Source organism: Bradyrhizobium sp. LjRoot220 (genome assembly GCF_964252915.1).
Lineage (GTDB): Bacteria > Pseudomonadota > Alphaproteobacteria > Rhizobiales > Xanthobacteraceae > Bradyrhizobium.
On sequence record NZ_CAXUPS020000004.1, the window covers coordinates 394,131 to 450,473 of the forward strand.

General features: G+C 61.1%; 53 protein-coding genes, 1 tRNA gene and 1 pseudogene (1 of these 55 cut by a window edge). 26 read left to right on the plus strand and 29 right to left on the minus strand.

What is annotated here, in order from left to right:
• The 11 genes from ACSQ84_RS20265 to rpoZ all read right to left on the minus strand — a co-directional run.
• Window positions 1-490: the 5' portion of a cation diffusion facilitator family transporter gene (locus ACSQ84_RS20265; protein ID WP_436213470.1), read on the minus strand. The gene continues 443 nt to the left of window position 1, outside the view; only the first 490 of its 933 coding nucleotides appear in the window; its start codon is at window positions 488-490; its stop codon lies off the left edge, out of view.
• An 86-nt stretch (window positions 491-576) separates the two neighbouring features.
• On the minus strand, window positions 577-2,832 hold the full coding sequence (gene parC, locus ACSQ84_RS20270) for a DNA topoisomerase IV subunit A (protein ID WP_436213471.1): 2,256 nt from the start codon (window positions 2,830-2,832) through the stop codon (window positions 577-579).
• Window positions 2,833-3,018: 186 nt separating this feature from the next.
• Entirely contained in the window at window positions 3,019-3,783 is a 765-nt protein-coding gene (gene recO, locus ACSQ84_RS20275) for a DNA repair protein RecO (protein ID WP_436213472.1), read from the minus strand.
• A 167-nt stretch (window positions 3,784-3,950) separates the two neighbouring features.
• A complete protein-coding gene (locus ACSQ84_RS20280; protein WP_436213473.1) occupies window positions 3,951-4,331 on the minus strand; it encodes a hypothetical protein in 381 nt (126 codons plus the stop codon).
• A gap of 34 nt (window positions 4,332-4,365) precedes the next feature.
• Window positions 4,366-5,280 (minus strand): GTPase Era, encoded by a 915-nt coding sequence (gene era, locus ACSQ84_RS20285; protein ID WP_436213474.1) that lies wholly within the window; start codon window positions 5,278-5,280, stop codon window positions 4,366-4,368.
• Window positions 5,270-6,091: a ribonuclease III gene (rnc, locus tag ACSQ84_RS20290; protein ID WP_436213475.1), complete on the minus strand. Its 822-nt coding sequence runs from the start codon at window positions 6,089-6,091 to the stop codon at window positions 5,270-5,272. The genes era and rnc overlap by 11 nt, the downstream gene beginning before the upstream one ends.
• A complete protein-coding gene (lepB, locus tag ACSQ84_RS20295) occupies window positions 6,088-6,846 on the minus strand; it encodes a signal peptidase I (RefSeq protein ID WP_436213476.1) in 759 nt (252 codons plus the stop codon). The genes rnc and lepB overlap by 4 nt, the downstream gene beginning before the upstream one ends.
• 317 nt (window positions 6,847-7,163) lie before the next feature.
• Window positions 7,164-7,583, minus strand: coding sequence for a holo-ACP synthase (gene acpS / locus ACSQ84_RS20300; protein ID WP_436213477.1), 420 nt, complete (start codon window positions 7,581-7,583; stop codon window positions 7,164-7,166).
• A gap of 12 nt (window positions 7,584-7,595) precedes the next feature.
• A complete protein-coding gene (locus ACSQ84_RS20305; RefSeq protein WP_436213660.1) occupies window positions 7,596-8,351 on the minus strand; it encodes a pyridoxine 5'-phosphate synthase in 756 nt (251 codons plus the stop codon).
• Between the two features lie 152 nt (window positions 8,352-8,503).
• A complete protein-coding gene (locus tag ACSQ84_RS20310; protein WP_436213478.1) occupies window positions 8,504-10,795 on the minus strand; it encodes a RelA/SpoT family protein in 2,292 nt (763 codons plus the stop codon).
• A gap of 311 nt (window positions 10,796-11,106) precedes the next feature.
• A complete protein-coding gene (gene rpoZ, locus ACSQ84_RS20315; RefSeq protein WP_074276225.1) occupies window positions 11,107-11,499 on the minus strand; it encodes a DNA-directed RNA polymerase subunit omega in 393 nt (130 codons plus the stop codon).
• 351 nt (window positions 11,500-11,850) lie between these two features.
• Here rpoZ and ACSQ84_RS20320 point away from each other — a divergent pair, with 351 nt between their 5' ends.
• Window positions 11,851-12,483, plus strand: coding sequence for an NYN domain-containing protein (locus tag ACSQ84_RS20320; protein ID WP_436213479.1), 633 nt, complete (start codon window positions 11,851-11,853; stop codon window positions 12,481-12,483).
• Window positions 12,484-12,600: 117 nt separating this feature from the next.
• Window positions 12,601-13,257 carry a uracil-DNA glycosylase gene (locus ACSQ84_RS20325; RefSeq protein WP_436213480.1) on the plus strand — a complete coding sequence of 219 codons (657 nt, stop codon included), beginning with the start codon at window positions 12,601-12,603 and terminating at the stop codon, window positions 13,255-13,257.
• Here ACSQ84_RS20325 and ACSQ84_RS20330 read toward each other — a convergent pair.
• From ACSQ84_RS20330 to dapA, 4 genes are all read right to left on the minus strand, one after another.
• Window positions 13,254-13,829 carry a peroxiredoxin gene (locus tag ACSQ84_RS20330; protein ID WP_436213481.1) on the minus strand — a complete coding sequence of 192 codons (576 nt, stop codon included), beginning with the start codon at window positions 13,827-13,829 and terminating at the stop codon, window positions 13,254-13,256. The two genes, ACSQ84_RS20325 and ACSQ84_RS20330, sit on opposite strands and share 4 nt — an antisense overlap.
• Window positions 13,830-13,987: 158 nt before the next feature.
• On the minus strand, window positions 13,988-14,461 hold the full coding sequence (gene smpB, locus ACSQ84_RS20335) for an SsrA-binding protein SmpB (RefSeq protein WP_192733623.1): 474 nt from the start codon (window positions 14,459-14,461) through the stop codon (window positions 13,988-13,990).
• 1 nt (window position 14,462) lies between these two features.
• Window positions 14,463-14,879: a large conductance mechanosensitive channel protein MscL gene (gene mscL / locus ACSQ84_RS20340; protein WP_436213482.1), complete on the minus strand. Its 417-nt coding sequence runs from the start codon at window positions 14,877-14,879 to the stop codon at window positions 14,463-14,465.
• A gap of 42 nt (window positions 14,880-14,921) precedes the next feature.
• Window positions 14,922-15,812: a 4-hydroxy-tetrahydrodipicolinate synthase gene (gene dapA, locus ACSQ84_RS20345; RefSeq protein ID WP_436213483.1), complete on the minus strand. Its 891-nt coding sequence runs from the start codon at window positions 15,810-15,812 to the stop codon at window positions 14,922-14,924.
• Between the two features lie 320 nt (window positions 15,813-16,132).
• Here dapA and ACSQ84_RS20350 point away from each other — a divergent pair, with 320 nt between their 5' ends.
• Window positions 16,133-18,376, plus strand: a complete 2,244-nt coding sequence (locus ACSQ84_RS20350) for a transglycosylase SLT domain-containing protein (RefSeq protein WP_436213484.1) — start codon at window positions 16,133-16,135, stop codon at window positions 18,374-18,376.
• 180 nt (window positions 18,377-18,556) lie between these two features.
• A complete protein-coding gene (locus ACSQ84_RS20355) occupies window positions 18,557-19,666 on the plus strand; it encodes an HlyD family secretion protein (protein WP_436213485.1) in 1,110 nt (369 codons plus the stop codon).
• Window positions 19,667-19,805: 139 nt separating this feature from the next.
• On the opposite strand, the gene ACSQ84_RS20360 is transcribed toward ACSQ84_RS20355, so the two are convergent.
• Window positions 19,806-20,150: an HdeA/HdeB family chaperone gene (locus ACSQ84_RS20360; RefSeq protein WP_436213486.1), complete on the minus strand. Its 345-nt coding sequence runs from the start codon at window positions 20,148-20,150 to the stop codon at window positions 19,806-19,808.
• A 194-nt stretch (window positions 20,151-20,344) separates the two neighbouring features.
• Here ACSQ84_RS20360 and ACSQ84_RS20365 point away from each other — a divergent pair, with 194 nt between their 5' ends.
• Window positions 20,345-21,142 carry an LssY C-terminal domain-containing protein gene (locus ACSQ84_RS20365; RefSeq protein ID WP_436213487.1) on the plus strand — a complete coding sequence of 266 codons (798 nt, stop codon included), beginning with the start codon at window positions 20,345-20,347 and terminating at the stop codon, window positions 21,140-21,142.
• Window positions 21,143-21,277: 135 nt separating this feature from the next.
• Here ACSQ84_RS20365 and ACSQ84_RS20370 read toward each other — a convergent pair whose 3' ends face one another.
• The 4 genes from ACSQ84_RS20370 to ACSQ84_RS20385 all read right to left on the minus strand — a co-directional run bounded on the left by ACSQ84_RS20370 (window position 21,278) and on the right by ACSQ84_RS20385 (window position 27,114).
• On the minus strand, window positions 21,278-22,330 hold the full coding sequence (locus ACSQ84_RS20370; protein WP_436213488.1) for a SphA family protein: 1,053 nt from the start codon (window positions 22,328-22,330) through the stop codon (window positions 21,278-21,280).
• Window positions 22,331-22,602: 272 nt separating this feature from the next.
• Window positions 22,603-24,201 carry an arylsulfatase gene (locus ACSQ84_RS20375; protein ID WP_436213489.1) on the minus strand — a complete coding sequence of 533 codons (1,599 nt, stop codon included), beginning with the start codon at window positions 24,199-24,201 and terminating at the stop codon, window positions 22,603-22,605.
• Window positions 24,202-24,320: 119 nt separating this feature from the next.
• A complete protein-coding gene (locus tag ACSQ84_RS20380) occupies window positions 24,321-25,991 on the minus strand; it encodes an arylsulfatase (protein WP_436213661.1) in 1,671 nt (556 codons plus the stop codon).
• A 121-nt stretch (window positions 25,992-26,112) separates the two neighbouring features.
• Window positions 26,113-27,114 (minus strand): formylglycine-generating enzyme family protein, encoded by a 1,002-nt coding sequence (locus ACSQ84_RS20385; RefSeq protein ID WP_436213490.1) that lies wholly within the window; start codon window positions 27,112-27,114, stop codon window positions 26,113-26,115.
• Window positions 27,115-27,629: 515 nt separating this feature from the next.
• Between ACSQ84_RS20385 and ACSQ84_RS20390 the strand changes: the two genes are divergently transcribed.
• From ACSQ84_RS20390 to ACSQ84_RS20420, 7 genes are all read left to right on the plus strand, one after another.
• Window positions 27,630-29,858: a sensor histidine kinase gene (locus tag ACSQ84_RS20390; protein WP_436213491.1), complete on the plus strand. Its 2,229-nt coding sequence runs from the start codon at window positions 27,630-27,632 to the stop codon at window positions 29,856-29,858.
• Window positions 29,855-30,469: a response regulator transcription factor gene (locus ACSQ84_RS20395; RefSeq protein WP_436213492.1), complete on the plus strand. Its 615-nt coding sequence runs from the start codon at window positions 29,855-29,857 to the stop codon at window positions 30,467-30,469. The genes ACSQ84_RS20390 and ACSQ84_RS20395 overlap by 4 nt, the downstream gene beginning before the upstream one ends.
• 65 nt (window positions 30,470-30,534) lie before the next feature.
• Window positions 30,535-30,915 (plus strand): response regulator transcription factor, encoded by a 381-nt coding sequence (locus ACSQ84_RS20400; RefSeq protein ID WP_436213493.1) that lies wholly within the window; start codon window positions 30,535-30,537, stop codon window positions 30,913-30,915.
• Window positions 30,916-30,945: 30 nt separating this feature from the next.
• Window positions 30,946-31,260: a hypothetical protein gene (locus tag ACSQ84_RS20405; RefSeq protein WP_436213494.1), complete on the plus strand. Its 315-nt coding sequence runs from the start codon at window positions 30,946-30,948 to the stop codon at window positions 31,258-31,260.
• Window positions 31,261-31,412: 152 nt separating this feature from the next.
• Complete coding sequence (locus ACSQ84_RS20410) at window positions 31,413-32,441, plus strand: HAD family hydrolase (protein ID WP_436213495.1); 1,029 nt, start codon at window positions 31,413-31,415, stop codon at window positions 32,439-32,441.
• A gap of 83 nt (window positions 32,442-32,524) precedes the next feature.
• The gene (locus ACSQ84_RS20415) at window positions 32,525-33,184 is read left to right on the plus strand and encodes a hypothetical protein (protein WP_436213496.1); all 660 of its coding nucleotides are present in this window, start codon (window positions 32,525-32,527) and stop codon (window positions 33,182-33,184) included.
• A 50-nt stretch (window positions 33,185-33,234) separates the two neighbouring features.
• Complete coding sequence (locus ACSQ84_RS20420) at window positions 33,235-33,711, plus strand: DUF992 domain-containing protein (protein WP_436213497.1); 477 nt, start codon at window positions 33,235-33,237, stop codon at window positions 33,709-33,711.
• 107 nt (window positions 33,712-33,818) lie between these two features.
• Here ACSQ84_RS20420 and ACSQ84_RS20425 read toward each other — a convergent pair whose 3' ends face one another.
• From ACSQ84_RS20425 to ACSQ84_RS20435, 3 genes are all read right to left on the minus strand, one after another.
• Window positions 33,819-35,873 carry an adenylate/guanylate cyclase domain-containing protein gene (locus ACSQ84_RS20425; protein ID WP_436213498.1) on the minus strand — a complete coding sequence of 685 codons (2,055 nt, stop codon included), beginning with the start codon at window positions 35,871-35,873 and terminating at the stop codon, window positions 33,819-33,821.
• A 209-nt stretch (window positions 35,874-36,082) separates the two neighbouring features.
• Window positions 36,083-36,562, minus strand: a complete 480-nt coding sequence (locus ACSQ84_RS20430) for a hypothetical protein (RefSeq protein WP_436213499.1) — start codon at window positions 36,560-36,562, stop codon at window positions 36,083-36,085.
• A gap of 401 nt (window positions 36,563-36,963) precedes the next feature.
• Entirely contained in the window at window positions 36,964-38,514 is a 1,551-nt protein-coding gene (locus tag ACSQ84_RS20435; RefSeq protein ID WP_436213500.1) for a porin, read from the minus strand.
• A gap of 907 nt (window positions 38,515-39,421) precedes the next feature.
• Here ACSQ84_RS20435 and ACSQ84_RS20440 point away from each other — a divergent pair.
• The 3 genes from ACSQ84_RS20440 (at window position 39,422) to ACSQ84_RS20450 (ending at window position 40,785) form a co-directional block, all read left to right on the plus strand.
• Window positions 39,422-39,515, plus strand: a tRNA-Ser gene (locus ACSQ84_RS20440).
• 428 nt (window positions 39,516-39,943) lie between these two features.
• The gene (locus tag ACSQ84_RS20445) at window positions 39,944-40,279 is read left to right on the plus strand and encodes a hypothetical protein (RefSeq protein WP_436213501.1); all 336 of its coding nucleotides are present in this window, start codon (window positions 39,944-39,946) and stop codon (window positions 40,277-40,279) included.
• Entirely contained in the window at window positions 40,276-40,785 is a 510-nt protein-coding gene (locus ACSQ84_RS20450; RefSeq protein WP_436213502.1) for a hypothetical protein, read from the plus strand. Before ACSQ84_RS20445 ends, ACSQ84_RS20450 begins: the two co-directional genes overlap by 4 nt.
• 132 nt (window positions 40,786-40,917) lie before the next feature.
• Here the strand turns inward: ACSQ84_RS20450 and ACSQ84_RS20455 are convergent, their stop codons facing one another.
• Window positions 40,918-41,184, minus strand: coding sequence for a hypothetical protein (locus ACSQ84_RS20455; protein ID WP_436213503.1), 267 nt, complete (start codon window positions 41,182-41,184; stop codon window positions 40,918-40,920).
• 81 nt (window positions 41,185-41,265) lie between these two features.
• Between ACSQ84_RS20455 and ACSQ84_RS20460 the strand changes: the two genes are divergently transcribed.
• Window positions 41,266-41,580, plus strand: a complete 315-nt coding sequence (locus ACSQ84_RS20460; RefSeq protein WP_436213504.1) for a nucleotidyltransferase family protein — start codon at window positions 41,266-41,268, stop codon at window positions 41,578-41,580.
• 10 nt (window positions 41,581-41,590) lie between these two features.
• Here the strand turns inward: ACSQ84_RS20460 and ACSQ84_RS20465 are convergent, their stop codons facing one another.
• Window positions 41,591-42,550 carry a hypothetical protein gene (locus ACSQ84_RS20465; RefSeq protein ID WP_436213505.1) on the minus strand — a complete coding sequence of 320 codons (960 nt, stop codon included), beginning with the start codon at window positions 42,548-42,550 and terminating at the stop codon, window positions 41,591-41,593.
• A gap of 233 nt (window positions 42,551-42,783) precedes the next feature.
• Here ACSQ84_RS20465 and ACSQ84_RS20470 point away from each other — a divergent pair, with 233 nt between their 5' ends.
• Together ACSQ84_RS20470 and ACSQ84_RS20475 are read left to right on the plus strand one after the other, a co-directional pair.
• The gene (locus ACSQ84_RS20470; protein WP_436213506.1) at window positions 42,784-42,972 is read left to right on the plus strand and encodes a hypothetical protein; all 189 of its coding nucleotides are present in this window, start codon (window positions 42,784-42,786) and stop codon (window positions 42,970-42,972) included.
• Between the two features lie 610 nt (window positions 42,973-43,582).
• Entirely contained in the window at window positions 43,583-43,756 is a 174-nt protein-coding gene (locus ACSQ84_RS20475) for a hypothetical protein (protein WP_436213507.1), read from the plus strand.
• Window positions 43,757-44,008: 252 nt separating this feature from the next.
• Here the strand turns inward: ACSQ84_RS20475 and ACSQ84_RS20480 are convergent, their stop codons facing one another.
• Window positions 44,009-44,218 (minus strand): hypothetical protein, encoded by a 210-nt coding sequence (locus ACSQ84_RS20480; protein ID WP_436213508.1) that lies wholly within the window; start codon window positions 44,216-44,218, stop codon window positions 44,009-44,011.
• Between the two features lie 258 nt (window positions 44,219-44,476).
• Here ACSQ84_RS20480 and ACSQ84_RS20485 point away from each other — a divergent pair, with 258 nt between their 5' ends.
• The 4 genes and pseudogenes from ACSQ84_RS20485 to ACSQ84_RS20500 all read left to right on the plus strand — a co-directional run.
• Window positions 44,477-44,710: a hypothetical protein gene (locus ACSQ84_RS20485; RefSeq protein WP_436213509.1), complete on the plus strand. Its 234-nt coding sequence runs from the start codon at window positions 44,477-44,479 to the stop codon at window positions 44,708-44,710.
• A 38-nt stretch (window positions 44,711-44,748) separates the two neighbouring features.
• Window positions 44,749-44,919: a hypothetical protein gene (locus tag ACSQ84_RS20490; RefSeq protein WP_436213510.1), complete on the plus strand. Its 171-nt coding sequence runs from the start codon at window positions 44,749-44,751 to the stop codon at window positions 44,917-44,919.
• A 26-nt stretch (window positions 44,920-44,945) separates the two neighbouring features.
• The gene (locus ACSQ84_RS20495) at window positions 44,946-45,170 is read left to right on the plus strand and encodes a hypothetical protein (RefSeq protein WP_436213511.1); all 225 of its coding nucleotides are present in this window, start codon (window positions 44,946-44,948) and stop codon (window positions 45,168-45,170) included.
• A gap of 492 nt (window positions 45,171-45,662) precedes the next feature.
• A pseudogene (locus ACSQ84_RS20500) lies at window positions 45,663-46,163 on the plus strand (ATP-dependent DNA ligase); the annotation flags it as partial.
• A gap of 135 nt (window positions 46,164-46,298) precedes the next feature.
• On the opposite strand, the gene ACSQ84_RS20505 reads toward ACSQ84_RS20500, so the two are convergent.
• Entirely contained in the window at window positions 46,299-46,694 is a 396-nt protein-coding gene (locus ACSQ84_RS20505; RefSeq protein ID WP_436213512.1) for a response regulator transcription factor, read from the minus strand.
• Between the two features lie 547 nt (window positions 46,695-47,241).
• Between ACSQ84_RS20505 and ACSQ84_RS20510 the strand changes: the two genes are divergently transcribed.
• Together ACSQ84_RS20510 and ACSQ84_RS20515 are read left to right on the plus strand one after the other, a co-directional pair.
• Window positions 47,242-47,400, plus strand: coding sequence for a DUF892 family protein (locus ACSQ84_RS20510; RefSeq protein ID WP_436213662.1), 159 nt, complete (start codon window positions 47,242-47,244; stop codon window positions 47,398-47,400).
• 290 nt (window positions 47,401-47,690) lie between these two features.
• Window positions 47,691-49,151, plus strand: coding sequence for a PAS domain S-box protein (locus ACSQ84_RS20515; protein WP_436213513.1), 1,461 nt, complete (start codon window positions 47,691-47,693; stop codon window positions 49,149-49,151).
• A gap of 1,241 nt (window positions 49,152-50,392) precedes the next feature.
• On the opposite strand, the gene ACSQ84_RS20520 is transcribed toward ACSQ84_RS20515, so the two are convergent.
• Window positions 50,393-51,607, minus strand: coding sequence for an Lpg1974 family pore-forming outer membrane protein (locus ACSQ84_RS20520; protein ID WP_436213514.1), 1,215 nt, complete (start codon window positions 51,605-51,607; stop codon window positions 50,393-50,395).
• Between the two features lie 550 nt (window positions 51,608-52,157).
• Between ACSQ84_RS20520 and ACSQ84_RS20525 the strand changes: the two genes are divergently transcribed.
• Together ACSQ84_RS20525 and ACSQ84_RS20530 are read left to right on the plus strand one after the other, a co-directional pair.
• Window positions 52,158-52,919 carry an outer membrane protein gene (locus ACSQ84_RS20525; RefSeq protein ID WP_436213515.1) on the plus strand — a complete coding sequence of 254 codons (762 nt, stop codon included), beginning with the start codon at window positions 52,158-52,160 and terminating at the stop codon, window positions 52,917-52,919.
• A gap of 242 nt (window positions 52,920-53,161) precedes the next feature.
• Complete coding sequence (locus ACSQ84_RS20530; RefSeq protein WP_436213516.1) at window positions 53,162-53,413, plus strand: GIY-YIG nuclease family protein; 252 nt, start codon at window positions 53,162-53,164, stop codon at window positions 53,411-53,413.
• 96 nt (window positions 53,414-53,509) lie between these two features.
• Here ACSQ84_RS20530 and ACSQ84_RS20535 read toward each other — a convergent pair whose 3' ends face one another.
• On the minus strand, window positions 53,510-55,120 hold the full coding sequence (locus ACSQ84_RS20535; RefSeq protein WP_436213517.1) for a caspase family protein: 1,611 nt from the start codon (window positions 55,118-55,120) through the stop codon (window positions 53,510-53,512).
• Window positions 55,121-56,343 lie beyond the last annotated feature (1,223 nt).

The following is a 56,343-nucleotide window of genomic DNA, read 5'->3' on the forward strand; positions in this document are numbered from 1 at the left end:
AGGCGCCGCGAACATTGAGATCACCGTGGCGGCCGCGCATGAACAACAGGGCCGTGCCGCCATTGATGGCGATGCCAAGCGTTGCGACCACCACGACGGTCCAGCCGGCCACGGGCGCTGGATCCTGCAGGCGGTTGATTGCCTCGACGATGATGCCGCCGACGGCGACCAGCAGAAGCCCGGCATTGAACAGCGCCGCGAGGATCGAAGCCCGCCGGTAGCCGTAGGTATGCCGCTGCGTTGGTTGCTGTTGCGCGAGCCACGCCCCGCCCCAGGCCAGCAGCAGCGCGATCACATCGGAGAGATTGTGGACGGCGTCCGAAATCAGCGCCAGCGAATTGGCGGCGTAGCCGAAGATCAGCTCGGCTGCGACGAACGCCGCATTGAGCGACGCGCCGATCGCAAACGCCCATCCGAAATTGTCGGGCGCATGGCTGTGCCCGGCGTGGTCATGTGCGCGGGAGTGATGGTGATGATGATCGTGCGCCATGCGGCCGTTATATAGCGCAGGGAAATGCGAATACTATCACAGCAACTTATCGTCGTCCCGGCGTTCGCCGGGACGACGCTCGAGTATTACTCCACACCCCGCAGGAACTTGTTCGACTTCGGCAATCCGTGCGCGAGGCGGCCGGCGTCGGCGCGGTTGCCGCGCCAATCGGCCAGTTCCTTCCAGCTCATGCTTTGGTCGCGGCCGGCGGAATCCTTCCAGGTCAGTCCCGCCTTGGATTCGAATACCGCGACATCGGACAGTTTGGCGCTGGTGTATTTCTGCAGCCGCACGCCGCGGCCGCGCGCCATCTCCGGCACCTGGTCGAGCGGGAACAGCACCATCTTGTGGTTGGTGCCGATCACGGCGACGGTGTCGCCGGCAACGGTCGTGATCGCGCAGGCCTCGTTCGGCATTTCGACGTTGAGCACCTGCTTGCCCTTGCGGGTGTTGCTGACGCAATCGTCCTCGTTGACGACGAAGCCCTGCCCCTCCAGACTCGCGATCAGGAACTTGCGGCCGCCCTTGTTGACGAACAGCGACACGATCGCGGTTTCCGGCTCCATGTCGATGAACATGCGGATCGCTTCGCCATGACCGCGGCCGCCCGGCAGCTTTGCGACATCGAGCGAATAGAATTTGCCGTTGGTCGCGAACACCATCAGCTTCGAGGTGGTCTCGGCAAAGAAGGCATGGTCGAGCTTGTCGTCGGTCTTGAAGGTAAGCCCGGAAATATCCTCGACATGGCCCTTGAGCGTGCGCACCCAGCCCTTTTCGGAGATCACCACCGTCACCGGCTCGCGCTCGACGAAGGCCTCCTCGATCGCGGCCAGATCGTGCTCGGGCGCATCCGCGAACGTGGTGCGGCGCTTGCCGAGCGGCGTCTTGGGCCCGAAGATGTCGCGGACCTTGCGGACCTGGTCGCCGATCTTGGACCATTGCTCGGCTTCGGAGCCGAGCAGCGACTTGATGCCCTTCAATTCGCTGCGAAGATTCTTGTCCTCGGCGCGGATCTCGAATTCCTCGAGCTTGCGCAAACGGCGCAGCCGCATGTCGAGGATGGCGTCGGCCTGGACCTCCGTCAGCTTGAACGCCTTCATCAACTCCGGCTTCGGTTCATCCTCGGTGCGGATGATCTTGATCACCTTGTCGATGTTCAAGTACGCGATCAGATAGCCGCCGAGCACTTCCAGCCGGTTCTCGATCTGCGTCTTGCGGTAGTTGGAACGTCGCAGCAGCACGTCCCGCAGATGGTCGAGCCATTCGCGCAGACATTCGGCTAGCCCCACCACCTTGGGGATCTTGCCCTTGATCAGCACGTTGAGGTTCAGCGAAATATTGCTTTCGAGCTCGGTCAGCCGGAACAGCGATTCCATCATCAGCGCCGGATCGACCGCGCGGGATTTCGGCTCGATCACGAGGCGGATGTCTTCGGCCGACTCATCCCTGACGTCGCCGACCAGCGGCAGCTTCTTGTCGTTCAGCAAGTCGGCGATCTTCGCCACCAAGCCGGACTTTCGCACCAGCCACGGAATCTCGGTGACGACCACCACCCAGGTGCCGCGTGCGCCCTCTTCCTGGGTCCATCGCGCACGGGTGCGGAACGAGCCGCGTCCCGTCAAGTAGGCTTCGGCGATCGCTTCCTTGGAATCGATGATGATGCCGCCGGTCGGGAAATCCGGCCCTTTGACCCATTTCAGCAGCGACTTCGATTTGGCGTCCGGCTTGTCGATCAGATGCAGCGCGGCGTCACACAGCTCGGCCGCGTTGTGCGGCGGGATCGACGTCGCCATGCCGACCGCGATGCCTTGCGCACCGTTGGCCAGCAGGTTCGGGAAGCCGCCCGGCATCACCACCGGCTCTTTGGTTTGGCCGTCGTAATTGGGGCGGAACTCGACGCCGTCCTCGTCGATGCCATCCAGCAGCAGCTGCGCGACCGCGGTCATGCGCGCTTCGGTGTAACGATAGGCAGCCGGATTATCGCCGTCGATATTGCCGAAATTGCCCTGGCCGTCGACCAGCGGGTAGCGCGAGGAGAAATCCTGCGCCAGCCGCACCATGGCGTCGTAGATCGCCTGGTCGCCATGCGGATGGAACGAGCCCATCACGTCGCCGACGATCTTGGCGGATTTCTTGAACGCCGTGCCCGGGTCGAGCCGCAGCAGCCGCATGCCGTAAAGGATGCGCCGATGCACCGGCTTCAGGCCGTCGCGGGCGTCCGGCAACGCGCGGTGCATGATGGTCGAAAGCGCATAGGCGAGATAGCGCTCTTCCAGCGCATCCCGCAGCATGACTTCATGGATCTCGGCCGGCTCTTCCGGCGGTAGCTGTCGTTTTCCCATGGGGAGGAGTTAAACTTTCGGGGTGAATCGGGCAAGCCGCGAATCGGAGCATCCGTCGTCCCTGCGAACGCAGGGACCCATAAACACAGGTGTTTTTGGCAAAAAATGGCTGGCGCCACAGCTCCTAACGATAAGCCGCGGCGTATGGGTCCCTGCGTTCGCAGGGACGACGGTGAGAGCGCCCCGTCAAACCGCGGAACTGATTCGCGCCCGGTTTTTGGTCACCGCATTGATAAATCCATCGCGGGCATCGGAATGCCCTTGCCCGCGCGGCTCCAGCACGTGGCGGAGCAGGAACATGCCGGTCAGGCGAAAGCCGTCCTGCAGGTCCTGGTCCGACCAGTCATTCGCGCCGCCCTCGCCTTGACGTTCCCCTTGGCGCAAAAATGCCGGCAGCGGCAACAGCCGGTCGCGGTAAGGCTCGCCGGCCCGCCGCGACACCGCGCCGCCGGATTTCGGCGACACGTAGATCAGCTCGGTGGTCGCGCCGGTCGCGGCACAGTTTTCCAGGTCGAGCCCAAAACCGAGTTCGGCGAGCATCGCCAGCTCAAACCGGATCAGATGCGCCGCGGCGCCGCCGGCATCGTCGAAATCGTCCAGCGTGCGGTCGAGCATCTCGTAGATGTCCTCGTGCGGGTCGCGCTCCGGCAGCAACCGCACCAGCGAGGCCAGATGAGTGACGCCATAGGTCGCATGCGCCGTCGCCAGCAGGGTCGCCGCGCGCAGGCGCGTGCCCTCAACGGCATAGTATCCAAGATGCTCGTCGAGCCGCGCCCGCCACACCGTGGTGACGCTGTTGCCGGGCTGCAGCAGCGGCCGCATCCGCTTGCCCGCGCCGCCGCGCACCAGGCCGAGGTGCCGGCCATGGCTGCGCGTCAGGAGCTCGACAATGGCGGAAGATTCGCCATGCCGCCGTACCCCCAGCACGATGCCTTCGTCGGTCCATTCCATGGGAGAAATTGTAACATGTAGGGTGGGCAAAGCCACCGGGTCTCGCGAATGCGAGCCCGATGATAAACTCCGCGTGCCCACCACCGATCAACAAACAGTGTCGCACCGGGTTGGTGGGCACGGCGCGAAGAGCGCGCCTTTGCCCACCCTACGCAGCAGTCGAGAAATCAAGCGTTGAACCAGCCCACGGCGTCGCCGGTGAAGGAAAAATATAGTCCCATTGCCGTCAGCGCGCAGGACACCACCTCGATGGCGCTGTCGAATTGCAGGCCGTTGGCGCCGATCACCTGCGTCAGCGAGATCACCGACAAGACCAGCGCCGCGGCCAGCACCCAGCGCGGCCAGTTCTTGCGTCCCCGCGCCGCGAGGCGGACGAAATAGACCAGCAGCAGGATCAGGCCGGCCGCCATCACGGTCGACACCATGATCATCTGCTCGGTCATGTCAGCCTTCGGCGTGCGGTCCTGGAACGCGATCGACACCGCATCCAGCGTCAGCGACAGATAGAGCAGCACTTCAAACCACACTACGTTCCTGGGCAAGGTCATCGAAACGCCGGTTATCCCTGTTATTGTTTCTCGATTATTCCTTGGGAAACTCCAGTCCCATCTCACGATAGCGGTCGGGGTCGTCGCCCCAGTTCTCGCGCACTTTGACGAACAGGAACAGATGCACGGGAACGCCGACGATCTCGGCGATTTCCTTGCGCGAGTCCGCGCCGATCGACTTGATCGTGGCGCCGCCCTTGCCGAGCACGATTTTGCGCTGGCTTTCGCGCTCCACAAAGATGGTCTGCTCGATCCGGATCGATTTGTCCTTGCGTTCGATCCAGCTGTCGGTCTCGACGGTGGATTGATACGGCAGCTCCTGGTGCAGCTGCCGGTAGATCTTCTCCCGCGTGATCTCGGCCGCCAGATGCCGCATCGGCGCATCCGACATCTGGTCTTCGGGATAGTGGAATGGGCCGGCCGGCACCATTTTGGCGAGTTCGGCGCGCAGATCGTCAACACCATCGCCCGACAGCGCCGAGATCATGAAGGTGTGGTCGAACTTCATGCGGTCGTTGGCGGCCTGGGCCAGCGCCAGCAATTTTTCGCGCGGGATCAGATCGATCTTGTTCAGCACCAGGATTTTTGGATGCTTGACGCTCGCAAGCTTTTTGAAGATCGCGTCGGCCTCCTCGTCGATCCCGGCCTTGGCATCGAGCAGCACGCAGACCAGATCGGCGTCATGCGCGCCGCTCCAGGCCGTCGACACCATGGCCCGGTCGAGCCGCCGCTTGGGCGAGAAAATACCGGGCGTATCGACCAGAATGATCTGCGCGTTGTTCTCGATCACGATGCCGCGGATCAGCGCCCTCGTGGTCTGCACCTTGCGCGAGACGATCGTGACCTTGGAGCCGACCAAGGCGTTGACGAGGGTCGACTTGCCGACATTGGGCGCGCCGATCAGCGCGACGAAGCCGCACGCGGTCTGGGCTGAAGGTTCAACTGTCATTGCTGCCGCCGACGCCTTCGCGCGCGATCATCACGGACGCCGCTTCCTTTTCGGCCGCGCGCTTGCTGCCGCCGACGCCTTCGGCCGGCGCCAGGCCCGGCAAATCCACGGAGACGCGGAACTGCGGATCGTGATGCGGCCCGGTGCGCTCGACCTCGCGATAGACCGGCGTCGGCATCCCCTTGCTCTGCGCCCATTCCTGCAGCACCGTCTTGGGATCGCGCAGCGGCCGGCGCGGCTTGCGCATCCGCTCGGTCCAGTTGCGCTCGACGAACTGGGCGGCAGCACTGTAACCGCCGTCGAGAAAGATCGCGCCGATCACGGCTTCGCAGATGTCGCCGAGCACCGATTTGCGCAACCGGGCACTGGCGCTGGCGCCGACCTGGCCGAGCTTGATGTCGTCGACCAGGCCGAGCGACTTTGCGACGTCGGCGCAGCTTTCCTTGCGCACGAGATCGGCAAGACGTTTCGACAACTCGCCCTCGTCGGCATTCGGAAAGGCGCGATACAGCATGTCGGAGACGATCAGTCCGAGCACATGATCGCCGAGAAATTCGAGGCGCTGGTAGCTTTCGGCGCGACTGCGCGCGGGCTTGAGCGCGGACACATGCGTGAACGCGGTGGTCAACAGGTTGGGATCGGCGAACTTGTGGCCGATGCGCGCTTCGATCGCGGCAGCCGCGGCCTTCGCCGATTCCTTGGCCGAGACCTTGCCGCGCTTCTTCTTGGCCACGGTTTCGCGGCCGGCCTCAGGCGGCAGGCTCTCGCCTTGTGTCGGGGAAACCTGGATGACGGGCGTTTCGTCGTTCATCGCACGATTGAAAAAATACGATTCCAGCGCACCGCGGTCGGCCAGCGCCAGAACATCCAGGCGTGCTCGCCCTCGGCAATGGAGAAGAAGATCATTTGCGCCCGGCCGACGATGTTTTCGAACGGCACATAGCCCACCGCCGACAACACCCGGCTGTCGGTCGAATTGTCCCGGTTGTCGCCCATCATGAAGAAGTGGCCGGCCGGCACGGTATAGATGGTAGTGTTGTCGTAGAAGCCGTTGTCGACGCAATCCAGCGACTCATAGGAGACTCCGTTCGGCAGGGTTTCCCTCCAGCGCTTGACGCGCGCGGTGGCGTCGGAGCCGCACGGATCCTCGCCGATGAAATCGGTCAACCGCTCGCGCTTGACCGGCGCGTCGTTGATGTAGAGCAGCCCTTCGCGCATCTGGATGCGGTCGCCCGGCAGGCCGATCACGCGCTTGATGTAATCGGTGGAATCGTCCTTCGGCAGGCGGAACACCACGATATCGCCGCGCGACGGCTCCGAACCGAAAATGCGGCCCGAGAACAACGGCGGCGACAGCGGGATCGAGTAGTGGCTGTAGCCGTAGGAATATTTCGAGACGAACAGATAGTCGCCGACCAGCAGCGTCGCCTTCATCGATCCCGACGGGATGTTGAAGGGCTGGAACAGGAAGGTGCGGATCACGAGCGCGATCAGGAGGGCGTGGATGACGACGCGGATGGTTTCGCCCAAGCCGCTTTCAGTTTTTGTCCCGGATGTCACGCTCATCGCTTTCCCAATTCCCGCAAGGCTTCGCAACCCAGGCTAGTTTTTAGACAGAGGCTTGGCCTGCATGGTGGCAGAACGTTTTCCTCACGCGAATCGAGAGTTCCGTTCGCGTCAAGAAAATGGTCTTCGATACTGATGTTGAAGGCAAATTCCGGCGCAAAACCCGAATTCGCCCTGGCTCGGTAGTGTCGCTGCGGCGTTTTAGACGGTTGTTCGCGGCCGTGCAATCAAGCGCCTCGATAAAACTACGCAATCCATTGATAAATCAATGTTTTTTAGTTTTACTGGGGTTCCTCGGGCGCGGCCGGCCACCTGCCCTATGATTTGCCCGGAACGACCGCCGAAATTATGACGAAGGCCTGCGCCAGCGGCCAGTCGTCGGTGATGGAAAGGTCGATCCGGGCCTCAAAGCCTTCCGGCGTCAGCTTCTCGAGCCGGGCCAGCGCCCCGCCGGTCAGCTTCATCGTGGGACGGCCGCCCGGCAGATTCACCACCCCCATATCCCGCCACCACACGCCTTGCCGGATGCCGGTACCGAGCGCCTTGGAACAGGCTTCCTTGGCCGCGAATCGCTTGGCGTAGGTCGCGACCACCATCTTCTCGCTGTTGGCGCGGCGCGCAGCCTTGGCGCGCTCGGTGTCGGTGAAGATGCGGTCGAGAAAGCGGTCGCCATGGCGCTCGATCACCTTGGCAACCCGGGTGATGTCGATCAGGTCGGAGCCAATGCCGATGATCATGCCTTCGCTTTCCTAACCCGCGGTCCGCTGGCGCCCGCGGTCCATCGCCGCGCGCATGCTGCGGACGGTTTCGCCGAGACCGACGAACAGTGCCTCCCCCATCATGAAGTAGCCGATGTTCAGTTCGGCGAGTTCGGGCAGCGCTGCAATCGTCTCGGCCGTGTCATAGTCGAGGCCGTGGCCGGCATGAACCTCAAGCCCCGCCGAGCGCGCCAGCCGCGCGCCCGCGACGATGCGCTGCCATTCCGCCTCGGCCTTGGCGGCAAGGCCATCGACCACGGCGTCGCACCAGCCGCCGGTATGGATTTCGATCACCGGCGCGCGAAGTCTTGCGGCCATCTCGATCTGGGCGGGATCGGCGGCGATGAACAGCGACACCCGAATGCCGGCATCGTTCAGGCGCGCGATGAACGGCGCCAGCGCATTGTGCTGGCCGACCACGTCGAGCCCGCCTTCGGTGGTGAGTTCTTCGCGGCGCTCGGGAACCAGACAGACCGCATGCGGCTTGGTCGAAAGCGAAATCCGCAACATGTCCTCGGTCGCCGCCATCTCGAAATTCAGGGGCTTTGAGATCTCCGCCTTCAGGCGGGCCATGTCGCTGTCGCGGATATGGCGGCGGTCTTCGCGCAGATGCGCGGTGATGCCGTCGGCGCCCGCCTCGATCGCGGTTAGTGCCGCGCGGACCGGATCCGGCCGCGCGCCGCCGCGTGCATTACGCAGGGTGGCGACGTGATCGACATTGAGTCCAAGGCGCAGCGGAGGAGGCATAACCATGATCGGCTTCCGACAAACGTTGCAGCGACAAAGGTCCTCGTCCTGAGGAGCGGCCGCTTGGCCGCGTCTCGAAGGATGAGAGCCGGTGGTCTCATGGTTCGAGACGCGCGCAAGAGCGCGCTCCTCACCATGAGGGAGAGTCTTTTTCACCCATTGACACGCTCGACGCGTGCGACGACGGCCTTGGCGCGCAACTGGGCGATAATAGCGCTGAGATGCTTCAAGTCATAGACCTCGAGATCGATGGTCAGCTCGGTGAAATCGGGAGAGCGACGCGACATGCTGATATTGTCGATATTGCCGTCATGTTCGGCGATCACGGTGGCGACCTGGGCAAGACTGCCGGGCTCGTTGACGTTGTGCACGAGAATCCGCGCCGGGAAGCGCTGCGGCATGGTCTCGTCGATGTCCCAGCGCACGTCGAGCCAGCGCTCCGGCTCTTCCTCGAAATCCTTCAGCGCCGGCGACTGGATCGGATAGATCGTGATCCCCTCGCCCGGCGAGACGATGCCGACGATGCGGTCGCCCGGCACCGCGCCGCCGTTCGGGGCGAACTTGACCGGCAGGTCGGAACTGAGGCCGCGCACCGGGATCACCGACGCGCTGCGCGCCGGATGCGGCGGCGATTTCAGCTTCAGCTTGTCGGCGAGGCTTTTCTTGGCCCCGTAGCGCACCATCCGCTCTTCCTTGTAGTCCGGAAACATCGCGCGCGCGACGTCGGACGCCTTCAGCTCGCCGCGCCCGACCGACGCCATCACGTCCTCGATCGAGGCGCGCGCCAGCCGGGGCAGCGCGCCCTTCAGCTTGTCGTCGGCATATTCGATCTTGGCGCGGGCAAACAGGCGGTCGACGATACGGCGGCCGAGCCCCGCATATTGATCGCGCACCGCAGTACGGGTGGCGCGGCGGATCGCGGCGCGCGCCTTGCCGGTGACCGCGAGCGACTCCCAGGCCGATGGCGGCGCCGACTGCGCCTGCGAGGTCAAGACCTCGACCTCGTCGCCGTTTTGCAATTCGGACGACAACGGCGCGAATTTGCCGTTGATCTTGCAGCCGACCGCGCTGTTGCCGACATCGGTATGCACCGCATAAGCGAAGTCGATCACATTAGCCTGGCGTGGCAGCGCGATCAGCTTGCCCTTCGGGGTGAAGCAGAACACCTGGTCGTGGAACAGTTCGAGCTTGGTGTGCTCCAGGAACTCTTCCGGATTGGCACTTTCGGACAGAATGCCGACCGTGTGGCGCAGCCAGGCAAAGGCGTTGGATTCGTGCTTGAGCCGTTCGGTCGGCGAGCCCGCCCCCTCCTTGTAGAAAGCATGCGCGGCGATGCCGAATTCCGCGATCTGGTTCATCTCCTCGGTGCGGATCTGCAGTTCGACGCGCTGCTGGCCGGGACCGATCACGGTGGTGTGGAGCGAACGGTAGTCGTTCTGCTTCGGCGTCGAGATGTAGTCCTTGAAGCGCCCGGGCACCACCGGCCAGGTGGTGTGGACGACGCCGAGCGCGCGGTAACAGGATTCGACGTCAGCCATCACGACGCGGAAGCCGTAGATGTCGGACAATTGTTCGAAGCCGACGGACTTGCGCTCCATCTTGGTCCAGATCGAAAACGGCTGCTTGCGGCGGCCACAGACCCGCGCGGTGATGCCGTTCTTCTGCAAGTTCGTCGACAGCTGGCTTTCGATTTCGCCGATCAGATTGCGGTTGCGGTCGGCCAGCGCGTCTAGCCGCTGCATCACTACCGCATAGGCCTCGGGATCGAGCGTGTGGAAGGACAGATCTTCGAGTTCCTCCCGCATCTCCTGCATACCCATGCGGCCGGCGAGCGGCGCATAGATGTCGAGGGTCTCCTCGGCGATCCGGCGGCGCGAGGCGTGCGGCACGAATTCCAGGGTCCGCATGTTGTGCAGGCGGTCGGCAAGCTTGATCAGGAGCACGCGGACGTCGTCGGCGATCGCCAGCAGCAGCTTGCGCAGATTCTCGGCCTGCTTGGCTTCGCGCGAAACCAGCTCCAGCCGCTTCAGTTTGGTGAGGCCTTCCACCAGCGCGCCGATCTCGTGGCCGAACACGTTGTCGATCTCGGCGCGGGTCGCCTCGGTGTCCTCGATGGTATCGTGCAGCAGCGCGGCGACGATGGTGGCATCGTCGAGCTTGAGGCCGGTGAGGATCCCCGCGACCTCGAGCGGATGCGAGAAATACGGATCGCCGGAGGCGCGGGTTTGGGTGCCGTGCGCCTTCATGGCGTAGACATAGGCGCGATTGAGCAGGTCTTCGTTGGTGTCCGGATTGTACGACCGCACACGCTCGACCAGATCGTATTGCCGCATCATGCGCGAGCGAGGGGATTTGGCCCGCTCTGCCACAGGCGAGGCCGGCGCCACCGCGACCGAATCGGTCGCAGCCTGCATCTGCCGGGATATGCGGCGCCAGAACGCCATCGAATCACTGCCTCATCCGCGCGGCCTGCTTGGCGCGCTGCAAAAATTGCCTCAAGAACATCTAATGCGATTTCGAGCGAAGCTGCACCCCGTCGGGGGTCGGCAAACGATCAATTTCGCATGGCTCGGGCCGATGATATGCCGCACCCGGCCAGCCTGCGGTCCGGCCGGTTCAGGCGATCTCGCACCCGTCCACCAGCACGCCTTGAAACCGAAAAAATGTCAATAAAAGCAAAGGCCCGGACAGCTGTCCGGGCCTTTGTCAGATCAGGGTGTTCAGATCGGGGGGCTCGGGACGCCCGGTGCCAGGATTACTCGTCCTCTTCGGGCTGCTCTTCCGGCGGCGCCAGGCCCTCGAGGCCCTTCAGGAGCTCTTCCTCGGTCATCCGCTCGACCGCGACCTCGGTGTCGTCGGCATCGACGCTGGCGCCGGCCGAGCCGATCAAAGGCACGGTATCGGGCTCAGGCTCATCGACTTCGACGAATTTCTGCAGGGAATGGACCAGTTCCTCGCGCAGATCCTCCGGCGAGATCGAGGAGTCGGCGATTTCCCGCAGCGAAACGACCGGATTCTTGTCGTTATCACGATCAACCGTAAGTTGCGATCCGGACGAGATCATCCGGGCGCGATGTGCGGCCAGCAGAACCAGGTCGAACCGGTTGTCGACCTTATCAATGCAATCTTCCACGGTGACGCGCGCCATAGACTGTCGCTCCGTTAAATGGGGCCCAATATGTCGGTTATAGGGGCTAGTTATAGGGGCGGATGGCGTTTCGCAAGACTAAATTTGTGATTTGCCTTCTTAATGGGCTCTGGTAACTCAAATCCCGGGGCCAGAAGGCCGGAGCGTCCAGAGACGGCGGGACACCGTCCAGGACAAGTATTCTCTCCTTGCATCGTCAAAAGTCTAGGTTTTTCGCCCTCGCCTCACCATAATTGCAGTGGTGACTGTCGTGGGGAAAGATTCACCGAACTTTGGACAGCTGAACTGGAAAGTGCGCGCGGTCGATTCCCGCTGCGCCAAAAACGTTAACAACAACGCGAGAACCCTTTGATGTCACCCGTTTCCAACAAGATCGCGCTCTTCATCGATGGCGCCAACCTCTATGCTACTGCAAAGACCCTCGGCTTCGACATCGACTACAAGCGCCTTCTCAAGGAATTTCAGAGTCGCGGCACGCTGTTACGGGCGTTCTACTACACGGCGATTATCGAGGATCAGGAATATTCCTCGATCCGTCCGCTGATCGACTGGCTCGACTACAACGGCTACACCGTCGTTACCAAGGCGACCAAGGAATTCATCGACGCCAGCGGCCGCCGCAAGGTGAAAGGCAATATGGACATCGAGCTCGCCGTCGATGCCATGGAACTCGCCGAGCATGTCGATCAGATCGTGCTGTTCTCCGGCGACGGCGATTTTCGCTCGCTGGTTGAAGCGGTGCAGCGGCGCGGCGTTCGCGTCACGGTCGTCTCGACGATCTCCAGCCAGCCGCCGATGATCGCCGACGAACTGCGACGCCAGGCCGACGTCTTCACCGACCTGGTCGAGCTGCAATCCAAGCTCGGCCGCGATCCCTCCGAGCGCCCCGCTCCGCGCGAGCCGCGTCACCACGCGCCGCAATTCCTGCAGCGCGCGACCACCATGGCGCCGCGGGCCGCCGGCGACGACGAATTCGACGATTGAAAATGATCCGGTACGTAGCCAAAGCCCGGTTCTGGAATCAGGACCGGGCTTTTGTTTTTGACGCTTTTTCCCGACGCGAACCGGTATCCGCTCCGCTTGAAAACGCGATGGTCGTAGATGGCTAGCGTCGCCGCCCTTCCCGCCACCGAACCCGACCGCAATTGCCCGCTCTGCCCGCGGCTCGCTGAATTTCGCGGCCAGGCGCGCGCACGCGAGCCGAGCTGGCACAATTCGCCGGTGGCCTCGTTCGGCGATTCCAAAGCCCGGCTGCTGATCGTGGGACTCGCGCCCGGCCTGCAGGGCGCCAATCGGACCGGACGCCCGTTCACCGGCGACTTCGCGGGCGACCTGCTCTATGCCACCTTGCTGGCATATGGCTTTGCCAAGGGCGTCTATCACGCGCGCCCAGATGACGGATTACGGCTGGTCGACTGCCGAATCGCCAACGCGGTGCGCTGCGTGCCGCCGCAGAACAAGCCGCTGCCGGTCGAGATCAACACCTGCCGGCAATTCCTGATCGCGACCATCGCCACCATGCCAAGGCTTCGCGCCATCGTGACGCTCGGCAGGATCGCCCATGAATCGACGTTGAAAGCCCTCGGCCTGCGCAGCGCGGCGGCGCCCTTTGCGCACGGCGCGGTGCATATGGCGGGCCCGATCAGGCTCTACGACAGCTATCACTGCTCGCGTTACAACACCAATACGCGCGTCCTGACGCCCGAAATGTTTCGCAATGTGTTTGCGAAAGTGCGCACGGATCTGGATAAGAGCTAGACGGGATTCTGCTTCAGCCACGCCAGCACGTCGCCGGCATTCCGGTCCGGCGGAAACACCGGATAGAACACGTGGCTGATGCGCCCGTTGTCGATGATCAGCGCCAGCCGCTTGATCAGCGTCAGCCCTGCCACCTCCATGGTTGGCAACTTCAGGCCGCGAGTCAGCGCCAGCTTCTCATCCGACAGCACCGGGAACGGCAGATGCAGCCGCGACGCCATTTCGGTCTGATAGACATTGCTTTGCGTCGACAGTCCGAACACGTGCCTGGCGCCGGCGGACTTCAGATCGGCGAACAGATCGCGGAACGCGCAGGTTTGCGGCGTGCAGCCGCGCGCGCCCGGAATCATGTCCCAGTCGTCGACCAGGCTGATCTTGCCGGGCTCGCCGGTGCGGGGATAGGCGAACACCACCGTGCGGCCCGGCAGCGCCGACAGCGTGACCGAATTGTCGTCGGTGGCGATCAGGCTGAGCGGCGGGATCGCCAGGCCGGTGAGATGGGCGGCCGCGCCATCGTCCGGCGGCGCAGGAATTTTGCTCCAGTCGACTTCGTGCAAATTTTTTTGATTCATTGTTGCCTCAGCCTTCCGCATGTCCCGACCTCATGGTGAGGAGGCGCTCTTGCGCCGTCTCGAACCATGAAGCCCCACAGCCTCATCCTTCGAGATGCGCGCAAGAGCGCGTTTCTCCAGCGATGAACTTACGCTCACGCGGGGATAAGGAAATCCGGCTACCCCCGCGCCCGCAGCAGGCGGCCCTTTTCGCGGCCCCAGTCGCGTTTCTTTTCGCTCTCGCGCTTGTCGTGCAGCTTCTTGCCCTTGGCCACCGCCAGCAGCAGCTTGGCGCGGCCGCGCTCGTTGAAATAGAGTTTTAGCGGAATCAGGGTCATGCCCTCGCGGTCGACCGCGCCCATCAGCTTGTTGATTTGCTTGCGGTGCAGCAGCAATTTGCGCGGCCGCTTGGGCTCGTGGTTGAAGCGGTTGGCCTGCAGGTATTCGGGGATATTGGCGTTGATCAGCCAGATCTCGCCGTCCTTGGTGTCCGCATAGGACTCCGCAATGGTGGTCTTGCCGTTGCGGATCGACTTCACTTCGGTGCCGGTCAGCGCGATGCCGGTCTCGATGGTGTCCTCGATCGCGTAGTTGAACCGCGCCTTGCGGTTCTCGGCGACGACCTTGATCGGGCGCTCGTTCTTCTCGGCCACATCAAGCTTTCTTGAGCAGATCGCGGATTTCGGTCAGCAGCTCTTCCTGGCGCGTCGGCTTCGGCGGCGCCGCGGGCGCCGCTTCATCCTTGCGCTTCAGCGTGTTCATGGCGCGAATGACGATGAACAGCACGAACGCGATGATGACGAAATTCAGCGTCAGCGTCAGGAAGTTGCCCCAGGCCAGCACGGCGCCCTGCTTCTTGGCATCCGCCAGATTGGTCGCCGACACCGACTTCGACAATCCGGTGAAATAATTGGAGAAGTCGAGACCGCCGGTGATGGCGCCGATGATCGGCATGATGACGTCGCCGACCAGCGAGGTCACGATGGCGCCGAAGGCCGCGCCGATGATGACGCCGACGGCGAGATCGACGACGTTGCCCTTCATCGCGAATTCGCGGAATTCCTTCAGCATGGTCGATTTCCTACGTGCATCAGGCGAAGTGAGAGGCCGGCTTCAGTTGATCAGGCCGGCATGGACCATGGCGTCGCGGATCACCTTGCCGGTCGGCGGCGTCACATTGATCAGCGGCAGGCGCACTTCCTCCTCCAGCCGTCCGAGCAGCTTGAGGCCGTGCTTGGCTCCGGCGAGGCCCGGCTCCTTGAAGATGGCGTCATGCAGCGGCGTCAGCCGGTCCTGGAGCTTCAGTCCGGTTGCATAATCGCCTTTCAGGACGGCCGACATCAGTTCGGCGCAGAGTTTTGGCGCCACATTGGCGACCACCGAAATGCAACCATGTCCGCCCGCCGCCATATAGGCCAGCGCGGTCATGTCCTCACCGGACAGCTGGATGAAATCCGGTCCCATCGCGTGGCGCTGTTGCGATACCCGGGCAAGATTGGCGGTGGCGTCCTTGACGCCGGCGATGTTCTTCAACTCGAACAACCGGGTCATGGTCTCGACCGACATGTCGACGACGGAGCGCGGCGGGATGTTGTAGATGATGATCGGGATGCCGATCGCGTCATTGACCGCCTTGAAGTGCTGATACATCCCTTCCTGGGTCGGCTTGTTGTAATACGGCGTGACCACAAGCACGGCATCGGCGCCGGCCTTCTCGGCATGGACGGCCAGATCGACGGCCTCGCGCGTCGAGTTGGAGCCCGCGCCGGCGATGACCGGCACGCGTCCCTTTGCCTCATCGATGCACATCTCGACCACCCGATGATGCTCGGCGTGGCTCAGCGTCGGGCTTTCGCCTGTGGTGCCGACGGGAACGAGACCGTGCGAACCCTGTTCGATCTGCCAGCTGACCAGACCGCGGAACGCCGCCTCGTCGAGCGAGCCGTTTTTGAATGGCGTGACCAAGGCGGTGAAAGATCCCTGGAATTTCGTCTTGGCTGCCATGGATTTCCTCCCAACGCGCTCGTGACGGCACTGCTAAAAATGACCAGCCAATTCATATCGGGTCTGGCGATCTGGCGAAAGGGCCGAAGGATATGGCCCCAGGCCTTTGTTTTTGACGCCTTTTCCGGCCGCGCGGCGTTGGCGATCCCAGATCGAATCCCAAGATCGAATCCTCGCTCGAAAACCCGTTAGCCGCGATTTTGCCGTGGTGATGGCGCAAACACCCCCGGCCGCGACGTTTTTAGCATTTTATCCACATATTCAATCAAATACACCTAAGGCTTCAGCGATTGAGTGATTCGCCTCCGCAGAGGAAAACCGTGACCCGTTCCGCCAGCGCAGCCGCATTGCGATCGACCGCACTGGCGACAGGTCTGATGCTGTCGGTCGGGCTATCCGCAATGTCCGTGGAAGCCTGGGCCAAGCCGAAAGTTCCTTTGCCGAAGCCGCGTCCGATCGCCCGCAACGCCGTTCCCAAGACGACTCCCACGGCGACGGCTGCGAGCCCGACGCAACATTCAGCGGCTGCAGCGACGGCTCCCGCCTCGCCAATCCCGGCGCCGGTCTTGGCACCGGTCCTGGCGCCTGCGACGCGCCAGCACGCCGCTGCGCCCGCGGCGCGTAAACACGTAACCCCTGCGGCGGTCGCCGCGACGTCGTCGACCCCGCAGTCCGACAAGGACGCGCTGGAAAACGTCATCGAGCTGGTTCGAAAGCGCAAGCCGGCCGATGCGACGCTGGCGCAGGCCGCGATATCGGATCCCGTCGCCCGCAAGCTGGCGGAATGGCTGATCCTGCGCAGCGACGACAATGGCGCTTCCGTCGAGCGCTATCGCGCGTTCGTTTCGGCCAATCCGAGCTGGCCCTCGCAGAGCTTCCTGCGCCGGCGCATCGAGGCCGCGCTGTGGGACGACCGTCGCGACGACGCCGCGGTCTGGTCGTGGTTCGAAAACGAATCGCCGATCTCGGCCAAGGGCAAGTTCGCGCTGGCGCGGGTGATGATCGGGCGCGGCGATCGCGCCAACGCCGAACGCCTGGTCCGCGATGCCTGGCGGCACGACGGGATGTCGGAGGACACCGAAACCGCCGCGCTCGATCTGTTCGGCGCGCTGCTGACCGCCGGCGATCACAAGGCGCGGATGGACTTGATGCTCTACGGCACCGAACAGGAAGCCGCCGGGCTGCGCGCCGCAAAGCGGCTGGGCGCGGGTCATCTCGCACTGGCCAAGGCGCGCCTCGCCGCCAACAAGAAGACCTCCAACAGCAAGGCGCTGCTCGATGCGGTGCCGCGCGAGCTGCACGGCGATCCCGGCTACCTCTTCAGCAAGATCCAGCTGCTGCGCCGCGACGAGAAATTCAACGAGGCCGCCCAGCTGATGCTGAGCGCACCGAGGGATCCGAACCGCCTGCATAATCTCAACGAATGGTGGATCGAGCGCCGGCTGCTGGCGCGCAAGATGCTGGACGTCGGCGAAAATCGCAGCGCCTATCTGATTACACGCGATGCGGCGCTGCCGTCGCGCGACATCTACAAGACCGAGCAGGAATTCACCGCGGGCTGGATCGCGCTGCGCTTCCTGAACGATCCTTCGGTAGCCGCCCAGCATTTTGCGCGGATCGGCGTCGGCAGCGTGAACCCGACCGCGCTCGCGCGCGCCGGCTATTGGCAGGGCCGCGCCGCGGAAGCTGCCGGCCGCGCCCAGGAGGCCCGCGCCGCCTACCTGAGGGCCGCCGAACAGTCGACCAGCTATTACGGCCAGCTGGCGCGCGCCAAACTTGGATTGCCGCAGATCGAATTGAGCGGTGTCCCGCGCGGCCGCGGCGCCGACCGGCTCGAGATCGTGCGCGCGGTACAATTGCTCTACGAACTCGGGGAGCGCGAGTTCGCTATCCCGATTTTCGCCGACATGGGCGAGAACGGCGATCCTGACGCGCTGGCCGGGCTCGGCGAGCTGACCGCGCGCTACACCGACGCCCGCGGCATGCTGCTGCTCGGCAAGGCCGCCCTCAATCGCGGCCTGCCATTCGATCACTACGCCTATCCCGTCAACGGCATCCCGCCGTTCAAGTCGATCGGGCCCGAGGTCGAGAAGAGCATCGTCTACGCCATCTGCCGGCAGGAAAGCGCCTTCAACCAGGCCGTGGTCTCGCCGGCGCAGGCGTACGGGCTGATGCAGGTGACCCCGGATGCCGGACGCTACGTCGCCAAGCGGGCCGGCGTCAGCTTCGACCTCAACCGGATGAAGACCGATCCGGTCTATAACGCGGCCATGGGCGCCGCCGAACTCGGCGGGTTGCTCGAGGACTATCGCGGCTCCTACATCCTGACCTTCGCCGCCTATAATGCCGGCCGGGGCAGCGTCAAGAAATGGATCGAACGCTACGGCGATCCGCGCGATCCCAAGGTAGATGCCGTCGACTGGGTCGAAAAGATCCCGTTCTCCGAGACGCGGAATTACGTGCAGCGGATCATGGAAAACCTGCAGGTCTACCGGGCGCGGTTCGGCGGCGGCACCAAGCTGCAGATCGAGGCCGATCTGCATCGCGGCTCCAGCATCGAGTAAAGCGCCGCCGCACCCCGCGAGTTTGCCGGCTCGCCTTTGGACCCGACCCGATCCAAGCCAACAGATATCCTGTAGGCCCAAAGGGCAATTTCATTAGGGCAAGGTTCCCGTCACGATCCCCTCGCCGCGCACAGGGCAGCTTCGTGCACTCTGTTCGCGTCAATGAAGATGGGGGACGTCGTGCTCATAATTCTGTGCCTCTACGTCGTCGCGCTCTGGCTCTTGTTCACAAAATTCAAGCTCGTGCGTTGGGGCTGGTTGTCCGGAGCGATTTCGATTTCCATCGGTGCATTGATCCTTGCCACATTCCTGGCGCTCTTCAACTATTTGACGCCATCCGGCAAGGTCACCGTGACCGGACGGGTCGTCGAAGTGACGCCAAATGTGAGCGGCCAGATCGTCGCTATTCCCGTCAAACCAAATGTGCCGGTGAAGGCTGGTGCCGTTCTGTTCCAGATCGACCCGGCACCGTTCCAGTTTAAAGTAGATCAGCTGCGAGCATCGCTGGCGGCCGCGCAACAGCAAACTCAGATATTGAAGTCCAGTTACGACCAGGCGAGCGCCAATGTTGCCGGACTGGAAGCTCAGGTGAAATTCAGTGCCAAGCGCCTGAAGGACATTCAGACGCTATATGAGAGCGGGTCGAACACCGAGTTCAGGGAACAAGATACCCAGGTTCAGTTCGAGACCGTATCCGCACAGCTCGGTGCCGCCAGGGCCGCCCAACAGAGCGCGAAATTTGCGCTGGATTCCGAGATCGGGGGCGTGAACACCACCGTCGCGCAGGTTCGGGCGCAGTTGGAAAATGCCGAGTGGGAATTATCGCAGACGACGGTTCGAGCGCCGGCCGACGGCTACGTAACGCTCGTAACCTTGACGGTCGGTGATCGTGCGCTGCAGGCCCGTTCGCTGCTTTCATTCGTCGTTGAAAGCGAGATCACGATTATCGGCATGTTCTCACAGAACGGCTTCGAAACGATCAAGGTCGGCGCGCCCGTCGATATCGTCTTCGATAACGCTCCGGGCCGCATCTATCACGCGAAGATTACCTCCATCCCCAAGGGCATAGGCCAGGGCCAAGTGGCAGTCTCCGGAACCCTTGCCCGAACGACGGCGCTCGGTGGCACGACCGCCTTTCCAGCGGAGATGTCCGTTCCCGACCAAATGAGCCGGGATTCGCTGCGGCTCGGAATGTCCGGAAATGCCACGGCCTATGCTCCAAACGCGGGTGTTATCGGACTCCTTGCCACCATTCTTGTCTGGGTCAGTTCCTATACCGCTTATCTCTAGCGAGTGCGCGGGACGAAGGAGCACCCGGCGCTGATGTCCGCTGCCGGTCAAACTTCGTGCTCAGCGTGCACGGAGACGTCCGCACCGACCTGATAAGCAGGCCTCATCACGCTCAACCGGCGGCCTGGAGAACGCAGCTTCATTTGGAGGCGGCCTGATGCTTCTCGTGCTTGAGCATCACATCTATCGCCTCGATAATTCGAATTTGCGGATTGGCCTTGCAATAAACAATCACGTCGTGCTCGAGCGCTTTGGTTCGAGCAATGTTGAAGTAATGCTTCTTTGCCAGGCCGTTGTACCAGCCGCTGTACCACGTCGTGAGCCGATCGGCGTCTTCCTGCCAGGTTCCGGCGAGTGCGGCGCAAGTCAGCGCTTGCACGTTAATGTACCCGTTGGCGTCCGCGTAGGCTGTGAGGTCCGTTTGCGCCTGAACGTGAGAACTCGCGGCCGCAAGCATCGCCGCCGCCATTGCCAGTGCTTTCATCGCTTTTACTCCAATGGCTTCTCGCATGAAGCGGACATTCGAACGGTGAACGTTGAGTGCTTGCAGTTCTCGTTGCGACGATAGCACGGCATACTGGCGGTAGATGTTGGACCAGGGTCCAATATCCCTGAGGTGCCCTCGCCCGTAGCGTGGTCCCATCCGGCTACCGCTTTATCTGAAGGAGTTCCCTCCTCGTGAGCCTACCGATCCGCTGGACTCGCTATTTCTGGCTGTTTGGAATCGTGGTCTCGATCTATGTCGGTGTCAGCTACCTGATATTGCCCGCAACATGGTCTCGGATCGAGCACGAACCCGGCCTTTCAAAACGGGCGATGGTAACTTCCACAGCTCAGGGAATACCAGGCGACGCGATCAACGTCGGGCTGATTGGAACCCGGCCGGACGTGGTCTCCGCATTCCATGCTGCCGGCTGGTATCCGGCCGATCCCGTGACGTTACGCAGCAGCCTCGAAATCATTGGAAGCGTTCTGCTGGATCGCTCCTACAAGGACGCTCCGGTCAGTCCGCTTTATTTCGACGGACGGCGCGAGGATCTGGCGTTCGAAAAGCCTGCGGGCGCCAGTGCGGACCGTCGGCAGCACGTCCGGCTGTGGCTGGTTTTGCAAAGCGGTGCTGACGGCAATCCGGTTTGGCTGGGATCGGCGAGCTTCGACAGTGGCGTCACTTTGAGCCGCGATACGGGTCAGGTCACCCACAAGATCGCACCAAATATCGACCAGGAACGCAATCGTCTCATTGAGGGACTGGATAACGCCCGCACGGTACTGAGTATCTCCCAAATGAAGGGAGTCGGTCCGACCTTGAACGGTCGCAACGGCGAAGGCGATCCCTATTACACCGACGGCGAGATATGGGTGGCGAAGCTGGTCGCGGCCGGTCAGAAAGCGCCGGGGCCCGCGAATCTCGTTCCCGCTCCGGCCCTGATTCAGATCAAGGATCAAATGGTCGCGTGGAGTTCTCTCCTGAAGTAACTCGCGCAAACCGACAGGAATTGCCTTCCCTTTCCGGTCGAGCGGAGATGTCCGGTTCGAAAGTCAATCGCGCCACTTCGGTTCCAGGCCGGCGCCTGGATGGGATTCGTCGGGCACCAGACCGCCGCGAAAGCCTTACTTTGTAATCGTACGCCTCGTTGGTGTAACCGTCGACGTCGGCGCGGCATTCGAGATTGAGAACGTCAGCCAGACATTCCAGCCTTCGGGCCGGTTTTCCGAGGCGAACTCCTTGTAACCCTTGAAATTCAGGTATCCCTGCTTGTCTCCAATCGGAAAAAGATAGCCGAGCTGGGGGCCAGCACCGAAAACGCGCGATTTGAATCCGCCTAGGAAAGCCGCGGCTCCGAAGTCGTCCGTGACCTGCTGATAGGCATAGCCGACCGCGCCGACAAAGAGCTGCTTGGACAAGAAGTGTGATGCACCCCAGTCAAAATGGAAGTCGATGCCACTTTGATAATCCGTGGTCGGGTTTGTGAAGTTGTAGGTGAAGCCGCCGACGCCGGAGAATTCAAACCCCGTCGCCGGGTTGAGGTAGGTGTATCCGGCGCCGAAATCGATGCCGCCATGCCCGATACCGATGTTCGACAGGCGTGTGGATTCGTAGGCTCCGACGGGAATGTCGCCGAAGCCATAGATCATATAATTGTGGACGCCCTGATTCCATTTCAGCGTCACCAGCGGATAGAGATCGCCGACGCCGGTCACCGAATCCGACAGAACGCCATTGCGGGTCGCGACAATGGGTCCGACCTGTGCGGTCAAGGTGCCGGCGATGCTGGTGTCGACATGGCCGACCGCTCCGATCACGCCAATGGCGAACTGGCCGCCGAGCACCGGCGTCGCGAAGGTGTAGGTTGGCGCAATGAACAGCAGATCGCCGCGGGCCTTCAAAGTGGCATTGAGACTGACGTTCGCCGTCGCCGGGACCTGGCCGATCTGGATTTGCCGCGCTGCCGCAACATTGCCGGAAGCACCAACGCTGGTGTGATAGGCCACCGTACCGAGCGACCAACCCGGTGTGACGGGGACGGCAGCGAGGCTTCCGAAAAAGCCCGGAAGCCAAAGCGACACTCCGTTCTCGTCCGCCCGGGCCGCCTGAGATTGAAGCGCCAACGTCGCGGCAGCGATGAGTGTCATGCGGCAGATGTTCGAGGCAGCGATTGTCATCCGAATCTCCCAAGCCCGCGTCACCACTTGAGCAAATTAGATCAACGGTGTTCTAAAGTCTGTGGTTTTGCAGCCACACGCTGCACTAGAAAGTTCTTTCAATGACGCATCCGGCGACAACGCATATTGCTCGCCCCCGAACACGGATATTGCGCTGCGTGCAATCGCAGCCACGCGATAGCCCAGCCGGCAGCTTGTCGAACACGATACCGAGGTGTGCACTGACCTCGATTACCCGGAAGGAATCATGATCGACCCCATGTAACACCGGCTCAGTTGCTCGAAGGTGGATTGCGCAGCTTTTCCATCGCCTGTTCGACCGAGAATGAGCCTGGTCGCTGGCGCGGCGGAAACTGCTGGAAGCTCATGAGATGCTGCCCCACGATCGCCTGTGCGGGCACCAGCACAAAGGCATGCTCGACGAACCAGCGAACGTAATCGCCGGCTTCGTGCTGGGCTCGCTCGAACGGGTCCGAACGGAGGTTGAACAGTGACGGCAACCGAAGCTGTATCATCGGCTGCGACCAGACGTCGAATCCATGCGCCTTTTGTTCCAGGAAGACGGCTTTCCATTGGTCGTAGCGAAGCCCGGCCAGGTTGCCGTCGTCGGTCCAGTAGAAGAACTCGCGGCGCTTGTTGGCACCTTTGCGCGAGAGAAGGTCGCGCTGGTCGTAGCCGTCGAGGTGAACCTTGAAGTTCTTGCCGGCAGCGTCATAACCCGACAGCAACTTGTTCTTGACGTCTGGCTCACCGGCTGCCGCCACCAACGTGGTGGCCCAGTCCTCTGCCGAGAAGACGTCGTTGATCTCCGTTCGCGGCGGCACCTGTCCAGGCCAGCGCACCATTGCCGGCACGCGATAGCCGCCCTCCCAATTGGTGTTCTTCTCGCCCCGGAATGGGGTGGTACCGCCGTCGGGCCACGAGAATGTCTCTGCGCCATTGTCGGTGGTGTAGATGACGATCGTGTTGTTGGCGATCCCGAGGTCGTCGAGCTTCTTGAGCACCTGCCCGACCTGGCCGTCATGTTCGACCATCCCGTCGGGATAAATCCCGAGGCCGGTTTTTCCCTGCGATTCAGCCTTGAGACGGGTCCAGATATGCATCCTGCTTGGGTTGAACCACACGAAGAAAGGTTTCTTGTCGCGATTTGCGCGCTCGATGAAGTCGGTCGCGGCGCCAAGGAATTCCTCGTCGATCGTCTCCATGCGCTTCTTGGTGAGCGGCCCGGTATCCTCGCATTTCTGCTTGCCCCAGGTACCGAAGCGGGGATCGTCGCCCGGCGTGTCGGTCGCGACGGCGACGCACTTCATCACACCACGCGGGCCGAACTGCGCCCTGAACGCCGGATTCTTTGGATAGTCAGGATGTTCGGGCTCGTCCTCGGCATTCAGATGATAAAGGTTGCCGAAGAACTCGTCGAAGCCGTGCACCGTAGGCAGGAATTCGTTGCGATCGCCAAGGTGATTCTTGCCGAACTGCCCGGTTGCGTAGCCTTGCGGCTTCAAGAGTTCAGCGATAGTCGGATCCTTGCCGGACAAGCCTTCCTTGGCCGCAGGCAGACCCACCTTGAGCAATCCCGTGCGCAACGGACTCTGGCCGGTGATAAAGGCCGCACGACCGGCGGTGCAGGATTGCTGCCCATAATAGTCGGTAAAGATCGCGCCCTCGTTGGCGATGCGGTCGATGTTCGGCGTGCGATAACCCATCATGCCACGGTTGTAAGCGCTGATGTTCCAATAGCCGATGTCGTCGCCCATGATGACAAGGATGTTGGGCTTCTGTGGTTGCTGGGCGGACAACGGGGAAACCGCCGCTGTTGCCGCTGCGACCGATGCCAGAAGACCAAGGCAGGCGCGTCGAAAGATGTTCATGAGCGTTTCCTGTTGTCGCGCGTGTCACCGTAGCGGCGCGCCGCCTCGGGATTGGCTGAACCTCAGCAACTTGATCGGCGGACATCGAAAATGACGCCCGCCGGTTCGGTCTCGTCCGGTTAGTCGCGTCCCGCCTTCATATTCTTAACTTGCTGCATGACCTGTTCCAGGTTGTAACTGGCCGGGTCCTGCAGCGCCGGGAACTTGATGAAGGACTCGAGATGCATCAGCCAGAGCTGCTGCCCGATCGGCAGCATGTTCCAGTCATAGACGTAGGCGGTGGAGGGAGAAGCGATTGCCCCGGCCATACCGAACAGCGTCTTGATCTGCGTACCAACCGAGGTCTCGAACGGATCGCGCTTGATGTTGACGACCTGGGTCCAGGAATAGGGCTGGACACCGGCAATGAAGCCAGCTGGTGCGTCGGACACCATCGCGAAGTACATCTTCCAGTTCTTGTAGCGGACCGCCGACGGCGTTGTGCCGGACCAGTACAGGAAGTGGTCGCGCGCCGACTTCTCTGACTTACCGCTGAGATAGTCGACCTGGTTGACGCCATCGAGCGTGGTTTTGACAAGCCCGGGATAGCCGGCCTCGACACGTTGCTTCAATGCGTCGCCTTTGGACCCTCCGGCGATATCAACGAGAGTCGGGAGCCAGTCGAGGGACGCGAACATTTCGTTTTTGACCGTGCCGGGCTTGATGACGCCCGGCCAGCGGATAACGGCCGGGGCGCGCATGCCGCCCTCCCAGGTGCTGAGCTTGCCACCCTTGAACGGTGTGACGCCGCCGTCCGGGAAGGTGATGGTCTCCGCGCCGTTGTCGGTGGTGAACACGACGATCGTGTTGTTGAGCTGGCCCATGTCTTCGAGCTTCTTCAGCACCACGCCGATGTTGTCATCCATCTGCTTCATGCCGGCTTCGTTGACGCCCCAGTCCTTGCCGCCGGGCTCACCTACCATGGCATTGTACTTGTCCGACAGCACGGTCGTGATGTGCATGCGTGCGGGATTGTACCAGGCGAAGAAAGGCTTGTTGGTCTTCTTCGGATCGTTCCGGTCGAGAAAGTCGACGACCTTGGCCGAGATTTCCTCGTCTACTGTCTTCGAGCGTTCCAAGGTCAGCGGACCTTCGTCCTTGCACATTTGTTTAGTGCCAGTGCCGTCGGATGATACGCACGCCAGCACGGGACGCGGCGGCGTCAGGCAAACCGTGGTCTTGGGGTCCACGGCGCCGGAAACCTCGCGCAGACCGGGGATTGGCGTGTTCTTGCATGGCGCAGCGATGCCCTGCGTCGTCGGAGACTTGTTGAGGTCGGGGAAGCTCACACCCTGCATGGCGTCGAGGTGATAGAGGTAGCCCCAGAATTCCTGGAAGCCGTGCGCGGTCGGCAGCGAGTCGGCGTGATCGCCGAGATGGTTCTTGCCGAATTCGCCGGTGTTGTAGCCGAGATCAAGCAGGAACTTGGCAAGCGTCGGCGTCCCGGGCCGGATATAGGATGGGCTGCCGGGAAGTTCCGGCAAGACCATGCCGACGCGGACCGGCTGCATGCCGGTGATGAAGGCCGTACGTCCAGCCGTGCAGCTCTGCTCGGCATAGTAATGTGTGAAGACCGCACCCTCGTTGCCGATGCGGTCGATGTTGGGCGTCTCGCCCACCATCAGGCCGCGATGGTAGATGCTCGGCTGGTAGAGACCGATGTCGTCCCCCATGATAAAGAGTATGTTTGGCTTGGCCGGCGCTTGCGCCGCCGCCGGCGTGCTGGCTGGTCCGGCGAACGGTATCATCATCGAGGCGCTGAGCAGCGCGGCGCAAGAACGCTTGAGCCAACCTGCCGGTCGGCGTGGCGGCGTTTCGATCGAAGGCCGCTTGTCGTCAAGTGTAGAAGCTAACATGATGCCACTCTCCCATTTATGATGCATCAGACACTCCTCGCCTGATGCATCGAAACCCAAGATGACTTGTCGAGGTATCGACCGGCTCCGCATGGCGCGCTGCCGGCCGGTAGCGTCGGCAGTAATTCGGCGCGCACAAATGCGAGCCGCCTTTGATGACTTTCTGAGGGATCTTCACATTGGTCGTTCTGGGGTCATAGCTTTCGGCCTCGCGGCCGCCCCGCGGATTCTGCGGAATGCAGCAGGCCTTCGCCGCATCCGCCTGATGCTTTGGCGAATACCAGTCGGCGGTCCATTCCCAGACGTTGCCGATCATGTCGTGGAGGCCGTACCCGTTCGGCGGAAACGCAGTCACCGGCGAAGTGCGCTCGAAACCGTCGGCATTGGCGTTCTGGCGGGGGAATTCACCCTGCCAGGTGTTGGCCATGTGACGGCCACCGGGCGTGAATTCATTGCCCCAGGCGAATTCGACGCCTTCCTGCCCACCCCACGCCGCGAACTCCCATTCCGCCTCAGTTGGCAGATCCTTGCCCGCCCATGTCGCGTAGGCGAGCACATCGTTGAAGGCCACGTGCACCACCGGATGGTCGTCGAGACCACGGATGTTGCTTCCGGGCCCGTAGGGATGCCGCCAATTCGCGCCCTTGGCGAAAGTCCACCACTGGCTGAAGTCGCGGAGACTGACCGGATGTGCGGGGGGAGAGAACATCAGCGACCCCGCATAGATCATATGCGGAAGCGCTCCCGGATAATCCTTCGGATCAGGCGTGATCTCGGCGACGGTGACATGCTTGGTCGCCCTTACGAACTCCCTGAATTGCCGGTTCGTGACGGGATGTTGGTCCATCCAGAAGCCATCGACGGTGACGCGGTGCGCCGGAGCTTCTTCGGGATAATGCTTGTCCGATCCCATGCGAAAAGTGCCGCCGGGTATCCAGATCATCCCCTCGCTCTGCGAGGGCTCGCTATCAACGAAAGCATCGGCCTTGGCCGCAAGTGCAGGAAAAAGCGTCGACATTTTCGAGCGTTGCCTCCCGATCGATCGCCAAAACAGCAACCGAGACGAGCACACGCTACGTAGGAGCCCTGCCACAGGCTATTGGACCGTGGTCCAACATTGAACGATTTGGCTGGCATCACCCGGGAGCATCACCCGCGTGGGTGGTGTGGCAGGGACATCGTGGATTGGTGTCGTGACGAACTATTTCCCGCGAGTTCATCAGCGAAGGCGCCTCGCAGTCCATCCTTCTTCGCTGAACAGTGACATTTGCGCCACACCGATATGCAGTTTGCGCCACAACTTAATAGGGAGCGCTCGCTGTCCCATGCAGCGACTAGTGCAAGCACCCCAAACCACAACCGATCGTCGCAACGATGGCAGGTAGCCTCCCTGCGGCGGAATCTTGCCTACATCCTTAGCGGGAAAAGTGGTTACGCTCGCAAATCATGCTATCATGATTAGTGTCAACGCTGAGCTGTGCGAGCAGAGTTTGTGCGTTTACAATTTTAATGTTTTGAGTGCGGTCTATCCAAATGAATACGACGCGCATTGCTTTGTGGTGCAGCATCGGACTTCTCTTTTTGCTCGCGGGGGAAGCCCGGGCTGCGGAGCGTTCGCGCGTTCTCCTGCTTCACGCTTTCAACTACTCATTTCCCTCCACCACCTTGATTGCGGAGGCCACTCGAAAGCGGCTGGTCGGGCACGCGAAATCAATCGAGATCGATGCGGAATTCCTCGATCTCGCGCGGAATTCCGACGAAGCCCACGCGCTGCGAACGGCGACGTTTATTCGCGACAAGTACGGTAAGCATCCACCGGATCTGGTGATCGCCCTTGGCGGGGCAGCCCTCGGATTCCTGGTCAAGTATCGGGAGCTTCTTCCCAAGGTCCCGGTCGTATTTACATCCATCCCGCCGCGGACCTATGCGGAGTTGCGACCGCCACCGGAAATGACCGGTATTCTGACCGAGTTCAGTCTGACAAACACGCTATCGTTGGCGGTGCGCCTGCAACCAGAGGCTCGCCGGCTGTACGTCATCGCCGGTAGCGGCGAGGTAGATCGCCGTTGGCAATCAACAGCTCGCAGGGTCATCGAGGAGCACGGCCGAAAATTCGAGACGACTTTCCTGTTCGGGCTTCCCTATTCAGGACTCGTTGCTGAATTGTCGAAGGTGCCCAAGGATGCGATCGTGATCCTTCTGACGGTTTTTGCCGACGCTGACGGCCAGACCTTCATTCCGTCGCAGGTTGCCAGCGAGTTGTCCGCGCTGTCGCCGGCACCGGTTTACGGACCGTACGATACGTTTATCGGCAACGGCGCGGTCGGCGGCTTTGTTGAGACCTTCGAATCGATCGGCACAGCCGCGGCTGACATGGCTATCGAAATCCTGAAGGGCGCGGATCCGGCGACGCTCGCACCTCGAACAAACCCGACCCAGCACTACCGTGTCGATCACCGCGCCATGGAACGCTGGAATCTGAAGGAAAAAGATCTGCCTCCCGGCACTGTCGTCCTGTTCAAGAAACCGACGATCTGGGACGAGCATCGCGGCACCGTTCTGGCGGCCCTTTCCGTGCTCGGATTGCAATCGGCATTTGTGGGCGTCTTGCTGATTCAATGGCGCAGGAGGCAGCGCGCCGAAGAACTTCTCAGGGACAGCGACGACCGGATGACCTTTGCCGCCGCCGCGGCAAATATCGGACTGTGGCAGTTTGACCGGAATACGGACGAGCTGTGGGTCACCGAACATTGCAGGGCGCTGTTCGGCCTGCCGCCTGATGCACCGCTTACCCGGGAGGCACTCCTTGCGACGGTTCATCCGGATGATCGCGAAACGGCGAACACCGCGATTCGGAAGTCAACCGGGATGCAGCGGCCTGCCGCCACCGACGTGCGAATTGTATTGCGGTGCGGAGCGGTGCGTTGGATCCGCATCCGCACCCGCTCTTATGCGGGAGGTAGCGGTGAGCCAAAGCAATTCGGGGGCATTTTCGTCGACCTCACCGACCAAAAATCGGCCGAAGCCGAGACTGCCATGCAACGGCTGGAAATCGAGCACCTGATGCGGGTGTCCGCCTTGGGCGCGCTGTCCGGTTCGATCGCCCACGAAATCAACCAACCGCTCACGGCGATACTGTCGAACGCCCAGGCGGCCCTGCACCTGCTGGGACAGCAATCGCCGGACCTCGAAGAAGTCCGGGATGCGCTCCGGGATATCGTGCATGAAGATAATCGTGCCGGCGAAGTCATCCAGCGCCTCCGTCATCTCCTGAAAAAGGGCGAGCGAAAGCTGGAATCCGTCAACATCAATGACCTTGTCAGATCGACAGCCGCCCTGCTCCACAGCGAACTGATCGGCCGCGGAATCAGCATCAGGTTCGACCTGGAGAACAGGCTATTCCTGACAACGGGAGATTCGGTTCAGTTGCAGCAAGTCCTACTTAATCTGGTCATGAATGGGATGGATGCTATGGCCGCGACCGCGGCCGATCAGCGGTACATTCTGATTTCAACCCGCGGCATCGAGAGCGGCGCGGTTGAGGTGTGCGTAAAGGATCGAGGGCACGGCATCAGTGCACTGGGACATGGCCGTCTGTTTGAAGCGTTTTATACCACAAAGGAGCACGGCCTCGGTCTTGGGCTGGCGATCTGTTCGGCCATCATCGAGGCCCATGGCGGGCAGCTCACGCTCGTCAACGACGCGAGCGGCGGCGCGATCGCGACGATTTCGTTACCGGGCTGGGAGGCGACGGCATCATGACAGATGAATTCACCGTCTATTTGGTCGATGATGACGCCGGCGTGAGAAGAGGACTGTCGCGGTTGCTGCGCGCCAAAGGATATGACGTTCAGGCCTACGCATCTCCGCAAGGGTTCCTTGAGCACCATGATCCGGCGGCGCCTGGCTGCGCCCTGCTGGACGTCGCCATGCCGGGCCTGAACGGACTCGGCCTCCAGCAGGCGCTGACCGAGCGGGGCTCGCACCGACCAGTGATATTCATTACCGGACAGGGCGACGTTCCAACCAGTGTGCGCGCCATGAAAGCCGGCGCACTGGATTTTTTGACCAAGCCGGTCAAGGAGACGGATTTGCTTGAAGCCGTCGAGCGCGCAAGAAGGCGGGACGCCGAGCACCGACTGGCCGATTCAGAACTGGGCTCAATCCAGGCAAAGATCAGCACGCTTACGCCGCGAGAACGCGAAGTGCTCGCGCACGTGGTCGCCGGGCGGCTCAACAAGCAGATTGCCGGCGACCTCGGCACCGTCGAGAAGACCATCAAGGTGCACCGAAGCCGGATGATGGAAAAACTGGGTGTTCGCGGCGTTGCCGACCTGGTCCGGCTGGCTGAGAAGGCCCAGATTGGCAGATAACACCCCGGGTCTTATTGGCCCAACGGTCAACTCGACCGCTGACCGAACAGGGCGCAATAAGGCTTATGGCGGAGATTTCCCCCTGGATTGCCGTGATCGACGATGATCCAGCCGTGCTCAAGGCCCTGAGCCGGCTGCTGCGATCCCATGCCTACAACGTACACACCTACGGATCGGGAAAGGGATTTCTTGCTGCCCTGCCCGACGGCCTTCCCAAATGCCTGATTGTCGATCTTCAGATGCCCGCCATGAGCGGGCAGGAATTGCAGGAGCAGCTGATACGGAAGGGCCTCAATATCCCGACCATCATGATCACGGCCCACCACGACGCGGCGCTGAATCAGGAGAACCTCCAATTGGCAGCTCTTCTCTTGAAGCCGCTTCAGGAAAGCACCTTACTCGCCGCTGTCGACCGGGCCATCAACGATCCTCCCGACGACCGCTGAACGCAACCAGATACCAATGGAGATACGAAAATGCCTCTTTCAATTTCGATGATCGCCTTGAGCTCGCAGCTTGTCGTCACCGTCGCCGATCGGCTGCCGACATTCGACATCGTGCGGAGCTGCAAGCTCGACCTTGCTGCAACCGCCGGACTTACCGTCGATCAGTCGCTCAAGTCCTGCATCAGCGATGAAACGAAGGCCCGGCAGCAGCTCGCCAGCGGATGGTCAAAATTTGCCCCGTCCAGCAAGGCGAATTGCATTCCCCAGGAGAGTATTGGCGGCACACCGAGCTATGTCAGCCTGCAAACCTGCCTGCAGATGGATGTCTGGGTGAAGTCGAGGTAGTCCGGCGATAAGTTACCCTCCGGCTGTCGCGATCAAGGTCGGCCGCATCCTGGCGCGGTAGCTGAGCCTGCGTGGGTTCGATATTGGACCAGGGTCCAATATTCGGCGCGCCTGATTCCGCTATCCTCGCAAACTCTGGAGGGATCTTCATCATGAGCGCATCCCGGTTTCCGATTTTCGACCGTCGCTTTCTGCTCACTTCGCTGGCAACCCTGCCTCTCCTTTCCGCTTCGTATCGTTTGGCATCGGCGCAGGCCCAACCCGATCCGCTGCCGTCCTGGAACGATGGCGCGACCAAGACCTCGATCCGCAACTTCGTCGCGCGCGTCACGACGCAAGGCGGGCCTGACTTCGTTCCACCCGACAAGCGCATCGCGACCTTCGACAATGACGGCACGCTCTGGATCGAGCAGCCGATGTACGTGCAACTGGCCTTCATCCTGGACCGCGTGAAGGCCCTGGCCCCCATGCATCCGGAATGGAAGACCAAGCAACCCTTCGCGGCGGTGCTGGACAACGACTTCAAGGCGCTGGCGGCCTCAGGCGAGAAAGGCCTGGTTGAACTGGTGGCGGTCACGCATGCCGGAATGACCACCGCGGAATTCGAGAAGATCACCACGGACTGGCTCGCCACCGCGCGCGATCATCGCTTCAAACGGCCCTATACCGAGCTGGTTTACCAGCCGATGCTGGAACTGCTGGCCTATCTGCGCGCCAATGGTTTCAGGACCTTCATCGCGTCGGGTGGCGGCATCGAGTTCATGCGGCCATGGACCGAGCGGATCTACGGCGTGTCGCCGGAGCAAGTGATCGGATCGTCGATCAAGACCCGATTTGAGATCAAGGACGGTGCGCCAACTCTTTTCCGGCTGCCCGACATCAACTTCATCGACGACAAGGCCGGCAAGCCGGTTGGGATCAACGAGCACATCGGCCGCCGTCCGATCGCGGCCTTCGGCAATTCCGATGGCGACCTCGAAATGCTGCAATGGGCGACGCTCGGCGCCCCTGGCGTGCGGTTCGGCCTGATCGTCCATCACACCGATGCGGTGCGCGAATATGCCTACGATCGCCATTCTCACTTCGGCAAGCTGGACGTGGCGCTCGACGCCGCGGCGGTGAACAAGTGGACCGTAGTCAACATGAAGAATGACTGGAAGCGGATCTTTGCTTTCGATTAGCCCGCGTGGCGACATTTCACAGGCTGGCAGCAACGCAATTCCAACCGGCGAGGCAAAAGGTGCAAAACATGAAAATCCTTCCCATGGCGGCCTTGCTTGGCCTGACCGTTGTATTCTCTGGGACGGCGGCCTTTGGCCAACATGCGCCGTCGCCCGCCATGAAAACGATCGGCACTCCGGCTGCCGCTGCCAAGCCCGAGATCGTGCCGTCGCTGTTCGTGCTCAATTCCCGCGGCGCAACGCTGCAAGGCGAGAATCTGGTCCTGACCGGCGTGACGCCGAGCGCGATCATTTTTGCCGATCGCCCGATTCGCGCCGCGGGACACCAGCCCACGGCAGACGTGATTGCTGAATGGGCCTCGGGTGACGACAGCTTCGCCAAGAACCCGCCGAACGCAACGGTGTCCGTCCTCGGCAAGGACGGTGCGGTCAAGGATGCGGTGGTGGTACTGAAAAATCCGAAGCTCGAGGGCGACAAGCTCAGCTTCAGCGTTCAGGTTCTGGAAGGTGATCTGGCTGGCGGAGACGGGCCGGCGGCTGTCTTCATCGACATCATCGGCCGGCCGCTTACGCCGTTGTCTTTTGCAGGGGTCGCCCGCCGCTCAGCCTTCCGCGGCGCGATGTATGCCGGCGCAGCCGGTGCGGCTGCCTATGGCGCGGCCGCCTACGCCGCTCCCTATTATCGTCCTTATCCTCCGCCTCCGCCGGCGTGCGGCTACTATCCGTATCCGCCTTGCTACTAGCTCGCCGTAGCGATCCTCCAACGAACAGCAGCACACCCCGGAGAACGCAAATGCTTCGATCCTTGATCCTCGCGGCGGCCCTCTTCATGAACGCGCAGGCTGCGATGGCGCAAGCACCCAAGACCTGGTCGCAGGTGGGAATGCTGTCGTGCAAGCTCAACCCGAGCATTGGTTTCGTGATTTTCGGTCACCAATCCATGGAGTGCCGTTTCGTTCAAAACCCGCCCTTCCCGCCGCAGCTCTACGAGGGCGCGCTCAACACGGTGGGTATTGATCTTGGCATCTCGGCGGGCGGCGTGCTGGCCTGGGCCGTGCTCGCGCCGACCGCCGGTCCTCCACCGGGCGCCCTCGCCGGCGAATACGTGGGGGCAACGGGGGAAGTCGGCCTCGGTCTGGGAGCCGGCGTGAACGTCCTGATCGGGGGCTCCGGCAGAAGCTTCGCGTTGCAGCCGGTCTCCGTCGAGGGATCGGTGGCGCTGAACGTGACCCTCGGGCTCTCGCATCTCCAGTTGCGCGCGGCTCGCTGATTCCGCACGCGCGTTCGATATCCGAATGAAGCGAGCGCGGCACGCCGCGCTTGCTGAAGATGCGCTGTCGCGGTTCGCCGCGTTCCACCCTGCCCTGTTTCTTGCTGCTATAGCCGCCGGTGATAGAGCGCCACGCCGTCCCACGGGTACTTCGCAAGGAACGCCTCGAGCAGCTCTTGCGCGGTAGCCAGCGGCCCGTTGCGAAGCGCCGTGTAGACGATCTCCCATTCCAGGCAGAACTCAGCATCGGCGCTCGGCAGGTCCGCCGAGGCCGATCGCAGTTCGAAGATCTCGAACGCCTCCGAAAATCCCTTCGGGTTGATGCGGTCAACGCTGCGAAAATGAAAGCGATCGCCGACACGCTGCTTGAGCGCCGAACTCACCAGTATCGACGTCCCGTAGTTCTTGTTCAGCCCTTCGAGGCGCGCGGCGAGGTTCACTGTCGCGCCCAAAACGGTGTAGTTCATCCGGTCCGCGGAGCCGATATTGCCGACCACGGCATCGCCGACATGCAGGCCGAACCGCGTGTTGTAGGCCGGCCATGCCTCGCGCTCGAACGCGGCGTTGAGCTCACGGTTGGCTTCGATACAGGCGAGCACGGCCGTGCAGGCATTGGCAACGTGATCCTCATCCTCGATCGGCGCGTTCCAGATTCCCATCACCGCGTCGCCGATGAATTTGTCGACCGTGCCCTTGTTGGCCATGATCGGCTCCGACAAGGCGGAGAAGTAGCGCGAGGTGTAGAGCATCACCTGGGTGGGATCCCGGTTCTCGGTCAGCCCGGTGAAGTTGACGACGTCGGTGAACAGCACGGTCACCTCCCGGCGTGCGCCGCCCAGCGTCATCGCGTCGCCGGTTTCCACGAGTTGCTGCACCAGCCGCTTCGGGACAAAGTTCGAGAAGGTCTCGACCAGCGTGCGCATGGTGGAGACCGAGCGGCCGAGATCGTCAATCTCGCGGATCGTGGAGTGCACCGCTGGCCCGGCCGCCGGTTCGAACCGCTGGATCCGGTCGGTTTCGTCCGCCAGCGCCCGCAGCGATTTGGACAGCATCGCACCGATGAAGAAGACGATCGGCACCATCGCTGCGACGAATCCAAGCGTGGCGACAAACAGGCGGCGGCGCTCGGAAAGAATACTGGCGAAGAACTCGTCGACCGGCGCCACCACCGCGACGCGCAGATTGGCCGGACCTGAACGGGGGATGGTTTGGAAAGCCGCGGCGTACAGCCGCCCCGCCGGATCCCTGAAGAACTGCTCGGCAATGCCATTCGCGCGCCAGGCACGGATCGCCTTCAGAACCCCCGCCATATCCGTCTCACGCAGGGTCGGAATGGTACCCGACACCTCCCGTCCCATCAATTCCGTCATCCGGGGATGGGCCAGAATGCGGTCGTCATCGTCAAACAGGAAAGCGACGCCCGATTCGGTCAGCTTCTCCCGTTTCAACACCTCCTGCGTCGCGTCCATCAGCAGGTCGCCCGCGACCACGCCGTCCCTGCCCGCTTTCAGCGCGGACTGCACGGTATAGCCCTGCTTTCCCGTCGCGAAGAAAATATACGGCCCGGTCAGCCAGCTGCCGTCGCGGCGAACAGCATCCTTGTACCAGGGCCGCTCACGCGGATCGTAGTCGAGCGGCCCCGGCAATTCCCTGACCGTTTCGAGTTTGTCCGACAGAAACAGCCTTCTGGATTTGACGTTGGCGGGATCGGACCGCGAGATCACCACCAACCGGAACACGGCCTGATCGGGTGCCTCCAGCTTCGCCCGCGATTCCCGCCCGGTACCGCCGATGTCGTCCATCTGGATGAACGAGCCGTCGTCGTAGCCGGCATAGAGGCTGAAAAGCTGGTCGTTGTTCTTCACCATCGCCGCGAGCAGCGCGTACAGCCGCGGATTATCCTCGATCTCGGCGGACTGAATCGGCGGCAGCGCGTTCAGTATCTCGATGTTGTCCCGCACCAGCTTCAACTGCGAACCGATCCGGTCCGCCGACGATTCGGCGACCTTGCCGATGAACTGGCTGGCGGCGGCATCCGTGACCGCGGTGATCCGCTGAAAACTCAGATAGACCAGCGCCAGACCGATGACGAGGACGATTGCGACGAACAGCGTGATAACCGAGGTCTTGAACCCGAGCCGAAGGCTTCTATCGTTCGTCATCGACGCACCATAACACTCCACTCAGAACGAATTGGCGCAATCGTCATCGCAATCTGGCGCAGCCAGCGTCGCGCCCTTGCCGGGGTCGCCGTGGACGGCTTCTGGGTCAACCGCACGCCGGTGACCAACCGTTGGTTCAAACGGTTCACGATCGCGATTCGGACGCGCTGCTCTACGCAGAGTCCAGAGCTGACTCCAGACCTGCGCCGTTACGGGCAAACGTCCCAAAAGCCCTGCGTCTTGCCAGGATCGGTATAGTACCAGCAGTAGCCGGGCGCCGGCGGCGAACCCGCATAGGCCGCGGCGGAGGCAGCGGCGACGAATCCGATCGCGGCACCGGCGGCGATCGCGCCGCCCGGACGCCAGTAGTAATTGGCCGGACGGACCCAGCGGCCGGGACGCGCGACACCCGGACCCACGACCGCGCCGCCGCGTACCACGGTCCGGCTGGCCGCGTTGCCGCGCGGACCGACGACGGTGGTGCGGCGCACCGAGCCGCCGGCTCGCGCGCGGACTTCCGTCACCAGACTATCTTGTTCGAGTTGCTGTTGCAGCAGACCGGAGGGCGCGAGGACCGTCGCCGATGCCGGCGAAGGCGTCAGGGCCAGGAAGGCGGAGAGGGCTAGCGCGCAGACCATTCCGGTGGGAGCGCTGGCCAGGATGGCCAAACGGGTTAGTGTTGAACACATCGCCGGACCCCTTTTCTTCTTTTGATTCTTGTTTTGGCCGCTCGCGTGTTGGTTGCGCACGGCAGAACCAGATTAGTCTAGCCCTCTTCCGTATTTCCGCACAATCATGACGTGCGGCGCATTGGCGCACAGCCTCTGCGCCCCGGCCGACGAGACGCGAAGCATCTGCGCAACTGATGCTAATTGAATATCGAAGCTCTGTGATGTGCAGTTTGTGCCAATCCGCCGTGGCGGGATGTCAGCCTCGCGATGACGCCCTTGCGCTTCGCTAATCCTTCGCCGCCATCAGGCTGGAAAGAAGACCTTCACTCCCAAGCTGTCGATCATGCTCACCCCAAAAAGCAAAACCCCCGGCAGTTTCCTGCCGGGGGCTCACTTGGATCTTGATCAGACGAACTGGATTACCAGTTGCGCTGAGCGCGGATCAGCATGCTGACGGTGTTCTGGTCCTTCAGCTCGTACACAGCTGCCGGCTTCGCGATACCAACCTGGGTGCCAGGGGTGGTAACCGTTCCAGCGAACTTCTGGTCGAGATGGGTATAGATCACATCCGCCGAGAAGGTCAGGCCCTTCACAGGCGTCCAGCGGGTGATGACACCGATCTGGGCGACGTTGAAGTCCGGGTTACAGGTGGTGAGACCTACGATGCCCGTGAGAGCGCCGCCGGGGCCGCAAAGCAGAGCAGCTCCGCCGTTGCCATACTTAAGCTGGGCGTAAGCGCCGTAGAGTGCCGAGCTCCAGTAGGGATCCCAGTTGTGGTTGAAGGCACCGCGCATACCCCAGGTCTGAACCTTGGAAATGCCGGTTCCCAAACCGAAGATGCCGTCTGCCGCTGCAGCGAGACCAACGCTCTGGTAGGCGCCGGCCAAGCCGGTACCGCCGTACATCGCGAAGCCCTGCGGAGCAAGGTTCTGGAAGTTATAGCGGGTCGCACCGTCGGTGTAGACCGCCTGGATGTTGATCGTGTCGCCAGCGCCGGTCGGGATGTTCTTGATCTGCAAGGCACCCTGAACAGCCCAGCCCCACGTGTCGCTGGGATGACCGGTGACTTCACTGCCGCCGTAGTAAGCAGCATGAAGGTTATGCCCGACTGCCGACAACTGAACCATACCCCAAGCCTGGTCGGCCTTGAGCACGCCGATGATATCGGGAGCCCGTGTGCCGCCCCAATCGTTGGCGCCGTAGCCGCCACCTGCGAACGCCGCGGGAGCAACGAGGCCTGCGCTCGTGTTGATCAGAGTAGCCTGAGAGTAGGCCGTCGGATCCTGCACCGACACGGTGCCCGAGATGCCGTTGCCGAACTGAGCGGTATAGGTGAACTGGTTCACACCGGTGACCATGCCGCTGCCGCCGACGAGACCGTCGAAGTTGTTGCCCGGGTAGTTGGTCCAGGGAGCGTCGAACTGCGAGATCGTCTTACCCATCGTGAACCCAGCGAACTGGATGAACGCATGGTAGACGCCGAGCGAACCGCCCGAGGTACCGCCGTCCGACGGGTTACCAACGCCACCGAAGCCACCGGCGAAGGCAGACGCCGAGTAGACGGTGCCGCCGAGGCCGTTACCGGCGTAGGAGCCCGAGGTCCAGGAGAACGTCGCATCGAAGTAGGTGCGGACGACGCCGTATTCGGTCGCGGTACGCGTATCGATGTTCAGGTCCTGACGGGAACGAGCGGTGTAATAGTTCGACAGGCGATTGCGAGCGCCGGCCTGGGTCTGGTAGGCACCGCCGAACACGCCGTTGGTGTTGAGCGCGGTTTCAACGCGCAGATAACCACCCAGCTTGATGCAGGTGTCCGTGCCGGGGATGTAGTAGAAACCAGCACCGTACAGGGAGCAGATCCTCACGTACTCGACCGCTTTGGCCTTGACGGGAAGATCGGCAGCCTGAGCTCCACTCATGGCGAGGAGACCCGCCGCTGAGCCGAGAATAAGGCTCTTAACCATCTTCATGATAAACCTCCAAGTTGCTCTGTAGGGAAGGTTCCGGATCCGCCGGGTGCAAACACCCTAAGGTTGGTTCCCTTAATCCCCTGAAACCCGCTTTGTCGCTTCGCGCCTTCGGACCACTCCCGCTTGAACGCGAGGGACTTAAGCGAACCACCTAACGGGACGACCTCGGGATGCCCCCCTCCGTCGCAAGGTCACAATTACCGAGGACTTCTGCACACGCAACAAAGGAACCGCTCCAAGACGCATGACTCAGCGCCTTTTCCAGCGGGTGTTGCACAAATAACACGCAGATGTGATCGGGCTTTCGCTGTAACATATTGTTTCAAATGGACATTTTAGAAAAGTTCCATTTGGTGCCTGAATTGTGGCTCAAGGCCGGCCGATGGCCGGTTTTCCCCTTCGGGCGCCCTTGCGGTCTCGAATCGAGCGCCCAAACCACCGAATCCCCGTCCGGCCGTCACACACGTGATGGAATGAGGCTCGTCGATACGGCTGGCGCAATGCCGTTCGATCGCAGCCATATATAAGAGCCTCACGGGCCGCGGCGTTGCTTGCGGAAGGGCCGGCAACGAACGGGTTCTGCGGATCCACTCCAGAATCGCAAAAGCCGCTGCCGAAACCGCAAGCCGGGCTCATATGCACGTTGAATGGAGCTTCGGCCGAATCGCCGGGGCGCCAGTGGATGGAATGCGCACGACCGCGCGGCGCCTGCACGCAGACTCGAATTATATTGATGGCGTGGGCCCTCTACCGCTCGCCACGCTGGAGATAAGCCCCCAAACGGGCGCTGCTACCTGCGAATTGGCGTACGCGCGTACCTGACGGCGGCGGCGTCACTAAATCGCCCCGGCGTAACCTGAATCTGCCGCTTGCGGCCCGCCCCCGCGTCGGGCATATCCCGCCTCACGGAGCTGTGGCCGAGTGGCTGAAGGCGGCGGTTTGCTAAACCGTTATAGGGTTGTAAAGCCCTATCGAGGGTTCGAATCCCTCCGGCTCCGCCAAACATATGATCTAAGCACCTGAATTTGTTGTAATTAATTTTCAGCCCCTTCGTGTGCCCCTACTTCTGCCCAACCCAAGATGTCCGTCTGATTTGATTTTGCAGCCATAGGACAAGTCGTTGATCCGGCGCCATTGGATCATTTCGACGGCGTGTTGCTATAAAAACTCTTCTCCGTCGTGGGAAACAGCGATCGCAGTTCACGTGCGAAGAAAACCCGTCCGTTTTACTCAGGCTGACGTTGCTCGAGCACGGGCAGCGAAGCAGTGTGGTGCTCATCACGTGCGGATCCTTCCGGACGGCACGATCGAAATTAAGCTTCAGCCCGACATCGCGGCGAGCAGATGGGTCGAAGAACAGCCGCGGCCTGAACGGCGGCCTCTCGGGGGTCGACCCTTTCCCAAGCGGCCAAGCACACCAGATGATCACATGACGCTTGCGCTTGACCGGTATCTGCGGGGAGAGATTCCCTTGGAGCAGCTTCCGCCTGGAAAGTATCCGAATGGCATGCGGGTCTACGCAGATGGCGAATGGGAGGCGATTGTTCGAAGTCGGCCGCTCGGCAAGCTGGAGCGGGCCTGCTTGGAAGCCTATTTCCGAGCGGATGGGCAATTGGGATACCAAGGAGGGATCGCCACAAACGAAAAGCTCGAGGCCAGGGGATTCATCGAAGTTATCGGTCCTCGTCCCGAAGGGCGCATGCCCAACTACAACATCACCAAAGCCGGACGAAATGAGTGGCTTCGCCTGTCGGAGAATCTATGAGCGCAGGGAATGAATATCTCGAAGGGAAGCCCCCAAAAAAGAAATCCCCTGCTAGTCGCCGGGGCCGACCGCGGGACGAGCGCGTCCAGCACGTCATCGAAATCGTCGACTGGGAATGGGACTACATGTTTGGGATCGACACCGGCCGCTTCAACAACGGTCCCTACATGGATTATCGACACCTCAACATCGAAGGAACAATTCTGCGGCCGACCTCCATCAAGGCGTCGGCTGGTGAAGTAACACTTTTCCCGGATCATCGCCTTTCAGACATCGAAGGCCGGCGAAAGCATGAACCGAAGGCGGTCGGAGCAATTTCACACCGAGGCAAGGACTACCAGGCCAACTTGCATCTGCCGGCCGATGCCTTCGGGCTTGTCCTTCAAATGATGATCGCAGGCAGATATCGATATGTCCTGATCGAGGCACACAAGAGCTTCCGCGGCGAAGCCCTCATTCGGCATTTCAGGTTTTCGGGTACAATAGATGAGGATGATTTGGCGTAATCCTAGGCGCCTCGCAGGGGCTCACGACCGTATCGTTGCAGTATGACGCTGCCGCTCCACCTTCGAATCTTATTGCTGAGAGAAAACTGCGTTGTCACCGGCCTATTACCAGCCCGTTTAAGACGAGTTCATTCATGGCTTGCGCCCCTTAAAGAGGCGAAGGACCAGCATTAAGAGCCCCGTGTATGCAAATATCGCGATGAACGGCAGGGCCGTAAGGAAAGCCAGCGCCAGCGCAATCTTGGCTAATGCGAGTGCCAGTTCGCCGCCATTGTCGAACAAACAGAACGCGACCAGAGCCACGAACGAGCCAGCGAATAGTGCCTTTATCGAGTCGCTTGATAGCCATCGTTCCATGTCGGGGATGGTAGCAGCGCTGGCAGCATTGCCGCCAGCCATGGCTTAGTGAGTTTGCCACCTATGCCGTAAAAATCTATCCCCGTGTTGGGCGCTTTCGCGTGTCCGTGTTACGGTCCGACAATGGACCTTACGAACGAACAAGCGGCCGCAATCATTGGCTGGGGAAAGCGAACTCCGGGTATTCGCGCCATCATCCTGTTTGGCAGCCGCGCAAAAGGCCAGTCACGTCCTGAAAGCGATGTCGATTTAGCTATTGAGATATCGGGCCAGGATCCCCTCGCCGTATTCTGCTTTGAAGGAGAGCAGTGGCAATGCGACCTGCGCGCCGCCACCGGTCTGCTGGTGAATATAGACTTCCTCGGGCCCGACAGGCCAAAGGTACGGGCTTATGTCGATGAATGCAGTCTTGAGCTATTTCGGCGTAGATCGCTATAATTCGTGCGTCCTAATCCCAAAGCCCGCGGCTAACAGTGTCGCCCCTGGTCGTTGAGCCGGCCTCGAACAGTACCTCATCGAGCGACACCAACCGCGCGTTGCCGAATGTGGCGAAGTTGACAGGAAAAGCCCGGTAGTGAGCTTTGATGTACCAGCGCAGTTTTTCGCTGATCTGGCTACGATCGAGCCGCCCCTCCAGCAGCGACACGATAACTTCATTGATCACCACGTCTTTGTCCGGGAAATGCTCGGGCAACATATTTCCGATGAGTTGAGGGTCGCCGGGATCCCACTCGTATTTGAAGGTTCCGGCGGCCACGGCCTGCACCGGGTTGGATCTGCCGATTCTCTTTTCGATGGCATCTAACACAAAGCGATTGAACTCGGGATCGAGCCGACGCTGTTGGTAAAATTTATGACCGGTGGTCAGAATTAGACGCCGATCGATCTTACCTCCGCCGACTGGGTACCCATTGCAGATTTGGTTTGTAGTCGCGCCTCCTTCGATGGCCTTTTTGACCTTCGCGATGGCCAGCGGCGACATTCTGGGTGGATTGTCGCGCGCGAAATTTCGACATGCGAGGCAACAGCGCCTCCCCCTCGACGGATCAATCCGAACGTTTGTCCCGATCATGGGATGCAGGCCCTTCAAACAAAACGTCTCTGTCAATTTGCGAAGGCGCGATCCTTTGCCGAGGTTGCAGTTGATCTTAGAAATTCGCCAAGCCTCGGCGGCCCATTCCGGATGTAACTCGCAATGTTTTTTGAACCTATCGAAGCTCACCAATGCCGGACCCAATTTTTCCCCGCCGCCGGTAAGCTTTCTAACCGTACTCCCTGCTTTCAGCTTCTCCATAAATTCGATGGCCATCTCGGGCGGGATGCCGGGCGGCATGCCTCGCCACCTCAGTTCGGCAGCCCGGTGTTTGTCAGCCAGTGATTGGCCCAGTGGCACCCATTCGATCTCCATGGCTCCGCTCCATCAGCGCGGAATGCGCAGACAGATTGCAGAACCTGAGTCGCGGCGGTCCGGTGGCGGGCATCGCCATCCGCTGTCCACAGTCGAGGCGGACAGGTCCCGAGTCGGCAAAAATCTGCGCCCTAATGCGCTATGTGACCCCCATCACGGTGAGCCCGGACCCCGTCCGGCAATAGTCCGCTCACATCAACGGCGCACGACGCCACAACAGTGGGAGTGGGACTATGAACACGGAAATTCGTGAACTGGGCTACATCGATCTCGACGCGGTGTCTGGCGGCTTTATGCGTCTCCCTTTAGTGGCCGTCAAAGTGGCGTCTGCCATCAAAGGCGACGAAGGAACGGGTGGTGGTATGAACGACCCGGCCCAAATGTTTCAACAGATTATGCAGCAATTGACCCAACAGGGGTAAGCGCGCTGGGTGCGGGTATGGCAGCGCCATTTGCTTCGACCGCTCTAGCGACTGGGCGCTGCGCCGCTGAGTCCAAATAAAGTAAAGGCCGCCTCAGTTGGCGGCCTCTTTCAGCCGCCAACGTAGCTGGCTGGGCGCGGACACATGCGCCGGTAACGTTGCCGGATGCTCAGTCGTCACACTTAGCGGCCATCGCACCACGGTCGCCGTTTCGGGCAGGACGTGCCGCTGCAGACGTAGCTATGGGCCAGACCCTCGCCGATCAGGATCTGCCCGACGTCACGGCCGCCGACCGTCAGGACCCCACAGAGCCGCCCATAGTTGCAGCGGCTGGTACCCTCCTCGCCTGGCCGGCAGGCACATGCTACCCGGCGTCAGGCTGGCATTGCCGGTACCGATGAGGCCTCGAAGACGCTGGGTAGCCTTCTCACCACGCTGGCGCTCGTCATCGCAGCGCGCACGGTCGCCCCGTTCGGGAGTATCGAAGCCGACCAGTCGGTAAGTGGAGCCCGCATGGCGCTACAGTATCGCCGTCGATAACTTCGATCGGCCCGTGGTTTGAAAATAGCGGTGGTGGCCTGTTTTGAATGTGAACGAAGATTGAACGATTTTGCCATTCCATCGTTTTATGGATATGGACCGGGATCGGGAAAAACAGGCAGTAGAGGCCAAGCTCGCCAAATGCCGAGAGTTGGCGCAGGAGTTCCGTGACGGTCCAATAGCCCAGATGATCCGCGACATGGAAGCCGAGCTTCGCCAGCAAGTGCGCGATCTGGAAAAGTAAGGCCGCCTCAGTTGCCGCTCGTATAGGAACGGCCTGCCACGCAAAGACGTTAAGATGTCGGTCTGTGGCGCAAATTGTGCCATCCACCCGGAACGGCCCATCGTCGAACGCGCGTTTGCCGGTGGGCCGGTTCTCGCAAGGGCCGCCAACTGAGGCGGCCTTACTGTCGGACGAAGGTGCTCATTAGCAGCACCGTTACGAGTAGGACCGCCAATCGTTAATTGGAACCGCTAGCATATTCTTTGCACCTGGCTACTCAGCCGGGCTTAAGCCGAAATCTTTTGAGTGAGCGCCATCTTCCGCCACTTCGAAACCCTCGGCCACCAATCCACGCTTGAGCAATTCTCGCACCGCTGATGCGCGGCTCGGCATGCGCTTCAGGAACCGCCAATTGTCGACCAGTTTCAATTCGGTCGGGTTCAACATGATCTGAAGGCGTTCTGCCCGGTTGAGTACACCCATGGTCCTCCTCCGTGGTGCGAAAACTTACTCATTGGAAGTACAAAGCAGCAAAAACGTTCCTGGCTAATTAGGGTTCTTAAAGTGTTCATCCGCTAAATCCATCTAAATTGCCGGTAACTCATTGGGAGAATTAAGTTTTTTCTTGACAGACTGAACCTGTATGGCGGGATAACGTTGACCCGTCATCGCGCGGCTTTTGGTATCTATCGGGGATGAGAACGCCCGTTGCCGCCCTCCTCTTACGGAATGGAGCAGCGCATGAAGAAGCGTCGCCGTTTCAAGCATGAGAAAACATTTGAAGAACGACTAGCGGAAGAAGCCCACCGCTTTAGAGAGGCGGCCCATGCGCTTCCTCCCGGTACCGCTCAGGAACTGCTCTTGAGGCGGGCCCGGCAGGCCGAGACGGCATCACACATCAACAATTGGCTTCGATCTCCCGGGCCACAGCCGCCCCAGGCTCTAGAAAATTTAGTTTCCGATCAGAAGAAGTAAGGCCGAGCCCGTGTCCTAAACTCGCAAGGGGGATCGCAGTGAAGGACTATCAAGCCTCTCTGGAGAAGCTTCGGAGCGATGCGGCTGAAGCGGCGAGGATCCGGGACCTTGCAACGGATATGACTAAACGCGAAATGTTCGACCGGCTAGCCAAGCATCTGGGCCAACTGGCGGACGACGTTGAGCGGGCAATAAACGCCGCGGTATGATGCTTACCGAAAGCCCGGGATGACCAATGCCCACTTATCGCCTGTTGCAAAACATGCCCATGGGACCGGAAGACATTAGGCGTTTAACGACCGCCTTTGAACAAGCGTTGCGCACCCTCGGCATTGTCGACAGAGGTGACCCGCTGGCTGAACTGGTCGCCAGGAAAATCATCGAAATCGCACAGACTGGCGTCCGCGAGCCGAGCGACATTTCTGCTCTGGCGATCAAGGAAATCGACATCCCCACTTAGAGTCCCCCTTCCTGTCACCTCGATCGCGTTCCCTAACGTCCGAGCCGGCGCTCGACACGCTTCCGGCTGGTACCCACTTTCTTGACCACTTTCATTCCACCGGCGGCGCCGCAAACTGTGGTACACTTAGTTAGCGCGACCTACCAAGCTATTCCGGCGTGGCCGAGATATTGCTGAAGGAAACTTTTTCGACTTGTCATGGCAAAGCCCCTTCGCTGAGGATTGAACACGCGCGGCGCCGACAAGGAAGACAAGGCCACCGCATGAAGTTTGCCAACGACTGCCTCAGAACAGGGCGCCTGAGTGATGTCGTCCTGGCGCACCACACCGTTAATTAGTAGGCCTGACGATGGGCTGCATGTACCGGTAGCCCAGTTGGCTGGAGTGGATTTGGGGCATCATCTTTCTTGGCGGTTGGCGCCATATCGCACCAGATTCAAAGAAACTTCAGTATCGTGCGGGCGTTGTAGTCCGTAGCGTTTGAGTTCTCGGATGGGCAAGCGTGCGCGCAGGGGTGTTTCGGCCGCCGAGAAATCGGATATGCCGAGATTCATCAAACCCCAGCTGGCCACGCTGAAGTCCAAAACCCCCAGGGGGGATTGGCTCCACGAAATCAAATACGACGGCTATCGGGTCCAAGTCCACCTCGTTAACGACGCCGTCAAGGTCTTCACCCGGCGCGGCAACGACTGGACCAAGCGGTTCAGGAAGATAGCTGGCGACGCCTGGCACATCAGCGCCGGATCCGCGATCATCGACGGCGAGGTCGTAGTCCCTTCGGCCGACGGCACCACCGATTTCTCAGTTCTGCAGAACGAACTAAAAGGCAAGTCCGACAAGATCGTTTTCGTCGCGTTCGACCTGCTCTATCTCAACGGTTACGACCTGCGGAAGCTGCCGCTGGTCGAGCGCAAAACCCATCTCAAGAAGCTGATCGCCGGGACGACCCTGCAGTTCAGCGAAAGTTTTGAGGTCGACGGCCGCGAGATGTTCCAGCAGCCGGACCGGCCGGACATCGAGCACTATGGCAATTGCCCGGTCTGCGGCGCCTTGATCGACATGCGCGACCTCGCCCAGGTGATGGCGCACGCATTCCCAGGCAGCGGCCGCTTCAGCCGAGCGGGCCCGTCATCGTGATGGCGTGACCGGGCCACCAACGTTGAGCAGGTTGGAAACGGCCGTCAAAAGCTGTGCCGGCGCAAAGGGTTTGGTTAGCAGAACGCTATTCGGAACGCCCTCGATCGGCCATTGGTCAGCGGCCGCACCGGTCATGTAGATGATGGGAAAGGCCTGATCGACTTCTCTGGCTTTTCTGGCCACTGCCCAGCCGTCCAATGCGCCCTTCAGATTGATGTCGGTGACGAGAGCGCGATAGGCAATGCTATTTCCTTGCAGCACGGTGACGGCCTCCTCGCCGGAGGCGACTGTCGCCACTTCAAAGCCACCATCCGAGAGTGCTTCTTCGAGGATGCCTTGAATTTCCTGGTCGTCTTCAACGACCAGAATGGCCAATAGATCGTCCATTCTGCTTTCCCGCGGGCTACCCGCCCGAGATATCATGCCGGACCTGGCAATTCGTTCCAGAGAAATTTGCAAAAGTGTAGATATGACGCACGGCAGGGCGAACTCGGCCCGCGTTGGTTTTGCTGGCTTGAACGGTGCCGGCGGCCTGAGCTCGCCGTTGATCCACGGATCGGCCGCGTCCATTGGGTCGCCGCGATTCGCATCGTTCGCAGATGTGAAGAGCTTCCAGCAGGGCCGACTCCCGATGCAGCGGGCCCCCACATTTCGAGCAGGCCTTCGACGGCAGAATGCGCGGCACCCGAGGGTGGAACTACCTTAGAACCGTCCGGGCACCTTGCAAGGGGACCGGATGCAACGAGGACAGAGCGGCGCGCAAAGGTTCACACCCTACACGGGCAAGTCCTAATGCCGCAGGAACAATGAGAGTTGAGTCTAGTTGAACGGTCTTCTGAGCAACAGGAGACGGTCATGGCTAATACGGCACGAGACGTTTACGTAGTCGGCCTGCCCAAACGCGCACTCCATGGAGGTGCAGGCGCGAGAACTAATGGAGCGTCAGTCGGAACGGTTGACCGACTATCCTGAGGCGCAGGCGCGGGTGAAGGAACATTTGGCCGAAACAAACACGCAGCTGGGTCGCATCGAGCAATGCATGGAAGCCTGCGGAGAGAGCAGCTCCGCATCAAGGACACGGCGCAATCCGTGATGGGCGGCATGGATCGATGCGAACGTCGAAAAGGTGACCCAACAATATCTGGCGATCGAGCAGCGCAAGGCAGCATAAGCCCTACACATATTCGCCTGACCTCAGTTCAACCTGCGGGCGCTTTCATGGGCCCGCAGGCCGGCGTTCTCGATCCCGTCGGAACCGCACAATCGGTCATCGGGCAGCGGAGGCATAAAATTTGGAATTGCGCCGGTTCGGCAGGATGCTACGCTAACGCGATGCCTGCGGTCGAGCTTAGGCAGGTGGGGGGTTCGAGCCGTGAGGGTGTGATGATCATCGAACAAGACGCCATCGATTCGTTGCTGGCCTCCCTACAGAAGCCCAATGTGCATCAAGGCGCGTGGGGATCCGACGAACTTTTGCAGGCACTGCCGGCAGCGCTCTACATGACGGACGCCGCCGGCATCATTACTTTCTACAATGAAGCGGCGGCGCAATTGTGGGGATGCCGGCCGACGCTCGGGACATCCGAGTTTTGCGGGTCATGGAAGCTCTATTGGCCGGACGGCACTCCCTTGCCGCACGCCGAATGTCCGATGGCGCGGGCTCTTAAAGAACGGCGCCCGATCCGAGGTATGGAAGCGGTCGCCGAACGGCCGGACGGCACGCGCGTGCCGTTCATTCCATATCCAACGCCCCTGTTCGATGCTTCAGGGGCTTTGCTTGGCGCAGTCAACATGCTGGTGGACATCACCGAGCGCCAACAGGCCGAACAGCAACTTCGAGATAGTGAGGCACGCTGTCGTGTCCTCGCCGCGATCGTCGAATCGTCCGACGATGCCATCGTTTCGAAGGACCTCAACAGCATCATCACGAGCTGGAATCTGGGCGCGCAACGGCTGTTCGGCTATAGTGCTGAAGAGGCGATTGGGAAGTCGGTCACGATGCTGATCCCTCCCGATCGTCAGGATGAGGAGCCGGCCATTCTTGCCCGCATCCGGCGCGGCGAACGCGTCGAGCACTACGAAAGCGTTCGTCAACGCAAGGATGGCAGCACTATCGACATTTCGCTGACTATCTCACCGATCAGGGATAAGGACGGCAAGATCGTCGGCGCTTCGAAAATAGCCCGGGACATTTCATTTCGAAAGCGAGCAGAGGAGCAACAGCGGCTAATCTTCCGAGAGATGGACCATCGCATCAAGAACCTCTTTGCTGTCGCCGGCGGCGTGGTCACGATGAGTGCCCGATCGGCGAAAACAGCGGAAGAACTCGCTTCTGTTGTGCGAGACCGCTTGGTTTCCCTCGCGAAGGCCAACGACCTGACGTTGAAGCTGACAGCGGATGGCACACATCGAACGCAACAGTCAACGCTGCTTCATACGTTGATTAGGACGATTCTCTCCCCTTATGACGGCGGCACCGACAACGGCGGGGCGCGTGTCGCGATCAGCGGACCTGACATTCCAATCGCGGGCGATGTGGTGACGGGTTTTGCGTTGCTATTGCACGAGTTTGCAACCAATGCCGCAAAGTACGGGGCACTTTCGACCGAAAGAGGCTCCATCAATATCGTGTGCTCCGAAAACACTGCCCAATTTGCGGTAACGTGGACGGAACGCGGAGGACCACCGGTCGGTCGTCAAGCGAAGGTCGAGGGCTTTGGTACATTACTCGCCCGTACGACGGTGCAGAGCCAATTCGGAGGCGTGATCGTGTGGGATTGGAACCCAGCAGGCCTGACAATAGATCTTTCTTTTCCAAAGGACCGCGTCGCGGCGCATCCCTAACGCTCATCAGTGTCGGAGGTCGGGTGGAAATCTCGGACGGGTCGAGGGATCGATCGCGGCAGCGTCTCTTCGATCCCTTCGCCCATGCGCGCGGTTCAGTTGAAGCAATCAGAGGGGTTTCGTGACGATGGACGCGCCGTTAAGCTTGTAAAGACGATGTGGCCACGCCGGCACATACCCCAGAAGCGCGCCGCGCTCCCGCATGTCCAAATTCGACCCGCCGAGACTTCCTATTAAGCGCCCACGTTTCGATTGGCTGCTCTGGGCATCTGTTGTCTGCCAACGTGTTTGCTTGCCCTGTTCGTCGGCGAACTCGGCACATAGGCGGGTCGCCCATCAAGTGGCCGCGATCACGCAAACGGCCTCAGCGCGATACTCTACGCTGCACCGAGGTCGCCAACCCACTGGGGGTTTTCTCCCGACCGACTTGGGAGGACGCAGCCGGGAGCGCGGAGTCGATTCCCACGGCGCAAGTTCGTTCCTAACCAAGAAAAAGCCCCGCCATTCCTGGCGGGGCAAGTGGGGTTGGCGTTTCGAAAAACGCTGGGGGATTTATTGCCGATTTTCCCCGAACCTTCATCCGGAGAACTACTGGCTGGGTTGATCTTTCCGAACTATTTCGGAGTACCTCAAAGCCGCATGGTAGGCCCGCCTGCGCGCCATCGGCACACAGGTGGGAAATAAAGCTCGTCGCGACCGCGCTGGCGATATCGGCAGTCCTGAACGCCATCCCCTTTGAAGTCCTTGCGCGCGCGGATGGTGCCGTTGCAGACAACCATCCATTCATTTTTCATGAGACGTTGACGTGTTGCAGCACAGTGTCCGCACGGCGGCGGCTGCGGTGATCGACTGATCATTGCAAGTCCTGCACGTCTAACAAGGGATACAAACAAAATGTTGAAGCGAACAAGATGGCTGCTCGCCGGTGTTACCCTAACGGTGTTCTCGACGCTAATGCCCATTTCGGTCGGGTCCGGCTCCGCCGAGGCCGCCGTTTACTGCAAGACGGCGGGCGTGCCGGACGGCTGTGTGGCCCGGTCCACAGCAGCGGCAGGCGCACCGGGTAGAGCTAACGTCGCAGGCATCGGTGCCGGTGCACCAGGTGCTGGCGTCCGCGCAGGCACTCCCATGAACCGCGGCGGTCCCGTCAACCGTGCAGGCCACCGCTAGGACGGATGTCGTTGATTGAACAGTGCACCTCTCCCGCTTGCGGGAGAGGCCGCGGCGCTGGAAACCCAGACTTAATAGAAGGCCCAGCTCGCGGTCACATACGGGCCGTGGTTGGTGAAATTGCTCAGAAGGTGTTGCTGCGTCGCGAGGTAAATGCCGATGGGCGGAAGCGTCAGGCTGGTTGGGACTTGGGTCAGTTCATATGAATTGACCGCATCGAAATAGACCGCCGCCTTATAGCCGGCCTCGACCTTGAACAATCCGTAAGCAGTCGGTGCAAAGGTGTAGGAGGTGGCCAATCTGCCGTCGATGCTGGGAACCACTCGGGTCGCATTGGGAGAGGTTATGTACTGGCTGGAAAGTCCGAATGCGGGAGAAAGCGTGGTGAAATCCATCCTGCTCTGCGCAGAGCCGATCAAGACGGCGCCGGCCATCTCGCCGATGAACTGGAAGTCGCCGATGCCGAACTGACCCTTGATACCGACACGGGGGCCGGCACCGGTGAACAAGGAATTGACGGTGTAGCCCGAGGAAGCCGCGCCATCCGGGCTTGCGAACAGGCCCGACAGGTTCTGGCCGATACGCGCCGCCGATACGCCGCCGAAGGCCCGCATCTGGAACGAGCACTCGGCGCAGAAGGTGTACCCGGCGTCCAGGTTGACGACGTCATAGGCGGTTTTCACCGAGCCACTGCCGTTCTTGTACAGGCCCGATTCCGGCCCGATTAGATAGGGCGGTCCCACCATCTCCGTCGGCGAAGCAAAGAACGAGTCCGTCGCGGTGTTGCGCAGGTGCGTCCAATTCAGCTGGATATCTTTGGACCCATCGGCCATGTAGCGGGCGCCAAGGCTGAAGGATGGCGTGAAGTTAGGCTTGAGCGATTGATTTCGCCAGTGCGGTGTCACCGGCGGCAGAGGATTGGTCAGCGTGCCATATTCGAGATTGCCGGCACCCGGCTGCAGGAATGAAGCCGTTCCGCTGACTTCGAAGCGGGGCGCATTCGCCCGTCGCGGGCCGACATAGCCGAGATCGGCGGCCATGCTGTCCGGACCTGCCGATCGCGGCAGCGGGACGAGCGCCGTACCGGAGCCCGAATCTGCCGGCCGAGGTTGCAGCTTTGCCGCCTTGGGCGTTTCGAGGCGGTTGAGCCGCGCGCGCAAGGCGGCATTTTCCCTTTCCAGCGCATCGAGACGTTCGGAGATTTTGTCGGCGACGGCAGGACCCGGCACCGCCGCGACGGTCAGTCCAAGACACGCAAGCAATGCAAGTTTTGTGACGCTGTTCATGATCCGGCGCTCCCCGAGAAAACATCGAGGCACGGACTCACAACTCGTCGTAACGGCAGCCCTCGAATGGAGGTTCCAACGCAACGACCGAATCGGTGACGGTCCTGCCTAGTGCAAACGCTAGGAGTATTCATCAGAACAAGGTGATCTAAATTGAACACCTGCCGAGAATGTCGGGAAGTGTGCTTTTGCGGTATGCATCGCGGGCGCGCGTGAGGCAAATTCACGAGGGCTAGGTCCGTCATTTTACGGACATCTTCAGTCGGCGGACGGCTTCGACTCGAATTTGCGCCGGTACTAGAGCTTCCGCCCCGAAGGCGCTGCGAACGGATATTGCACAGCCGAGGAAAAACGCCTGAGCCGGCGAGCGACATTTGCAAATTCCAAAGAGGCCGGCCTGTTTGCTTGCTGCTTCTGTCCGCCCTTCCGGGCGGGCGGCCTGCATTCGGTGCCGTACTGTACCAAATGGGTGACAAGATTTCGGGCGGCGAAGCGTAGGCTGCTCGCGAAAATTGATTCTGTGACGGAAACTCGACCCGGAGGATGCATCATGAAGACATTGCTGCTCGGTACCGTCGGCGCGCTTGCAGTGGTCACGTCGGCTTCTGCCGCAGACGTGGCTATCCGTTCCTACACCAAGGCGCCCACGATCATCAGCGCCATGTACGACTGGAGCGGCTTCTACATCGGAGCCAACGGCGGGTGGGGATCGAGCCGCAAGTGCTGGGATTTCAGCAATGCGGCCGGCGCCTTCAATGTTTCCGAGGGATGCCACGATGCAACCGGCGGCACCGCCGGCGGCCAGGTCGGGTATCGCTTTCAGAGTTCCAGCATCGTGTTCGGTATCGAAGCCCAGGGCAACTGGGCAAAGTTCCGCGGCAGCAACCAGAGCATCCCGTTCCCGGCCGTCGTTAACGCCACGCGCGTCGACGCTTTCGGAACGTTCACCGGCCAGATCGGCTATGCCTGGAACAACACGCTGCTCTATCTGAAGGGTGGCGCCGCTCTGACCTCCGATCGCTATCGCGGCTATCTGACTGCCACCGGCGCCCAGATCAGCGACACTGTCGACGACACCCGTTGGGGTGGCGTGATCGGAATCGGCCTGGAATACGGCTTCGCGCCCAACTGGTCTGCCGCGATCGAATACGATCACATGTTCATGCAGGACAGGTTCATCACCTTTACCAACAACGGCACGCTCGCACCGGCAGGGACAGCCTACGCCAGCGACCGCATTCATCAGGACGTCGACCTCATCACCGTCCGTGTCAATTATCGCTGGGGCGGCGCGGTCATCGCCAGGTATTGATTGTTCGGAGAGCGGCAGTCAAAGCCGTCGCTCACTCGCCCTGTTTCATGTCGCGCAAAGTTTGGTCGACACTGCAAACGGTCACGCCCGCAGCAGACAGAACGCGAGTCGTGGGCCGTTAGGAGGACTCCGGCTCCGCCACCCTTCGCCCTGACGGGCTTCGGGTGGCAGGCCACCCGGAGACCGTCAGGACGAAGGGTGTCTCCCGAAGCTCCGAAGGAGCGCAGGGAGACTGTTGCCACATGTGGCACGTCTATTTCCTTGAACTCAGCAACGGCGATATCTACGTCGGCTCGACGGATGATCTTCGACGTCGATTTGCGTCGCATCAACAAGGGCACGTTATTTCGACATGCAAGTTTTTGCCGCGGCTTCTTCGCTCATACGTAGCGGTCGGGGATCAGGTAACGGCTCGCAGGCTTGAGCGGTACTTCAAGTCGGGCTCCGGCAAGGCATTTACCAAAAAGCGCTTTTTACCGACAGTGCCGCGATGATCGCCCGCGTCTGAGACCACCACGAAAGTCCCGTCCGCAGAAGGATAGAACAGGCCCTTCGTTTAGTTGCCTGGAATCCAATCAGTGGAAAGAAAGCTAAGATTTTGGCGCGAGAAAATAGAAATTCTGGCGTGCCGTCACTGACCCGTAGCTGAACGGCTGCTGCCGCCGATCTGTCAGGTCCATGACGTCATCTCTAACGGTATCGAACAGCCGTCGGATCTCCAGCCCGGGGGTTTGCAAATTCTTGACCAGCGCGGCCGTGAACGGGCTGTTGCTGCTATCGCCATCAGATGCCGTTTCACCATGCTTTGCCGCATACGCTACGATGGTGTTGTCGTTCGGCTCGACCCTCGCCAGGCCGCGGGATACAGCGCGCAGGGCGACCGTGCGCTTCATTTGGCTATCGAACGGATTGTTGCGGCATGCATCGAGAATGACAACCCGTAACTTGCTGGCGCGGGCGATAACCGTAAGCACTTGGTCGAGCGCGATGGCTTCAAGCGATACGTCACGGTCACTCGTGAGGGCGGCATCAACCGGGATCAAATAGTTCACGCCCCCAACTTCAATGCCGTGACCTGCAAAATAGACAACTGCCCAGTCCGAGCCATCTGCCGCTCGTGCAAAATCGCGCAACGCCTGCAACGTTTTTTCAAGACCAAGGTCGGTCTGGAGCATCACCGACTGGAAGCCGACCTGGCGCAGCGCCGCAGCCACTGTCGCCGCATCGTGTTGCGGATTTGGCAGACGGGCCACATTCCTGTAGGCGGAATTGCCGATCACCAGGGCGACGCGCTTCTCCGGGTTAATCGACGGCACCTGCGTGACGACAGCCGGTTTTTGGATCGGGGCAGCAGCAATTTCCGGTGGCGTTGGCGGCTGTGGAAGCGGTTGTGCGACCACCGGCGGAAGGGCCGCTGGAGGTGTGGGGTTTGATCCCGGTAGCGGCGCCTTGGCAAGGAAGAAAAAGTTCTCGGTCAAGGAATCCGAAATCCAGGGCACCTGCTCGCTGCGCGAAGCCCGGATAACGACAGTGCGAACACGTTGTAAGGCTTCCGACGCCAATACCTCGGGCGCGCGGATTTCCTTCAGCAACTCCCGGACGAAGAGCCCCTGCTCACTGATCTTGTCTGGAACGACAGAAGACAGCGCGGTCGAATACATCACCAGTGTGCCGCCCGGCGCGATGACCGGGGCAAGGCCGGCGGAATAGCTCCGGAACCGGCGCTCGAACGGATTGCGCCTGGAGGCGTCGATCAGGACGATCTTGACGGCTGCGCCGCGGCTATTGAGTTCGCTCAGAACCGTCTCGAGGCTGAACCCGTCGCGGCGAACGTCCGGCTCGGTCCAGATACTTGCATCGACCGGGATCATGTAGCTTTGGCGGCTCGACTGCACGCCGAAGCCCGAGAAGAAGATCAAGGCGACCGAGCCCGGCTTGACCTTCCCGTACAGGCGCTCGAAGGCGCGGCGCATGCCGTCGCCGGTGAGGTTTTCGCCGATATCGACAGTGAAGCCGCCGCGCCTGAGTTGTTCAGCGACATCGCGCGCGTCGTTGATCGGCTCCTTCAGCAGCCCCGCTTCGGCGTCCGGATATTTCGTGTTGCCGATCACCAGCGCAAAACGCTCGCCGGCCCCGAACGACGGGGCGATCGACGCCGCCGAAAAGATCACCGTGAGTAGCAATGCGAGGTAAATCTTCATGATCAATTCAGCCAGGTAAAAAAAGCGCACATCCAGCGTTGCGGCGTGACAGCTTTACTCAAGAACGTCGCGATTTCAATCCAAACCGCTCCCCGCCGACAGACCGCGGTTAACCGGCAATTCCGGATGTGTCCCCTCGTGGACCGCTGTTAGCTCGAAGTGGATAGCGGGAGACTGCCCTCACCCCATTTCGCACGTTGTCGCAGTCCAGGTACGCTCAACGCCGTGGTTCGATCTGAGTGTCTTGCAACGGCAGGCCATCGAAAAAAAGGCCCCGCCGGATGAGTTCATCTGGCAGGGTCAAGTCAGGGTTAGCATTGCGTTGCGCAAAACAACGCTGCAAGCAATCATCGCGGGTTTTTCCCGGTTTGAAAGATGATTGTTTGTTCTTCAATCCTAGAGACTTGATTACATGCTAGGCGAGCGCTCCCGCGAAAAAAACGAAGTTGCCGCCAAATCAGGCGGCCTTGCAATCCGGATTGGCAGCGCCGCTTCGAAGTTCCGATCCATCGTCGTCCCTGCGAACGCAGGGACCCATAGCCACCACGGTTTGTTGTTAGAAGAATATCTGCCAGCTTGCCGTATCATCACGGCCGCGGCGTATGGGTCCCTGCGCCCGTGCGCAATTGCGCACTAGGCAGGGACGACGATGAACAGGATGCTTCCGCCTTGAGTCGCGCGCAGCTGTCGAGCGAAAGCACGCGGCTGCGCGAGGAACCGGATCGCTGCATGGGCGAATATCCGCGCGGCTTAATACCATACTCCATCGTCGTCCCTGCGAACGCAGGGACCCATACGCCGCGGCCCTTCAGTTAGGCGATGTGGCAAACGCCCTTCGTAAACAATCAACATCGGTGGCTATGGGTCCCTGCGTTCGCAGGAACGACGATGGATAGGATGCCTTGAGTCGCACGCTCGCAATGGCGAATGGCATCGCTGACTGCGACAAAACAACCCGACGGGCAAATCACTTCCGATTTACGGAATCGATGTCAAGCCCCGAAATAAAAAATATTTCGCTTTTACGGAAGTGGAAATCAGTTTATATCCTTGCCCATCCCGTCCCGCCAGAGGGGCGTATCATGATCGTCACGATCGTTGGGACGGGTCGCGGTGGACGCTGGTAGTGCCGATAACGAACGGCACGAGAGCGTACGGCAAAGACGTGTGGTCCCGACGCCGCGTTGCTGGCGTCAATGCACCTGGAGGCAATAGCTTCCAGG

Excerpts from the sequence above, each read along its gene's own strand:
- ACSQ84_RS20400 (WP_436213493.1), top strand. The coding sequence starts at position 30,535 with ATGGCGGAGATTTCCCCCTGGATTGCCGTGATCGACGATGATCCAGCC.
- ACSQ84_RS20445 (WP_436213501.1), top strand. The coding sequence starts at position 39,944 with ATGACGCTTGCGCTTGACCGGTATCTGCGGGGAGAGATTCCCTTGGAG.
- ACSQ84_RS20415 (WP_436213496.1), top strand. The coding sequence starts at position 32,525 with ATGGCGGCCTTGCTTGGCCTGACCGTTGTATTCTCTGGGACGGCGGCC.
- ACSQ84_RS20310 (WP_436213478.1), bottom strand. The coding sequence starts at position 10,795 with ATGGCGTTCTGGCGCCGCATATCCCGGCAGATGCAGGCTGCGACCGAT.
- ACSQ84_RS20325 (WP_436213480.1), top strand. The coding sequence starts at position 12,601 with ATGGCTAGCGTCGCCGCCCTTCCCGCCACCGAACCCGACCGCAATTGC.
- ACSQ84_RS20485 (WP_436213509.1), top strand. The coding sequence starts at position 44,477 with ATGAAGAAGCGTCGCCGTTTCAAGCATGAGAAAACATTTGAAGAACGA.
- ACSQ84_RS20535 (WP_436213517.1), bottom strand. The coding sequence starts at position 55,120 with ATGAAGATTTACCTCGCATTGCTACTCACGGTGATCTTTTCGGCGGCG.
- acpS (WP_436213477.1), bottom strand. The coding sequence starts at position 7,583 with ATGATCATCGGCATTGGCTCCGACCTGATCGACATCACCCGGGTTGCC.
- ACSQ84_RS20510 (WP_436213662.1), top strand. The coding sequence starts at position 47,242 with ATGGAGCGTCAGTCGGAACGGTTGACCGACTATCCTGAGGCGCAGGCG.
- ACSQ84_RS20480 (WP_436213508.1), bottom strand. The coding sequence starts at position 44,218 with ATGGGTGTACTCAACCGGGCAGAACGCCTTCAGATCATGTTGAACCCG.
- ACSQ84_RS20505 (WP_436213512.1), bottom strand. The coding sequence starts at position 46,694 with ATGGACGATCTATTGGCCATTCTGGTCGTTGAAGACGACCAGGAAATT.
- mscL (WP_436213482.1), bottom strand. The coding sequence starts at position 14,879 with ATGCTGAAGGAATTCCGCGAATTCGCGATGAAGGGCAACGTCGTCGAT.
- ACSQ84_RS20280 (WP_436213473.1), bottom strand. The coding sequence starts at position 4,331 with ATGACCTTGCCCAGGAACGTAGTGTGGTTTGAAGTGCTGCTCTATCTG.
- ACSQ84_RS20465 (WP_436213505.1), bottom strand. The coding sequence starts at position 42,550 with ATGGAGATCGAATGGGTGCCACTGGGCCAATCACTGGCTGACAAACAC.
- ACSQ84_RS20525 (WP_436213515.1), top strand. The coding sequence starts at position 52,158 with ATGAAGACATTGCTGCTCGGTACCGTCGGCGCGCTTGCAGTGGTCACG.
- ACSQ84_RS20425 (WP_436213498.1), bottom strand. The coding sequence starts at position 35,873 with ATGACGAACGATAGAAGCCTTCGGCTCGGGTTCAAGACCTCGGTTATC.
- dapA (WP_436213483.1), bottom strand. The coding sequence starts at position 15,812 with ATGGCAGCCAAGACGAAATTCCAGGGATCTTTCACCGCCTTGGTCACG.
- ACSQ84_RS20330 (WP_436213481.1), bottom strand. The coding sequence starts at position 13,829 with ATGAATCAAAAAAATTTGCACGAAGTCGACTGGAGCAAAATTCCTGCG.
- recO (WP_436213472.1), bottom strand. The coding sequence starts at position 3,783 with ATGGAATGGACCGACGAAGGCATCGTGCTGGGGGTACGGCGGCATGGC.
- ACSQ84_RS20530 (WP_436213516.1), top strand. The coding sequence starts at position 53,162 with ATGTGGCACGTCTATTTCCTTGAACTCAGCAACGGCGATATCTACGTC.
- ACSQ84_RS20375 (WP_436213489.1), bottom strand. The coding sequence starts at position 24,201 with ATGAACATCTTTCGACGCGCCTGCCTTGGTCTTCTGGCATCGGTCGCA.
- ACSQ84_RS20450 (WP_436213502.1), top strand. The coding sequence starts at position 40,276 with ATGAGCGCAGGGAATGAATATCTCGAAGGGAAGCCCCCAAAAAAGAAA.
- ACSQ84_RS20410 (WP_436213495.1), top strand. The coding sequence starts at position 31,413 with ATGAGCGCATCCCGGTTTCCGATTTTCGACCGTCGCTTTCTGCTCACT.
- ACSQ84_RS20430 (WP_436213499.1), bottom strand. The coding sequence starts at position 36,562 with ATGTGTTCAACACTAACCCGTTTGGCCATCCTGGCCAGCGCTCCCACC.
- ACSQ84_RS20420 (WP_436213497.1), top strand. The coding sequence starts at position 33,235 with ATGCTTCGATCCTTGATCCTCGCGGCGGCCCTCTTCATGAACGCGCAG.
- ACSQ84_RS20520 (WP_436213514.1), bottom strand. The coding sequence starts at position 51,607 with ATGAACAGCGTCACAAAACTTGCATTGCTTGCGTGTCTTGGACTGACC.
- era (WP_436213474.1), bottom strand. The coding sequence starts at position 5,280 with ATGACAGTTGAACCTTCAGCCCAGACCGCGTGCGGCTTCGTCGCGCTG.
- ACSQ84_RS20390 (WP_436213491.1), top strand. The coding sequence starts at position 27,630 with ATGAATACGACGCGCATTGCTTTGTGGTGCAGCATCGGACTTCTCTTT.
- ACSQ84_RS20460 (WP_436213504.1), top strand. The coding sequence starts at position 41,266 with ATGGACCTTACGAACGAACAAGCGGCCGCAATCATTGGCTGGGGAAAG.
- ACSQ84_RS20435 (WP_436213500.1), bottom strand. The coding sequence starts at position 38,514 with ATGAAGATGGTTAAGAGCCTTATTCTCGGCTCAGCGGCGGGTCTCCTC.
- lepB (WP_436213476.1), bottom strand. The coding sequence starts at position 6,846 with ATGAGCGTGACATCCGGGACAAAAACTGAAAGCGGCTTGGGCGAAACC.
- parC (WP_436213471.1), bottom strand. The coding sequence starts at position 2,832 with ATGGGAAAACGACAGCTACCGCCGGAAGAGCCGGCCGAGATCCATGAA.
- ACSQ84_RS20305 (WP_436213660.1), bottom strand. The coding sequence starts at position 8,351 with ATGCCTCCTCCGCTGCGCCTTGGACTCAATGTCGATCACGTCGCCACC.
- ACSQ84_RS20380 (WP_436213661.1), bottom strand. The coding sequence starts at position 25,991 with ATGATGATACCGTTCGCCGGACCAGCCAGCACGCCGGCGGCGGCGCAA.
- ACSQ84_RS20470 (WP_436213506.1), top strand. The coding sequence starts at position 42,784 with ATGAACACGGAAATTCGTGAACTGGGCTACATCGATCTCGACGCGGTG.
- ACSQ84_RS20405 (WP_436213494.1), top strand. The coding sequence starts at position 30,946 with ATGCCTCTTTCAATTTCGATGATCGCCTTGAGCTCGCAGCTTGTCGTC.
- ACSQ84_RS20395 (WP_436213492.1), top strand. The coding sequence starts at position 29,855 with ATGACAGATGAATTCACCGTCTATTTGGTCGATGATGACGCCGGCGTG.
- ACSQ84_RS20385 (WP_436213490.1), bottom strand. The coding sequence starts at position 27,114 with ATGTCGACGCTTTTTCCTGCACTTGCGGCCAAGGCCGATGCTTTCGTT.
- ACSQ84_RS20370 (WP_436213488.1), bottom strand. The coding sequence starts at position 22,330 with ATGACAATCGCTGCCTCGAACATCTGCCGCATGACACTCATCGCTGCC.
- rpoZ (WP_074276225.1), bottom strand. The coding sequence starts at position 11,499 with ATGGCGCGCGTCACCGTGGAAGATTGCATTGATAAGGTCGACAACCGG.
- ACSQ84_RS20495 (WP_436213511.1), top strand. The coding sequence starts at position 44,946 with ATGCCCACTTATCGCCTGTTGCAAAACATGCCCATGGGACCGGAAGAC.
- rnc (WP_436213475.1), bottom strand. The coding sequence starts at position 6,091 with ATGAACGACGAAACGCCCGTCATCCAGGTTTCCCCGACACAAGGCGAG.
- ACSQ84_RS20320 (WP_436213479.1), top strand. The coding sequence starts at position 11,851 with ATGTCACCCGTTTCCAACAAGATCGCGCTCTTCATCGATGGCGCCAAC.
- ACSQ84_RS20360 (WP_436213486.1), bottom strand. The coding sequence starts at position 20,150 with ATGAAAGCACTGGCAATGGCGGCGGCGATGCTTGCGGCCGCGAGTTCT.
- ACSQ84_RS20455 (WP_436213503.1), bottom strand. The coding sequence starts at position 41,184 with ATGGCTGGCGGCAATGCTGCCAGCGCTGCTACCATCCCCGACATGGAA.
- ACSQ84_RS20515 (WP_436213513.1), top strand. The coding sequence starts at position 47,691 with ATGATCATCGAACAAGACGCCATCGATTCGTTGCTGGCCTCCCTACAG.